We start from the raw sequence: 57,671 nt of genomic DNA on the forward strand, positions 1-57,671 counted from the left end.
CGGGTGTGGTTGACGTAGGGGTCGTAGGCCAGGAGCGTCACGCCGAAGGGCGCGAGGCGCTCGGCGACCAGCTGGCCGATGCGGCCGAAGCCGACGACGCCGACCGTCTTGCCCAGCAGCTCGATGCCGGAGAGCTTCTTGCGATCCCAGCGGCCGGCCTTGACCGAGGCGTCGGCCCGGGCGACGTTGCGCAGCGAGGCGAGGATCAGCGAGATCGCGAGCTCGGCCGCCGAGACGATGTTGGAGGTCGGCGCGTTGATGACCATGACGCCGGCCTGGGTGGCCCCGGAGACGTCCACGTTGTCGAGGCCGACGCCTGCGCGCGCCACGACCTTGAGCTGCTTGGCCGCGGCGTACACCTCGGCGTCGACGGTGGTGGCCGAGCGCACCAGCAGGGCATCGGCGCCGGCGACGGCCTCGAGCAGGGCCGGGCGGTCGGTGCCGTCGACATGGCGCACCTCGACGTCGGAGCCGAGCACGTCGACGGTCGCGGGTGAGAGCTCTTCGGCGATGAGAACGACGGGACGGGTCACAGGGTTTACCTCCGGAAGGATGGCGGCGCGAGCAGGGCCGAGGAAAGGATACGTCCGTGTCCGGCATGCGGTCATGACGGACATGATCCGAGACGCCCCTCTGGGGCGTCGTCGGAATCGAGAGGCGGCCACCCCGTCGTGACCGTTCCCGACGGCGGAGGGCCCCGCACCGGTGATGCAGGGCCCTCCGCGTCGATGGCCGGGCGCAGCGCCCGGCCGACGTCGGATCAGCGCGCGGCCGAGCCCTCGACGTAGTCGGAGTCCACGGACTCCTGGTTCCACGAGAACATCTTGCGCAGGTCCTTGCCGACCGACTCGATCGGGTGCGACTGCTCCTTGGCGCGCAGCTCCGCGAACTCCTTCGCGCCGTTGTCCTGATCGGCGATGAAGCGCTTGGCGAAGGTGCCGTCCTGGATGTCCGTGAGGATCGCCTTCATGTTGGCCTTGGTCTCGTCGGTGACGACGCGGGGGCCGGAGACGTAGTCGCCGAACTCGGCGGTGTCGGAGATCGACCAGCGCTGCTTGGAGATGCCGCCCTCGATCATGAGGTCGACGATCAGCTTGAGCTCGTGGAGCACCTCGAAGTAGGCGATCTGCGGCTGGTAGCCCGCCTCGGTGAGGGTCTCGAAGCCCGCCTGCACGAGGTGGCTCACGCCGCCGCACAGCACGGCCTGCTCGCCGAAGAGATCGGTCTCGGTCTCCTCCGTGAAGGTCGTCTTGATGACGCCGGCGCGGGTGCCGCCGATGCCCTTCGCGTAGGACAGGGCGAGGTCCCAGGCGCCGCCGGTGGCGTCCTGCTCGACGGCGACGATGTCCGGGATGCCGCGGCCGGCGACGAACTCGCGGCGCACGGTGTGGCCCGGGGCCTTGGGGGCGATGAGGATGACGTCGACGCCCGCGGGGACCTCGATGTAGCCGAAGCGCACGTTGAAGCCGTGCGCGAAGGCGAGCGCCTTGCCCTCGGTCAGGTGGGGCTGGATGGACTCGGCGTAGACCTTCCGCTGGTCCTGGTCCGGCGTGAGGATCATGATCAGGTCGGCCCACTCGGCGACCTCGGCGACGGAGCCCGTGCCCAGGCCCGCCTCCTCGGCCTTCGCCGTCGACTTCGAGCCCTCGCGGAGGCCCACGCGGACCTCGACGCCGCTGTCGCGCAGGTTCAGCGCGTGGGCGTGGCCCTGGGAGCCGAAGCCGATGACACCGACCTTCTTGCCCTGGATGATCGAGAGGTCGGCGTTGTCGTCGTAGAAGATCTCAGCCACGTGTGTGCTCCTTGGTGCGTGCTGTTCGGCGGTATGCCGGCGATGGAAGGGATCCTATCGCCTTGTGTCTTACGTTCTGAGAGGACGTCTCCGGATCCGAGACGCCTCGGAGGGGCGGGCGCGGCGCCGCACGGCGGGTTCGCTCCGCGTGCGCCGTGCCCGATGGCTGCTCCGGGGTCAGGAGAGCAGGCTGCGATCCGTGATCGCGCGCCCGCCGCGGCCGATGGCGACCGCACCGGACTTGACGATCTCACGGATCCCGAAGGGCTCGAGCATCCCCAGCAGGGCGGCGAGCTTGTCGTCGGTGCCGGTGGCCTCGATGGTGACCGCGTCGGAGGCGGCGTCGACCACCTTGGCGCGGAACATCTGGACGATCTCCAGCACCGAGGTGCGGGTGGAGTTGTCGGCCGAGACCTTGAGCAGGATGAGCTCGCGCTGGACCGTCTGGTGCGGGTCCAGCTGGACGATCTTGAGCACGTTGACCAGCTTGTTGAGCTGCTTCGTGATCTGCTCGAGCGGATGCTGGTCGACGTCGACGACGACCGTGATCCGGGAGATCTCCGGATGCTCGGTCGGTCCGACCGCGAGCGAGGAGATGTTGTAGCCGCGGCGGGCGAAGAGCGCCGAGACGCGCGTGAGCACGCCGGGCTTGTTCTCCACCAGCACGGACAGCGTCTGGGTGTTCGGCGAGGCCGAGGTGTCGATGGCGGTCATGATCAGATGTCCCTCTCCCACTCGGGGCTCATGCCCTGGGCGATCTGGATCTCGTCGTTGGAGACGCCCGACGGCACCATCGGCCACACCATGGCGTCGGCGCTGACGGTGAAGTCCACGACCACGGGGCGGTCGTCGATCTCCATCGCCTTCTCGATCGTCGCGTCGATGTCCTCGTCGCGCTCGCAGCGCAGACCGGCCGCGCCGTAGGCGTCGGCGAGCTTGACGAAGTCGGGGACGCGACGGGTGCCGTGCCCGGTGTTCAGGTCGGTGTTGGAGTAGCGCTTGTCGTAGAACAGGTTCTGCCACTGGCGCACCATGCCGAGCGAGCTGTTGTTGATGACCGCGACCTTGATCGGGATCTGATTGATGACGCAGGTCGCGAGCTCCTGGTTGGTCATCTGGAAGCAGCCGTCGCCGTCGATCGCCCAGACCGTGCGGTCCGGCTGACCCACCTTGGCGCCCATCGCGGCGGGCACCGAGTAGCCCATCGTGCCCAGGCCCCCGGAGTTGATCCAGGTGTTGGGGCGCTCATACTTCACGAACTGGCTGGACCACATCTGGTGCTGGCCCACGCCGGCGACGTAGATCGACTCGGGTCCCGAGATCGCGCCGATGCGCGAGATGACCTTCTGCGGGGCGGTGAGGCCGTCGGCGGTCTCGGTCCAGCCCAGCGGGTAGGTGTCGCGCAGCATGGAGAGCGTCGTCCACCAGGCCTCGTAGTCGCGCGGGTCGCTCTCGGCCAGGCGGCGGCGCAGCTCCGCGGCGAGCGCGCTGGCCACATCCTTCGCCTGCCCGACGATCGGGACGTCGGCCTCGAGGTTCTTGGAGATCTCCGCGGGATCGATGTCGGCGTGGATGATCTTCGCGTTCGGGGCGAAGGAGTCCAGGCGGCCGGTCACGCGGTCGTCGAAGCGGGCGCCGATGGCGATGATCAGGTCGGCCCGCTGGAGGGCGGAGACCGCGGCCACGGCGCCGTGCATGCCGGGCATGCCGAGGTGCGCGGGATGCGAGTCGGGCAGGGCGCCGCGCGCCATCAGGGTCGTCACGAAGGGCGCGCCGGAGACGTCGACGAGCTCCCTGACCTCGGCCGAGGCCGCGCCGCGGATGACGCCGCCGCCGAGCAGGAAGACGGGCCGACGGGCCTCGAGGATGAGCGAGGCGGCCTCGCGGATCTGCTTGTGGTGCGGGCGCGCGTCGGGGCGGTAGCCGGGCAGGTCCAGGCCCTCGGGCCAACTGAACTCCGCGGTCGCCTGCTGGGCGTCCTTGGTGACGTCGACGAGGACCACGCCGGGGCGGCCGGTCGAGGCGATGTGGAAGGCCTGCTTGATGGTGCGCGGGATGTCCGCGGCGTCTTTCACCAGGAAGTTGTGCTTGGTCACCGGCATCGTCATCCCGACGATGTCCGCCTCCTGGAAGGCGTCGGTGCCGATGAAGCTCGACCCGACCTGGCCGGTGATCGCGACCATGGGGATGGAGTCCATCTGCGCGTCGGCGATCGGCGTGATGAGGTTGGTGGCGCCGGGGCCGGAGGTCGCCATGCACACGCCGACCTTGCCGGTCGCGTGCGCGTAGCCGCTGGCCGCATGGCCCGCGCCCTGCTCGTGGCGCACGAGGATGTGCCGCAGCCGCTTCGCGTCGAGCAGCGGATCGTAGGTCGGGAGGATCGCGCCGCCGGGGAGGCCGAAGACGACCTCGGCCCCAGCATGCTCGAGGGACTCGACCAGCGACTGCGCACCGGTCATCTGCTGTCCGGTCATCGGAACTCCTTCGTCGTCTCGGACCTGTGGAGAGGGGCGGACCGTCGCCCTGTTCCCCTCCCCGGCAGGTCCGTGCCGCGGTGCGGACACGAAAAAGCCCCTCGGCCTGGGGCTCTGGAGGGGCGCGGAGACGTTCTCGAACAACGAGCGGGCGTCAGCCGCGCACGTCGATTACGAGAAGGTTCGTCTGCATGTCCCACACCATAGGCCCTCCGGGGACCCCCGTGGGGTCGGTCCGGATCCCGAGACGACCGACGGAGAGGCCGCCGGGAGCGGTCAGGATCGGCATCCGACGGGCGGGGGCGCCCCCGTCCGACGGGCAGGACCGGCCGCGTCCGATGGGCGGGGCCGACGCCTCGACATGGCGCGCGAGCTCGACCACGAGCAGGTGAGGGCACCCTCAGCGACCTGGGCCACATCGCCCACCTGGACGTTCATGCAGGATCTGCCGCAGAACCCCCGGAATGTCGACTCACGGCGTCACAATCCCCCCAAGCGTTTGTACTCGCCGCCATAACGGGCCACTATGACGCCTATGGATCGCACCGACTCCGCGACGACCTCGTCCGCCGCCACCCTCACCCAGGAAGCCCCTGCCCCCGCTCGCGTCCGCCCCTCGCGGTCGGGCAAGCCGCAGGGCCAGTGGAAGGTCGACGGCACCGCGCCGCTGAACGGCAACGAGGAGGTCAAGGCCGCCGGCAACGGCATCGACGTCCGCCAGCGGATCGAGGAGACCTACGCGCTCGAGGGCTTCGACTCCATCACCGACGACGACCTCCACGGTCGCTTCCGCTGGTGGGGCCTCTACACGCAGCGCAAGCCCGGGATCGACGGCGGGCGCACCGCGCAGCTCGACCCCACCGAGCTCGAGGACCGCTACTTCATGCTCCGCGTCCGCACCGACGGCGCGGCCCTGTCCCCCGAGGCCCTGCGCGTCCTCGGCGGCATCTCCACCGAGTTCGCCCGCGGCACCGCGGACATCTCCGATCGGCAGAACATCCAGTACCACTGGATCGACATCGAGAGCATGCCGGAGATCTGGCGGCGCCTGGAGACCGTCGGCCTCGAGACGACGACCGCCTGCGGCGACACCCCGCGCGGATTCCTCGGCAGCCCCGTCGCCGGCATCGCGGCCGACGAGATCATCGATCCGACGCCCGTGATCCAGGAGATCAAGGATCTCTATCTCGGCGATCGCGAGCTCGCGAACCTCCCCCGCAAGTTCAAGACCGCCGTCACCGGCCACCCGAGCCTCGACGTCGTGCACGAGATCAACGACATCTCGCTCGTCGGCGTCGAGCATCCCGAGCTCGGCCCGGGCTACGACCTGTGGGTCGGCGGCGCGCTCTCCACGACGCCGCGCCTCGCGGAGCGCCTGGGCGCCTTCGTCACCGAGGAGCAGGCCGCCGACGTCTGGCACGGCGTCATCCGGATCTTCCGCGACTACGGGTTCCGCCGCCTGCGCAACAAGGCCCGCCTGAAGTTCCTCCTGGCCGATTGGGGCACGGAGAAGTTCCGCGAGGTCCTCGAGACCGAGTACCTCGGCTACGCCCTCGCCGACGGTCCCGCGCCGAAGAAGGCCGTCGGCCCCGGCGACCACGTGGGCGTGCACCTGCAGAAGGACGGCCGCTACTACATCGGCGCCGCCCCCACCGTCGGCCGCGTCGGCGGCGACCTGCTCACACGGCTCGCCGACATCGTCGAGGACCTCGGCGCCGACGCCGTGCGCCTGACCGCCTTCCAGAAGCTCGTGGTGCTGGGCGTCCCGGCCGATCGCCTGGACGAGGCCGTCGAGCGCATCGAGGACCTGGGCCTGAACACGAAGCCCGGCCCCTTCCGCCGCTCGACCATGGCCTGCACCGGCATCGAGTTCTGCAAGCTGGCGATCGTGGACACGAAGAACACGGCCGTCCGCACCGTCGACGAGCTCGAGCGCCGCCTCGCCGACGTCCAGGAGCAGCTCGAGGAGCCGATCAGCCTGCACGTCAACGGCTGCCCCAACTCCTGCGCCCGCATCCAGACCGCCGACATCGGCCTCAAGGGGCAGATCATCACGACCGAGGACGGCGAACAGGTCCCCGGCTTCCAGGTGCACCTGGGAGGATCGCTGACGGGACATACTCAGGAGGAGCCTCAGCTGGGACGCACCCTCCGTCAGCACAAGGTCGCGGCCTCGGACCTCGCCGACTACGTCGAGCGGATCGTCCGCACGTTCGTCGACCGACGCGAGGACGGGGAGAGCTTCGCCGCCTGGGCGCACCGAGCCGACGACGAGGAGCTGCGATGACCACTGCGCATCACCCGACCACTCGCGGCGGGGCCGGCACGACGGCCGACGCGACGGAGGAGACTCCCGAGCAGCGGACCGCGCGCCTGCGCGCGCTGGCCGAGGAGGGCGCCGCCCTCTTCGCCCGCCTCGAGACGGAGCTCGGGCCCGAGGAGCTGGCCTCCGCCGCCTCCGCCTGGGCCGCCGAGACCTTCGGCTCGGGCCTCACGGTCGCCTGCTCCATGGCCGACGCCGTGCTGCCCGCCGTCGTCGCCGAGAAGCGGCCCGGCGTCGACGTCCTCTTCCTGGACACCGGCTACCACTTCCCCGAGACCCTCGCGACCCGCCACCGGGTCGAGAAGGAGCTCGACGTGACGATCGTCGACGTCCTCCCGGAGAGGACCGTCGCCGAGCAGGATGCCGAGTTCGGCGCGAAGCTGCACGACCGCGATCCCGCCTCCTGCTGCGGGATGCGCAAGGTCGCGCCGCTGAAGAAGGTGCTCGGCGGCTATGACGCCTGGGTGACCGGCGTGCGCCGCGACGAGGGCCCGACGCGCGCGGCGACGCCCGTGGTGACCTTCGACGAGAACTTCGGCCTGGTGAAGATCAATCCGCTGGTCTCCTGGTCCTTCGAGCGCCTCATGGACTACTCGCGGGAGCACGGCCTGCCGGAGAACCCGCTGATCCACCAGGGCTACCCGTCGATCGGCTGCGCGCCCTGCACGCTGCCCGTCGCGCCCGGCGCCGACCCGCGCTCGGGCCGCTGGGCCGGCTCGGCCAAGACCGAGTGCGGCCTCCACCCCGCCTCCGGGGGCACCGAGGCCGCACCGGCCGCGTCCGCCTCCGGCACGGAGGGCACGGACGCCGCCCCGGCGGCGCCCCGTCCCGCCGTCCTGAACCTGATCTCCGTCCGAACCGACAAGGAGGACCGATGACCGCCATCGCCCACCCCCCGCAGGAGACCCGGACCGGTGACGCCGGCTCCTCGCTCCTGGACGTCCTGGAGAGCGAGGCCATCCACATCATCCGCGAGGTGGTGGCCGAGCTCGAGCGCCCGGTGATGCTCTTCTCCGGCGGCAAGGACTCGGTGGTGATGCTGCACCTGGCGGCCAAGGCCATGTGGCCGGCGCCGGTGCCGTTCCCCGTGCTCCACGTGGACACCGGCCACAACTTCCCCGAGGTCCTCGAGTTCCGCGATCGCGCGGTCGCGGAGAAGGGCGTCGAGCTCGTCGTCGCCTCCGTGCAGGACTACATCGACGACGGCCGCCTGCAGGAGCGCACCGACGGCACTCGCAACCCGCTGCAGACGATCCCGCTCCTCGACGCCATCGAGGACGGGCGGTACAACGCGGTCTTCGGCGGCGGACGCCGCGACGAGGACAAGGCGCGCGCCAAGGAGCGCATCTTCTCCCTGCGCAACTCCTTCGGCCACTGGGATCCCAAGAACCAGCGCCCCGAGCTGTGGCACACCTACAACACGCGCCACCGCCCCGGCGAGCACGTGCGCGTCTTCCCGCTGTCGAACTGGACCGAGCTGGACGTGTGGCGCTATATCGCGCGCGAGCGGATCGAGCTGCCGTCCCTCTACTACGCGCATGAGCGCGAGGTCGTGCAGCGCGACGGCATGTGGCTGTCCACCGGCGACTGGGGCGGCCTGCGCGACGGCGAGACCGCCGAGCGCCGCGTCGTGCGGTACCGGACCGTGGGCGACATGTCCTGCACCGGCGCCGTCGAGTCGGTGGCCTATGACGTCGAGGCGGTCCTCGCCGAGGTCGCCGCGAGCACCATCACCGAGCGCGGCGCGACCCGCGCCGACGACCGCATCTCCGAGGCCGCCATGGAGGACCGCAAGAAGGAGGGCTACTTCTGATGAGCACCGCCGACATCCTCCTCGACACCGTCGGGGACCTCGAGGGCCGCACCGCCCCCACCCTGCTGCGCCTGGCCACGGCCGGCAGCGTCGACGACGGCAAGTCCACCCTGATCGGGCGGCTGCTGCACGACACGAAGTCCGTGCTCGCCGACCAGCTCGCCTCGGTCGAGGCCGCCAGCCGCCAGCGCGGCTGGAAGGGCGAGCTCGCCGATCTCGCCCTCCTGACCGACGGCCTCCGGGCCGAGCGCGAGCAGGGCATCACGATCGACGTGGCGTACCGCTACTTCGCGACCGCCGAGCGCTCCTACGTGCTCGCGGACACCCCCGGCCACGTGCAGTACACGCGCAACATGGTCACCGGCTCCTCGACGGCCGACGTCGTGATCATGCTGGTCGACGCCCGCCACGGCGTCGTCGAGCAGACCCGGCGCCACCTGGCGATCGCGGCTCTGCTGCGCGTGCCCCATGTCGTCGTCGCGCTGAACAAGATCGACCTGGTCGAGGACCCCCACGCCGTCTACGAGGACGTCCTCTCCCAGCTCTCCGGGATCGCCGAGGCGCTCTCGCTGCGGAACCTCCAGGTCGTCCCCGTCTCCGCGCTGCGCGGCGACAACGTCGTGACGCCCTCGGACGAGACCCCCTGGTACGAGGGGCCGACGCTGCTGCAGCTGCTCGAGACCCTCGAGCCCGGCCAGGACCTGCGCGAGGGCCCGTTCCGCCTCCCCGTGCAGCTGGTCATCCGCCCGCAGCAGGGCGCCCTCGACGCCGCGCACGTGGACTACCGCGGCTACGCGGGCCTGATCACCTCCGGCGCCATCGCCGTCGGGGACGAGGTCGGCGTCGCCGCCTCGGGGCGCCGCACCCGCGTCGTCGGGATCGATCGGGCCGACGTGCCGGTCGATCGGGCCGACGCCGGCCTGTCGGTCACCCTCCGGCTGGCCGACGAGCTCGACGTCTCCCGCGGCGACCTCCTCGCCGGCGGGGACCTCCCGGTGCCGACCCAGCACGCCGCCGCGGTGCTCTGCTGGCTCGCCGAGCAGCCGCTGCGCGAGGGCGCTCGCGTCCTCGTCAAGCACGGCGCCCGCACCGTGCAGGCCCGGGTCACCGCGATCCACGAGAAGCTCGACGTGACGTCCCTGGAGCGGGTGCCCGTCGAGGGCGCCGAGCTCAACGATCTGGTGCAGGTCGATCTGGCCTTCGCCGAGGCGCTCCCGCTGGAGCCCTACGGGGCCTCCCGCGAGGGCGGCTCCTTCGTGGTCATCGACCCGCAGGGCGGCGGCACCCTCGCCGCCGGCATGGTCGGCGCCGAGCTGCGCGCCTGACCGACGCCCGCCGCGCACCGCGCGCCGGACCGGCGCGCACGGCGCATGAGGCCGGGATCTCCCTCCGGGGAGGTCCCGGCCTCTCGCCGTCCCGCCCCGGGGGCCGGCGCCTCGCGGCCGGGCCCCCGAGCCTCGCGGCTCGCGCCGTCCCCGCATACCGATCGCGAAGCCGCACCCCGTGCCGAAAGTCCTGCGGAGCGCCGCATCGGCGACCTACGGTGGTGCTGTCGTCGTCCCCCGGACAAGGATGCGAGTCCCCCACCATGACCACTGCAGGACACTCTCCCCTCACCTCCCCGAGCGGCGCGGCCCTCCCCCGCGGCGCCCGCATCGTCGTGATCGGCGGCGGCATGACCGGGCACCGGGTCGCCGCCCGCCTGCGCGCGCAGGATCCCGAGGGCGACTGGAGCCTCGTCGTCGTCGGCGAGGAGCCCCAGCGGCCCTACGATCGCGTGCACCTCTCCAACTGGTTCGCCACCCGCAGCGACGAGATGCTCGAGCTCGACGCGAGCGTCTGGGAGGATCCGCGGATCACGCTGATCACCGGGGACAAGGCCGAGAGCGTGGACCGCGCCGGCCGCACCGTCACCACCCGCTCCGGCACCGTGCTCGGCTACGACCGCCTGGTGCTGGCCACCGGCTCCTGGGCCTGGGCGCCGCGCGCCGAGGGCAAGGACCTCCCCGGCACCTTCTCGTACCGCACCGTCGAGGACGTCGAGCGCCTCGCCGAATGGACCCGGCTGCGCGCCGGCGCCCTCGACCGTCCGCTGCGCGGCGTCGTCGTCGGCGGCGGCGTGCTCGGCCTCGAGGCCGCGGCGTCGCTGCAGAAGCTCGGCGTGCAGGTCACCGTCGTCGAGTTCGCGGATCGCCTGATGGCCGTCCAGCTCGACCAGGGCGGCGGCGAGATGCTGCGCCTGCTGATCCAGGACATGGGCGTGGAGGTGCGCACGGGCGTCGGCGCGACCGCCTTCCGTCCGGCCGGCGACGGTGCGATCGGGACCGCGGAGCTCACCGACGGCAGCGAGCTCGGCGCCGACGTCGTCGTGTTCTCCACCGGCATCCGTCCGCGCGATCGTCTCGCCCGCGAGGCCGGCCTCGCGATCGGCGAGCGCGGCGGCGTGGTCGTCTCCGAGGCCTGCCAGACCTCCGACCCCGACATCTGGGCGGTCGGCGAGTGCGCGTCCTACGAGGGCGTGTGCGCGGGCCTGATCGCCCCCGGCAATGACATGGCCGATGTCGTGGTGGACCGCCTGCTGGGCGGCGAGCGCACGCATCGTCGGGCGGAGGACGGCACGAAGCTGAAGGGCGTCGGCGTGGAGGCCGCGGCCTTCGGCGATGTCAATGCGATGAGCCCGGATGCCCTCGAGGTGTCCTTCGTCGACCCCGTCAACCGCAAGTACCGCAAGCTCGTCATGAGCGATGACGCGAAGACCCTGCTGGGCGGCGTCTTCGTCGGCGACATCGCGCTGTACTCGCAGCTGCGCCCGCTCACCGGGCGGACGCTCGGGGCGGACCCGTCGGCCGTGATCGCGCCCGAGGGCGCGGGAGCGATGGCGGACACCGAGCTGCCCGACGACGCGGTCGTGTGCTCGTGCAACAACGTCGACGCGGGCACCATCCGCGGCGCCGTCACGGAGCACGGGTGCCGCACGGTCGGCGAGGTCAAGGAGTGCACGACCGCGGGCACCGTCTGCGGCTCGTGCGTGCCGACGCTGACGAAGCTGCTGAACAAGGAGCTCGAGAAGAGCGGCATCGCGGTCTCGAAGGCGCTGTGCGAGCACTTCCCGATGTCCCGCGCCGAGCTGTACCGGCTGGTCAAGGACGGCGGCCAGAAGACCTTCACGGAGATCGTCGCCGCCTACGGCTCCGGCCGCGGCTGCGCGGTGTGCCGGCCGACGGTCGCCTCGATCCTCTCGACCCTGGGCTCGACCTCGGGCGAGCTGCACAGCCCGGTGGGCGAGCAGCTGGGCTCGCTGCAGGACACCAACGACCACGTCATGGCGAACATCCAGAAGAACGGCACCTACTCGGTGATCCCGCGGATGCCCGGCGGCGAGGTCACCCCCGAGCAGCTCGCGGTCGTCGCCGAGGTCGCGAAGGACTTCGGCCTGTACCTGAAGCTCAACGGCGCCCAGCGCATCGGCATGTTCGGGGCGCGTCTGGACCAGCTCCCGGAGATCTGGCGCCGGCTGATCGCGGCGGGCTTCGAGTCCGGGCATGCGTACGGCAAGTCGCTGCGCATGGTGAAGTCGTGCGTCGGCTCGACCTGGTGCCGCTTCGGCGTCCAGGACTCGACGACGATGGCCGTCGGCCTCGAGCGGCGCTACCGGGGCCTGCGCTCGCCGCACAAGCTGAAGATCGGCGTGTCGGGCTGCGCCCGCGAGTGCGCGGAGGCACGCGCGAAGGACGTCGGCGTGATCGCGACCCATCGCGGCTGGAACCTGTACGTCGGCGGCAACGGCGGCGCGCAGCCGGCGCATGCGCAACTGCTCGTCGAGGATCTGGACGACGAGACGCTGGTGCGCTGCATCGACCGCTTCCTGATGCTCTACGTGCAGGAGGCGGACCGGCTCCAGCGGACCGCCCGCTGGGTCGAGGAGCGTCCGGGCGGCATCGAGGAGCTGCGGCGCGTGATCGTCGACGACGTCCTCGGCATCGGCGACGAGCTCGAGGCGGCGATGGCCCTCCATGTCGAGACCTATGTCGACGAATGGGCGGAGACGCTCGCGGATCCCTCGCGCCTGAGCCGCTTCGTCACCTTCATCAACGCCCCCGATCAGGGCGACCCCGAGCTGTCCTTCGCGCCGTCGCGCGGGCAGGTGCGGCCGGCGGTCGCCGAGGATGCGCTGACGGACGTCGATCCCGCGCGCGTCCGTGAGCTGGCCGCGCAGGCGGCGGGCCCGATGGGCGAGAATGCAGCATCACCCGCAGCATCCGCAGGAGCGGCGGGAACCGCAGGGAAGGACCGGCGATGAACGAGGAGGACCGCATGATCGACGTGTGCGCGCTCGAGGACCTGATGCCCGAACGGGGCGCCGGGGCGATCCTGGGAGAACGCCAGGTGGCGCTGTTCCGCCTCGCCGACGGCAGCGTCCGGGCCGTGCAGCAGCACGACCCGTACTCGGCGGCGAACGTGCTCTCCCGCGGGATCGTCGGCAGCCACGGCGCGAACGCCTCCGCGGGCGCCGATGCCGACGCCGACGCGTCGACGGAGGGCGCCGTGCCGACGCTCACCTCGCCGATGTACAAGCAGGTGTGGAGCCTCGACACGGGCGAGGTGCTCGATGCCGCGGGCGGCGAGAAGCACGATCTCGCGGTCTTCGACGTCGCGATCCGGGAGGGCCGCGTGCTGGTCTCCCCGACGCCCCGTCCCGCGGTCGCCGTCGCGGCGAGCCCCGAGGTCGGCGCCTGATGGCCCCTGGCGGCGCGCCGCGCGCGGAGGACCTGTCGGAGGTCGTGCTGGAGCCCGGGGCCGTCGCCCTCGTCGGCGGCGGCCCGGGGGCGCTCGACCTGCTCACGGTGCGGGGGCTCGCGCTCCTGCAGCAGGCCGACGTCGTGGTCGTGGACCGCCTGGGTCCGGCCGGGATCGTCGATCTGCTCGGCGAGGACGTCGAGATCATCCGCGTGGGCAAGACCCCCGGGCGCCCCTCGATGCGTCAGCACGAGATCGAGGAGGTGCTCGTCGCGCAGGCCCGCGCCGGGCGGCGGGTGGTGCGGCTCAAGGGCGGGGATCCCTTCCTGCTGGGCCGCGGCGGCGAGGAGGTCCTCGCGTGCGCGGCCGCGGGCGTCCCGGTCCAGGTCGTCCCCGGGGTGACCTCGGCGATCGCCGGCCCCGCGGCCGGCGGCATCCCCGTCACCCATCGCGGCACCGCCGTCGCCGTCCACATCGTCAACGCGCACGGCGACCTCGGGCCCGCGGATCTCGCGGCGATCGCGGATCCGGGCACGACGACGGTGCTGATGATGGGCGTCGGCTGGCTCCCCCGCCTGGTCTCGCAGGCCCTGCTCAACGGCATCTCCCCCGAGGTGCCGGTCGCCGTCGTCCAGAACGCGACGATGGAGGGGCAGCGCCAGGTGCACGGGACCCTCGGGACCATCGAGCGGATCGTGCAGGAGCAGCGGATCGGCTTCCCCGCCGTGATCGTGGTGGGCCGGACCGCCGCCGACGGCTTCCTCGTCCCCCCGGAGCCGGCGGAGGAGCTGCACGGCTCGGGCCGCGAGGCGCTGCGGGAGCCCGCGCCCGCGGGTCCGACGGCCCTGGTGCCGACGACGGAGGTCACTGCCGCCGGCGAGTCCGCGGCCCGGGCGCGCGCGAGCCGCGCGGAGGCTGTCGAGGTGCAGCGCACCGCCGAGGTCCGTCGTGCCGCCGGCCCGGTGCTGGTGGGCTGCGCGCACGGCACCCGCAGCCGCGCGGGCCGCGACGTGATCCGCTCCCTGCTCATGCAGGTGCATGCCCTGCTGCCGCAGGCGGAGGTCCGCGAGGCCTACGTCGACGTGCAGTCCCCCGAGCTCGAGGAGGTCGTCCGCGAGGTCGCGCGTCCTCTCGGGGATGCCACCCGCACCCGCCGCGACGACGAGGTGGAGGCGGTCGTCGTGCCGCTCCTGCTGTCGACCGGCTACCACGTGGGCCATGACGTCGCCGCCGCGGTCGACGGCTTCAGCGCGCTCGCCGCGGCACCGCTGGGTCCGGATCCGCGGCTCGCGACGGTGATGGCGGAGCGTCTCGCCGAGGCCGGCCTCGGCCCCGACGACGCCGTGGTGATGGCCGTCGCCGGCACCCGCGAGAGCGCGGGCCAGCAGATGGCCTCGCGGATGGCCGCGCTGCTCGCCCGTGAGCTCGGGCGTGAGGTGACCACGGCGTTCATCGCCGCGGCCGCGCCGACGGTCCCCGAGGCGGTCGCCGCCGCCCGCACCGGCCTGCCCGCGGGCGGGCGGGTGGTCGTCGCCAGCTATCTGCTGGTGCCGGGCTACTTCCAGTCGGTGCTCGAGGGCGTCGGCGCCGACGCGGTGGCCGCGCCGCTCGGGGATCACCCGCTGGTCGCGGAGATCGTCGTCGACCGGTTCCGGGCCGCCGTCGGCGCCTGATCCGCCCGAGCCGGGCCGGGCGGCGTCCGCGCCGTGCCGTGCCCGGCACGCATCGCACTGCCGACGCACGACGAGGGCGGCACCCGCATCGCGGGTGCCGCCCTCGTCGTGCGTCCGTCGGCCTCACGGGATCCCGCGGGACCGACGGACCGCCAGCTCAGTCCAGCGGGCGGCGGGTCGCGCCGTAGGTCGCCGAGCGCACGAGGTGCGCGTAGACCTTGAGCGCCTGGGAGACCTGGCGGTCGCGGTTCTCGGGGCGCCACGGCAGCGGGCCCTTCTTCTCCCGACGGCGCTCGATCTCCTCATCGGGGACCTGCAGCTCCAGCAGGCGCTTGTCGACGTCCATGACGATCCGGTCGCCGTCCTCGATGAGGCCGATGAGGCCGCCCTCGGCCGCCTCCGGGGAGATGTGGCCGATGGACACGCCGCTCGTGCCGCCGGAGAAGCGGCCGTCGGTGATCAGCGCGCAGGTCTTGCCCAGGCCGCGGCCCTTGAGGAAGGACGTCGGGTAGAGCATCTCCTGCATGCCGGGGCCGCCCTGCGGGCCCTCGTAGCGGATGACGACGATGTGGCCGGCCTGCACGGTCTTGTCGAGGATCTTCTGGACCGCCTCCTCCTGGGAGTCGCAGACCACCGCGGTGCCCTCGAAGCGGAAGAGGTCCTCGGTGATGCCCGCGGTCTTGATGATCGCGCCGTCGGTGGCGAGGTTGCCCTTGAGGACGCAGAGGCCGCCGTCCTTGGTGTAGGCGTGCGGGACCGCGCGGATCACGCCGGACTCGCCATCGGTGTCGAGCTCCTTCCACATGTTCGTGGAGGAGAACGCCTGGGTGGTGCGCACGCCGCCGGGGGCCGCGTGGAAGAGGGCGTCGGCCTCCTTCGTGGGACGGCCGCCGCGGATGTCCCAGTCGGCGAGCCAGCTGGTGAGGTCCGGGGAGTGCACGGAGTGGACGGTGTGGTCCAGCAGCCCGGCCCGGTCGAGCTCGCCGAGGATCGCGGGGATGCCGCCGGCGCGATGGACGTCCTCGACATGGGCGGTGCCGTTGGGCGCCACCTTCGACAGGCACGGCACCGAACGGGAGAGCCGGTCGATGTCCTCGAGCCCGAAGTCGATCTCGCCCTCGATCGCGGAGGCGAGGATGTGCAGGACCGTGTTCGTCGATCCGCCCATGGCCACGTCCAGGCTCATCGCATTGGTGAACGCCGCCTTGGTGGCGATGTTGCGGGGCAGCACGGACTCGTCGTCCTGCTCGTAGTAGCGGCGGCAGAGGTCGACGATCGTGTGGCCGGCCCGCAGGAACAGCTCCTTGCGGAAGGCGTGCGTGGCGAGCGTGGTGCCGTTGCCCGGGAGCGACAGGCCCAGCGCCTCGGTGAGGCAGTTCATCGAGTTCGCGGTGAACATGCCCGAGCAGGACCCGCAGGTCGGGCAGGCGTTCTCCTCGATCTCGGCGAGCTGGGCGTCGGTGACGGTGTCGTCGGCCGACAGCGAGATCGCGTCGACGAGGTCGAGACGGTTCTCGGTGACGCCCTCGACCGGGTTGCCGGACTCCATCGGACCGCCCGAGACGAAGATGACGGGGATGTTCAGGCGCATGGCGGCCATGAGCATGCCCGGGGTGATCTTGTCGCAGTTCGAGATGCACACGATCGCGTCGGCGCAGTGCGCGTTGACCATGTACTCGACGCTGTCGGCGATGACGTCGCGGCTGGGCAGCGAGTACAGCATGCCGCTGTGGCCCATGGCGATGCCGTCGTCCACGGCGATGGTGTTGAACTCCTTGGCGACGCCGCCGGCCTCCTTGATCGCGCTCGCGACCAGGTCCCCCATGTTCTTGAGGTGGACGTGGCCGGGGACGAACTGCGTGAACGAGTTCGCGATCGCGATGATCGGCTTGCCGAAGTCCGAGGACTCCATGCCGGTGGCGCGCCAGAGGGCGCGGGCGCCGGCCATGTTGCGGCCGTGGGTCGAGGTGCGGGAGCGGAGCTGAGGCATGCTCCTATTAGGCCACGGCGTCAGCAAAGGCACCAAGACGGTCTCACTACTAGTGGTGAGAGTGATAGTTTTCGAGACCGCGGCAGGATGCCGGCCCCTCGCGCGCCGGTCCTGCCGGCCCCGCTGGCCTTGCCGGTCCTGCCGGTCCCCCGTTCCCGAGGAGAGCCCCCGCATGTCGATGGACGAGGCCCGCCGCAAGGAGCTCGGCGCCTTCCTGCGCACCCGCCGCAACGCCGCCCTGCGCGCCGACCACGACCTCCCGCCCGTCGGCCGCGGCCGCACCACCGGTCTGCGCCGCGAGGAGCTCGCCTTCCTCTCCGGCGTCTCCGTCACCTGGTACACCTGGCTCGAGCAGGGCCGTTCCATCAACCCCTCGCGCCAGGTCATCGACGCCGTCGCCCTGAACCTGCGGCTGACGGAGGCGGAGCACGACTACGTGCTGGGCCTCGCGGGATTCGCCCCGGCCCCGCGCCCCGTCCTCGCCGAGCCCGAGCCGGTCCCGGCGCACGTGCAGCACCTGCTCGACGCCCTGGACCCCTCCCCCTCCTTCGCCCTCGCCGCGCACTGGGACATCGCCGCCTGGAACCGCTCCTACGAGGGGCTGTTCCCCGGCGTCGCCGACGCCGACCCCACGGAGCGGAACCTGCTGCTGTTCGTCTTCACCGACCCGCGGGTGCGCGCCATGCTCCCGCATTGGGAGGTCACCAGCCGCCAGTTCCTCGCGGAGTACCGCTCGGAGGCGGGCTCCCGCGTGAGCGGCACCCAGCATGTGCGCCTGCTCCAGCATCTGCGCGCGGTCAGCCCCGAGTTCGCCGCCGTCTGGGACGCCGGCGAGGTCCGGCGCTTCGCCTCGAGGCGGCGCGAGTTCACGCACCCCGTCGTCGGCTGCCTCGCCTTCGAGCAGGTCAACCTGGTCCCCCAGGACGTGCCCGACCTGAACCTGATCACCTACCTCGCCCTCGACGAGCAGACCCGCGAGGGCGTGCGGCGGCTAGCGGACGGCTCCGGCCCGACGAGCGCCGTCGGCTCGACTGGATCCGCCGCCCAGGGTCAGTAGGCGCCGCCGGCGTCGGCGTCGACCATGTACGCCTGCGGATGGTTTTCGAGGTAGCGCACGACGACCGGCTCGTCGGAGATGAGGTAGGCGTCGGCAGGAGAGATCGGCGCGGTGAAGAAGTCGTAGGGCAGCACGTACTCGGTGCCGTCCTCGGCAGTGAAGCGCACGAAGTCGCCGTCGTAGACACCGATCGTCTCGACCCCGTGCTCGAGGATGTAGCCGCCGGTGATCGGGCTGCGGACCGTGGCATACAGGCCGAGCGCGCCGCCCGCGATCATCACCAGGGCGAGGAGCCGGTAGACCAGCGTCTGCACCCCCAGCCCGAGGCGGCGCACGGCATCGGCGGCGGTGGGCCCCTGCCCCGCCTCGGCGTGCAGGGCCCGCAGCCGCTTCTCGCCCTGCCCCATGCCGGAGGCGCGGACGAGGAGTCCCGCCAGGGCGAAGCCCACGATGAAGGTCATCACGAAGCCGTGGGTCGACGGGAAATGGGCGAGCCAGACCAGGGTGTCCAGCGAATCTCCGAGCATGGTCATCGGGCCTGGACCTCCGGCTTCTCGAGGAGCAGCGCCACCAGTCGCGGCGCACGGGGCTCGTACATCGCGAACACGGGCGAGCCCGTCTGGACCCGGGACAGCGCCTGCGGGTGCACGTAGGCGCGGGTGGTGGCGTTCCAGGGGGTCGTGCCGTCCTCGGGCGCGACCAGGAGGTCGACGTCGAGCTGCACCTGTCCGTGGCGGCGGGCGCCCGTCGGCCGCAGCGCGACGACGTTCGCCGGGGCGAGGACGCCGCGGGTGCGGGCGGCGACGAGCTCGGGCTCGATCAGACCCTGCTCGATGCGCCAGGCCACCAGCTTCTCCTGCACCTGAGGATCCTGCAGGTCGGCGAGATTGACGTTGTCCGTCGCCGCGGGGTCGTAGCGCACGGGGATCGACGCCCCCGGACGGATCTCCTGCAGCCGCTGCGCGTCGAGCAGGATACGCAGGTGCGCCAGGAACGGCTCATCCTGTGCGGGCAGGACCTCGAGGTAGAGGTGGTACTGGGCGACCTCGTTGACCGTCAGCCCCGTCGGGCTCATCTCGACGACCCTCGCCACGGCCACCTCCGTCAGGCGACGGTGCGCTCCGGGCCTCGAGGCCGACGACGGACGGCGCATGAAGTCGGCGCCGGGCGTGAACAGCAGGAATCCCCAGAGGACGCCGACGGTGACGACGACGCCGTAGCCGCCGCCCAAGCTCTCGAGGAAGGGGAGCATCGAGGTCGACTGGTCGGTGCGCGTCAGGCCCTCGTACGCCCAGAGCAGCAGCACGGCCGACGCCGCGAGGAACAGCAGTCGAGCGATCCATCGGCCCATCGGCACCTCCGTCGAACATCGAGGACACTCGGATCGTACAGTGACCGCCGCCCCTACGACGCCCCAGGTCATCGCACATGCATCGTGCGTGAGGAGCAGGCTAACCGGGCATGGACGGAACGGGAACTCCGGGGTGGGACGACGAGGCCCGGCCGCCGCATGATGCGGTGGCCGGGCCTCGAGATGCTCCGGTGCGATGCTCCGGCGCGATGCTCCGGCGCGATGCTCCGGGCGGAGCGGGATCAGCCCTCGACGCCGAGCGTCTCCAGGATGATCTCGCGGACGCGTCCGGCGTCGGCCTGCCCGCGGGTGGCCTTCATGATCGGGCCGATGAGCGCGCCGATCGCCTGCACCTTGCCGCCCTGGATCTTGGCGACCACATCGGGGTTGTCGGCGATGGCCTGCTCGACGGCCGTCGTCAGCACCGAGTCGTCGGACACCACCGCGAGGCCCTCGGCCTCGACGATCGCGGCCGGCTCGCCCGCGCCCTCGAGGACCTTCGCGAGGACCTTGCGGGCGATCTTGTCGTTGATCTTCTTGCCGTCGATCAGACCCTGCAGCTCGGCGACCTGCGCCGGCGTGACGGCCAGCGCGTCGATCTCCACCTCCTGCTCGCGGGCGGTGCGGGCGAGCTCGCCCATCCACCACTTGCGGGCCGACTGGGCGGAGGTGCCCGCCTGCACGGTCCGCTCGATGAGATCGAGCGCGCCGGCGTTGATGACGTCGCGCATCTCGAGATCGGTGAAGCCCCACTCGCCCAGCAGGCGACGGCGGCGCGCCGCCGGCAGCTCGGGCAGGCTCGCGCGGATCTCCTCGACCCATTCGCGGCTCGCCGCGACCGGCACCAGGTCCGGCTCGGGGAAGTAGCGGTAGTCCTCGGCGTCGGACTTCACGCGTCCCGAGGAGGTGTCGCCCGTGTCCTCGTGGAAGTGGCGGGTCTCCTGGATGACGGACTCCCCCGCGTCCAGGACGCCCGCCTGGCGGGAGATCTCGGAGCGGACGGTGCGCTCGATCGACCGGAACGAGTTCACGTTCTTGGTCTCCGTGCGGGTGCCCAGCGGCGCCTCCGGGGAGGGGCGCAGCGAGACGTTCACGTCGGCGCGGACGTTGCCGCGCTCCATGCGGGCCTCCGAGACGTCGAGCGCCCGGAAGATGTCGCGCAGGGTGCGGACATACGCGGCGGCGACCTCGGGGGCGCGCTTGCCGGTGCCGGGGATCGGCTTGGTGACGATCTCGACCAGCGGGACGCCTGCGCGGTTGTAGTCGACCAGCGAGTGAGTCGCGCCCTGGATGCGGCCGGTGGAGCCGCCGACGTGGGTGTTCTTGCCGGCGTCCTCCTCCATGTGCGCGCGCTCGATCTCGACGCGGACGATCTCGCCGTCCTCCAGCTCGACGTCGACCCAGCCCTCGAAGGCGATGGGCTCGTCGTACTGCGAGGTCTGGAAGTTCTTGGTGAGGTCGGGATAGAAGTACTGCTTGCGCGAGAAGCGGCAGGTCTCGGCGATCTCGCAGTTCAGCGCGAGGCCGATCTTGATCGCGGACTCGACGGCCTTGCCGTTGACGACCGGGAGGGTGCCGGGCAGGCCCAGCGACACCGGGGTGATCGCCGTGTTGGGCTCGGCGGCGAACACGTTCGGGGCGCCGTCGAACATCTTGGTGGCGGTGCCGAGCTCCACGTGGACCTCGATGCCCAGCACCGGGTCGTAGCGCTCGATCGCCTCGTCGTAGTCGACCGGGGTCACTGCGGTCATCGTGCACCTCCTGCGAGTTCGGGAGCCTTGCCCAGCAGCGGGCCGCCCCAGGAGTCCTCGAGCAGCGCCTCGAGGGCGCCGCCGACCTGGTAGAGCCGCTCGTCGCCGCGGACCGGCGCGAGGAACTGGATGCCGGCGGGCATGCCGTCCTCCGCGAGGCCCGAGGGCAGCGAGATGCCGGGCGTGCCGGCGAGGTTCGCCGGGATCGTGGCGATGTCGTTCATGTACATCGCCAGCGGGTCGTCGAGCTTCTCGCCGAGGCGGAAGGCGACGGTGGGGTTCGTCGGCGAGGCGAGCACGTCGGCCTTCTCGAAGGCGGCCGCGAAGTCCCGCTGGACGAGCGTGCGGACCTTCTGCGCGCTGCCGTAGTAGGCGTCGTAGTAGCCGGCCGAGAGGGCGTAGGTGCCCAGCAGGATGCGGCGCTTGACCTCGGCGCCGAAGCCGGCGCCGCGGGTGGCCTTCATGACGGACTCGGCGGTCGGATGGTCCTCGGGGACCACGCGGAGGCCGAAGCGCATGCCGTCGAACTTCGCGAGGTTGCTCGACGCCTCCGACGGCATGATCAGGTAGTAGGCGCCCAGCGCGTACCGGAAGTTCGGGCAGGACACGCGGACGATCTCCGCGCCCGCCTGCTCGAGCAGGGTCAGCGACTCCGTGAAGCGCGCCTGGACCTCGGGCGCGAAGCCCTCGCCCTCGAGCTCCTCGATGACGCCGATGCGCAGGCCCTTGACGTCCTTGCGGCCCGCGGCCGCGGCGTAGGCGCCGACCGGATCCGGCAGGGAGGTCGAGTCGCGGGCGTCGTGCCCGGCGATGAGCTCGTGCAGCAGCGCCGCGTCCTGGACCGTGCGGGTGCAGGGACCGGCCTGGTCGAGGGAGCTCGCCATCGCGATCAGGCCGTAGCGGGACACCGAGCCGTAGGTCGGCTTGACGCCGACGGTGCCGGTGACCGACGCGGGCTGGCGGATCGAGCCGCCGGTGTCGGTGCCGATCGCCAGGGGGGCCTCGAACGCGCCCACGGCCGCGGCCGAGCCGCCGCCGGAGCCGCCGGGGATCCGCTCGCGGTCCCACGGGTTGCGGGTCGGGCCGTAGGCGCTGGTCTCCGTCGAGGAGCCCATGGCGAACTCGTCCATGTTGGTCTTGCCGAGGATCGGCAGGCCGGCGGCGCGGAGCTTCTCCACGAGCGTCGCGTCGTACGGCGGGATCCAGCCCTCGAGGATCTTCGATCCCGCGGTGGTGGGCTGGCCCTCGGTGACGATGACGTCCTTGACGGCGACGGGGACGCCCGCGAGGGCGTGCAGCTCCTCGCCGGCGGCGCGCTTCGCGTCGACGGCGCGCGCGGACGCGAGCGCCTCGTCGGCGGAGACGTGCAGGAAGGCGTGCAGGTCGCCGTCGACGGCGGCGATGCGATCGAGGTGCGCGCGGGTCAGCTCCTCGGAGGAGACCTCCCCGGCGGCGAGCGCAGCGGCCTGGGCGGCGGCGCTGAGACGGATGGCGTCGTTCTGGGTGGGCTCGCTCATGCGGTCACTCCTCCCCCAGGATCTGCGGGACCGCGAAGCGGCCCTCCTGCGCGTCGGGAGCGGCGGCGAGCGCCTGCTCCTGCGTCAGGGTGGTGGTGACGACGTCCTCGCGGAAGACGTTCGTCATGGGGATCGGGTGGCTGGTCGCGGGGACGTCCGCGCTCGCGACCTCCGACACGGAGGCGACAGCGTCCATGATGGCGTCGAACTCGCCTGCCAGGCGGTCGACCTCCTCATCGCTGAGCTGGATCCGTGCGAGGTCGGCGAGGCGCACGACGTCGTCTCGTCCGATGGTAGGCATGCGGTCATTCTAGGCCGACGGCCCGGGCGGCCCGTCCCGGCGCCGTCCCGCGACCATCCTGTGATCGAGGCCTCAGGGGCGGACCCGGTAGCGGTACTCCCCGATCCGGTGCATGCCGAGGCGCCGGTAGAGACCGAGGGCCGCCGCGTTGCCGTCCTCGACCTCGAGCAGCGCGCGCTCGGCGCCCTGCACGGCCGCGCCGGCGAGCAGGCTGCGGCAGACCGCGGTGCCGAGGCCCTCGCGCCGATGCTCGGGATCGACGGCGATGCGGTCGAGGACGGCCGCGGAGGTGCGGCCGACGGGAACGATCGCGGCGCGGCCGACGGCGAGGGCGCGGCCGTCGGCGAGGCGCCGCTCCTCGTCCTCGAGGGCGACGTGGACCGCGGGGGTTCCCGCCATGATGTCGTGCAGGGTGGCGCGGGCGTCGGCCTCCGGGCGCGGGGCGAGGCGCCAGGCGGCCTCCTCCCAGGCCTCGCCCGGGGTCCCGACCTCGAGGCGGGCGCGGGCATCGGGGGCGGGGGTGCGCTGCGGATCCAGAGGCAGCTCGAGGACGGCGCTGAGCCCCTCGGCCGCATAGCCGCGATCGGCGAGGAGGGACTCGAGCGGCGACCAGGCGCCGTCGCCCGCCCCGTCGGCGTGCCCGTCGGCCCCGCCGACGATCTCCGGGGAGAAGATCCGGAAGATCGGGGCGTCGCCGGTGAGCGCGAGGAGCTGCTCGACGCGGTCGACGGCGGCGGCGAGCGCGGCCGGATCGGCGGGGACGTCGATCGGCACGACGGAGTTCGCGCGACGTGTGACGCCGCGGGAGCGCAGCACCGCGAAGCCGTCGACGTCCATGCGGGCGAGCGGCCGCCATCCGGCCAGCAGGGTCTCCACCAGGCGCGTCCCGCGCAGGGGCGAGGCGGCGGAGCGGGCGGGGCCGCCGCGGCGCGGCGAACGGGCGGTGCGGGGGCTGCGGCTCATGCTCGGATCGTAGCGACCGGCCAGTCCCCAGCGCGCCGGCGCGCGAGGGCACGAGGGCGCCGACGGACCGGTGCGCTGGCGCGCCCGGCCGTCCGCCGGACTACAATCCCGTACCCGGAGTGCACTGCAGACCGACCGGAAGGTGCCTGTGATGACCGTCGACCCCAGCATCGACTACGGCTCCCACGACCCGCATGACGATGACGAGCCGCTGTCCGAGAACCCGGCGATCCGGGAGGCCCAGCTCCTGGAGCGACGGATGCGCCGCGCCCTCGCCACGAAGGACGATCCGATGCACGACGACGAGTCCACCGTCGCGCGCATGCGCCGGCAGGCCGCCGAGGACGAGGCCGCCGAGGCGGATCGCGCCGCCAAGGAGCGCGAGGCCGGCCCCGGCTTCGACATCTGAGCCGTCCCGCGGAGCCGACGACCCGTCGGCCCCGCGGTCCGGGAGCCTCGCGCTCCGGGAGCCCCGCTCCGGTGCTCAGTACACGTCGCGGACGTAGCGCTTCTGACGCTTGAGCGTCGCGAGCGCCTCCTGGGCGGCCTCGGGTCCGCCGCCGTGCTCGGCGAGCACGTCCAGCAGCGCCTGCTCGACATCGCGGGCCATGCGGGAGGCGTCGCCGCAGACGTACACGTAGGCGCCGTCCTGCAGCCAGGCGTAGAGGTCCGCGGAGCTCTCGCGCATGCGCGTCTGGACGTAGACCTTCTCCTCCTGGTCGCGGGAGAAGGCGAGGTCGAGCCGGGTGAGGACCCCGCGCTCGGCGAGGTCGGCGAGCTCGTCCTCGTAGAGGTGGTCGCTCGCCCGGTGCTGGTCGCCGAAGAACAGCCAGTTCCCGCCCGTGGCGCCGGAGGCCGCGCGCTCGTGGAGGAAGCCGCGGAAGGGGGCGATGCCGGTGCCCGGTCCGATCATGATCACCGGGGCCGACGGATCCTCCGGGACGCTGAAGGAGGCGTTGGGCTGCAGGAAGATCCCCAGCTCCTCCTCGGCGCCGAGCCGGTCGGCGAGGTGGGTGGAGCACACTCCCCCGCGCTCGCGGTCCTCGCCGTGGCGGACGGAGGCGACCGTGAGGTGGATGCGGCCGGGGCTGCTGAGCGGGCTCGAGGAGATCGAGTAGGACCGCGGCTGGAGCGGCCGCAGCAGCCCCAGCAGCTCGGCGGCGCCGATCGCCGGGGTCGGGCAGATCCGCAGCACGTCCAGCAGGTCCTTGCCCCACAGCCAGGCGTCCAGCCCGCTCGCGTCCTCGCTCGCGAGCAGCGTCGCGAGCTCCCCGTCCGGCTGCTCGGCCGCGAGATGCGCGAGCAGATCCCGGCCGGGGGTGCGGATCTCGCGAGAGAGCAGGAGCGCCTCCTCGAGGCTCGTGCCGTCGATCTCCTGGCGGCCGTCGAGGGCGAGCTCGCTCAGCAGCGCGGCGACCAGCGCGGGATCGTTGCGGGGCACGACGGCGAGGGCGTCGCCGGCGGTGTACGCGATGCCGCTGTCGCCGAGGTCGATCTCGTAGTGGCGGATCTCCTTGGCGCTGCCGGGCCCGGACAGCAGGCGGTTCTCCACGAGCCGCGCCGGGTACGGGGTCTTCCGGGTCCACCGCGAGCGGGGACGCGGTGCGGCCCCGGGGGTCTCGACGGGGACGGGGGCGACGGGCGCGGCCGGGGCCATCGCCGAGATCAGAGCGCTGACCTCCTCGGACCAGGCGGCGGCGGGCTCCTCGAAGTCGACATCGCAGTCGACGCGCGGCGCGATGCGGGTGCCGCCGAGCTCGGCGAGGCGCTCGTCGAGCATCCGGCCGGCCTGGCAGAAGCCGTCGTAGCCGCTGTCGCCGAGGGCGAGGACCGCGTACTGCAGCCCGTCGAGGCGGGCGGCGTCGGCGGCGGAGAGCTCGTCCCACAGCAGGCCCGCGCCGTCGGGCATCTCGCCCTCGCCGTAGGTGGAGGTGAACACGACGACGTGGCTGGCGCCGGCGAGGCCGGCGAGGCCGGCGTCGTCGAGCTCGCGGACGCGGGCGCCGAGGCCCGCGCCGCCGAGGGAGGCGGCGAACTGCTCGGCGAGGTCGGCGCTGTTGCCGGTCTGGCTGCCGTAGAGGACGTCGACCGTCAGGGTCGCGCCGGTCGACTGCGCGGTCTCGGCGCGGCCGGCGTCGATCCCGGCGAGATAGCCCTCGAGCCAGGCCCGCTGGACGTCGCTGAAGGGGGCGAGGGAGAACAGGGGCGTGCTCACGCGTCCACCTCCTGCTGGCTCTCGCGCCAGCTGCGCACGAGGTCCTCGAGCGAGGCGTCGGCGAGCGCGCGGTCGAAGCGGGAGGGGTCGATCCGCTCGGCGTTGCGGCGCTCCTGGTCGGCGATCCAGGCGCGGGTCCCGGGGGCGTCGATGTCGCGGACGTTGCGCTCCTCGAGCGAGGTGCGGTAGTCGGCGAGGCGCTTGGCGGAGATGAGGGTGGCGAGCTCGAGCTCGTCCAGCCCGTCGAGCGCGGAGCGCAGGTGCTTGGCGACCTTCTGCATGACGAAGAAGTCCTCCGTGAGGATCAGGCGATGGGCGGCGGACTCGAGGGCCGCGCCGCCGTCGCGGGCGAGGTCCTGGGCGAGGGACGGGGTGCGGTCCCGGGCGATGTCGCGGGCGCTGGTGATCACCGCAGAGGCGGCCAGCAGGGCGACGCGGTCGGCGAGGCCGGAGGCTCCGGCACCGGGGGCGCGGCCCTCGGCGACGAGACCGCCGTGGCGGAGGGTCCCCTTGAGGGCCCGCAGCCGGTCGCCGGCGAGCGAGGTCACGAGCTCCTCCTGGAGCTCCTTGCGGGTGGCCGCGGCGAGGATCCGCTCGGCGTCCTGCGAGAGCAGGAGCGCGCGGGGCATGCCGCAGTACAGGTGGGTGCGGGTGGTCTCCCAGTCGGCGAGCAGGGCCTCGGCGCGGGCGGAGCCGGTGGCCTCGTGGTGCCACAGGAGCAGCTGCTTGGCGGCGTCCTCGTGGTAGGCGGCGTCGCCGGCCTCGCTGAGGCGGATGATCAGCAGCGAATCGTGGCTGACCTTGCCCTCGAGCTCGCCCTCGGGGTCGTACTGGTAGAGGAAGCCGCCGCTCATGCCGTTGCCGAGGCCCTTGCCGAAGGTGCCGATGTTCAGCACGGCGCCGTTGGTCATGTACTCGCAGCCGAACTCGCCGAAGCCCTCGACCACGGCGGTCGCCCCGGAGTTGCGGACGGCGAAGCGGTCGCCCGCCTCGCCCTCGACGAAGAGGCGTCCGCCGGTCGCGCCGAACAGGGCGAAGTTGCCGATCAGCACGTTGCCGCCGCGGACGGAGGAGCCTCCGCCGGGGGTGCGCACGATGATCCGGCCGCCGCTCTGGCTCTTGCCGACGCCGTCGTTCGCGACGCCCGTGTGCTCCAGGCGCAGACCGTCGTTGCAGAAGGCGCCGAAGGACTGGCCGGCGGCGCCGGTGGAGCGGATCGTCAGCGCATCGTCGACCAGGCGCGCACGACCGCGGTCGTCGCGGAGGACGGAGGGCAGCGCGTCGACGTCGGCGGCGTCCAGCTGGTGGTTCAGCAGGCGCTCGATGTCGATCGAGAGCTGGCCGCCGACGGACTTGCTGCGGTTGCCGAGCGCGACGTCCTCGATCACGAGGGAGGCGGCGCGCTGCTCGACGAGGGCGTCGCGCACCCGCTCCAGCAGCGAGTCGTCCAGGGCGAAGTCCTTCTCGAGGTAGACCGGATCGGCGACGTGCTTCTCGACGACGCGCTCGAGCATGGCCCGCACGTCGAGGCGGCCGACGCTCGCGGGATGGTCCAGCAGCTGCAGCAGGTCGCTGCGGCCGCGGGCCTCGCGCAGGCTGCGCAGGCCGAGCGAGGCGAGGATGCCGCGCACGTCGTGGGCGATGTTCAGCAGGTACTGCGCGAGCGCCCGCGGGTCGCCGTCGAAGGCCTCCGGGTTGGTGGTCAGGCCCGCGGGGCACTTGATGTTGCAGTTCTTCGCCATCACGCAGCGGAGCATCATCAGCGCGGTGGTGCCGAACTCGAAGCTCTCGCCGCCCAGCAGCGCGGAGACGACGACGTCGCGCCCGGTCTGGTGGGCGCCCGAGCAGCGCAGCACGACCTTGTCGCGCAGGCCGTTGACCAGCAGCGCCTGGTGGACCTCGGCGATGCCGATCTCGGCGGAGCGGCCCGCGTACTTCAGGCTGGTCACGGCCGCGGCGCCCGTGCCGCCGGTGTTGCCGGCGACGTTGATGACGTCGGCCCCGGCCTTGGCGACGCCGACGGCGATGGTGCCGATGCCCTCGGAGGACACGAGCTTCACGATCACGCGGACGCGAGCGGCCTTGCAGTCGTGGATCAGCTGAGCGAGGTCCTCGATGGAGTAGGTGTCGTGGTGCGGCGGCGGGGAGATCAGCTCGACGCCGGGGGTGCCGCCGCGGGCGGCGGCGATGTCGACGGTCACCTTCGGGGCGGGCAGCTGGCCGCCCTCGCCGGGCTTCGCGCCCTGGCCGATCTTGATCTCGAGCTCCTGGAGCTGGGGATCGGCGAGGTAGCCGGCCCAGATGCCGAAGCGGCCGGAGGCGAACTGCTTGATGCGGGATCCGCGGATGGTGCCGTAGCGGGTGCGGTGCTCGCCGCCCTCGCCGCAGTTGGACATGCCGCCGACCATGTTGGTGCCGTGGGCGACGGCCTCGTGGGCGGTCGCGACGAGGGCGCCGTGGCTCATGGCGCCGGAGGCGAGGGTGCGGGTGATCTCGTGCGCGGGCTGGACCGCGTCCAGGGCGATGGACTCGGGGGCGCCCTCGAGCAGGTCGAGGAGGTCGCGGGCACGGCCGCGGCCGACGACGGAGAGCCTCTGCGGTCCGACCTCGAGGTCGGAGATCTCGCCGGGGAAGCTGCTGGCGAGATAGTCCCCGAGGGCCTCGTGGCGGGCGGCGTCGCCGTCCGCGAGCGCGAGCAGCGTGCGCTCGCCCTCGCGGACGACGCGCAGGCCGCGCACAGTGATCGAGGCGTTGCCGGCGAGGGAGAAGCCGTCCAGGCGGGCGGCGAAGTCCTCGGCGGTGCGGGCCTCGCGCAGGTCCGGCGGGAGGGAGAGCACGTCGCGCAGCGCCGAGGGGCGCTGGTCGCGCTCGGCGACGGTGGCGTCCACGAACTCGCGGTAGCCGCGGGTGATCTCGAACTCGTCGATCTCCGCGTCGGTCAGCTCGCCGAAGCCGGCGTGGCGGTAGGCGCCGTCGTCGAGGCCGAAGGCGCCCTCGAGCTGGCCGAGGGTGAGCATGCGCAGGCCCTCGGCGTCGTCGTCGGCCTGCGGGAGCGCGAGCGGCTCGTCGGTCATGGTGCCGAAGCCGCGCACGGCGGTGACGCCGAAGGAGTGGCCGGCGCCCTCCGAGCGCTCCTTGAACAGTCCGATGAGGGGGACGTCCTTCTCCTCGAGCACGGACAGCGCGCGCTCGTGCCACTGGGCGGCGGCGAGCGCGATGCGGTCGAAGCCGACGCCGCCGACGGGCGCGTCCAGGTGCGGGAAGCAGCGGGCGAGGACGGGGTCGCGGGTGTCGAGGTAGTTGGGCTCGAAGAACTCGCCGCCGATGTAGCTCTCGACGGTGCACAGCCCGACGCGGCCCATCGTCTTGCCGAGCGACTTCAGGGCGGCCTTGCGGAAGCGGTCCGCCGCCCGGTCGGCCTCGGTCTGGTCCTCGGCGGCGACGGTCGGGGCCGGATGCTTCTGCTCCGCGCGCAGACGGGCGCTGAGGCTGTAGACGGCGCTGGCGCCGAAGCCGAGGGCGGAGGCCACGTGATGGGAGCTGGGCAGCTGGCCGCTCTCCGCGACGAGGGAGACGCGCAGGCGCAGGCCGGCGTCGATCAGCCGACGGTTCACGGCGGCGAGGGCGAGCAGCAGCGGCAGCGGCGCGCGGCGGGAGTCGACGGCGCGGTCGCTGAGGACGGCGATGCCGCCCTCGGCGCGGGCGAACTCCTCGACCGCGTCGCAGAGCCCGTCGAGGGCCGCGAGCATGCTGCGGGCGTTGCGGGCGGCATCCTGCGGGAGGGGCTCGAAGAGCATGTCGAACCGCTGCAGCGGGGTCGCGGTCTGTTCGCGCAGGCGCACCATGTCCAGGTGGGAGAGGATCGGCGAGTCCACGACGATCTGGCGGGCGTCCTGGGAGGCGGGGTCTCCGTGGCCGTCGGGCTTGGCGCCGAGGGCGACGCGGAAGCTCATGCCGTCGGCCTCGCGGATCGAGTCCAGCGGCGGGTTCGTGACCTGGGCGAAGCGCTGCGAGAAGTACTTCGCCATGCCGCCCTCCTGGTCGGAGAGCGCGTTGATCGCGTTCCCGTAGCCCATGGCGGAGATGCGCTCGGCGCCGGTGGCGAGCATCGGGTCGAGCATGAACCGGAAGCTCTCCTGGTTCAGCGAGTACGCGACGAAGCGGCCGTCGACGGTGAGGTCGCCGTCGTAGCCCAGGGTGCTGCGGCCCCGCTGGACGTCCTCGACGTCGATCTCGTCGATGCGCACGCGGGCGCGGCGGACGAGGGCGGCGTAGTCGCGGCGCGCGGCGAGCATCTCGAGCACCTCGCGGGTCCCGCGGATCTCCCCGGTGCGGTGGTCGAGGACGAGCATGCCGCCGGCCTCGATGCGTCCGCGGGAGACGACCTCCTCGGCGGGGACGCTGAGCTGCCCGGCCTCGGAGGAGACCATGAGGTAGTCCTCGGTCTCGATGGTGCGCAGGGGCCGCAGGCCGAGCCGGTCCAGGCGGGCGCCGACGACGTCGCCGTCGGAGAAGATCACGGCGGCCGGCCCGTCGTTCTTCTCCTCGTAGAGGGAGAAGCACTCGAGCATGTCGCGCACGTCCTGCGGGAGGGTCTCGTCGTTCTCCCAGGCCGGCGGCATGAGGGAGACGACGGCCTCGACGATGTCCAGGCCGTCGTCGAGGACGCGGCCGTGCAGGGTCTGGTCCAGGCGGCTCGAGTCCGACTGGCCGGGCGGGCGCACGATGCTGCGCGAGCGGGCCCGGGCGACGGTCTCGTCGGTCAGGCGGTTCTTCCGGTCGGTGTTCAGCTCGCCGTTGTGGGCCATCATCCGGAAGGGCTGCGCCATCGTCGGATGCGGCTCGGTGTTCGTGGAGAAGCGCGTGTGGAAGTACAGGGTCCGCACCGAATGGCGGGGATCGACGAGATCCTCGAAGAACGGGATGACCTCGCCGGAGTTCAGGCGTCCCTTGAGGACCTGGGTGCGGGTCGAGAGCGAGAGCGGGTACAGGCCCGCCAGCGCGGGCTCGGCGTAGGCCTCGGCCTCGATCGCGAGCAGCGCGGCGTAGGCGGCGCGGTCGGCGCCGGCGCGGTCCATCGCCTCGTCGGCCTCGAAGATCCACTGGCGGATCGGCAGCTGGTGCGCGACCGCCGCGGGGCGCAGGACGGAGAGGTCCACGGGCACCTCGCGGGCCAGCAGGATGCGCAGCCCGGCTTCCCGCAGGGAGCGCTCGACGAGCTCGACGGCGGCACCCTCCTGGGTGGCGTCGTCGGGGAGGAAGAGGTTCGCGACGCCGAAGCGCCCCGGCTCGAGGGGACGGCCGACGAGGGCGGAGAAGAACTCGGCGGAGAGGTCGATGTTGACGCCGGCGCCGTCGCCGACGCCCTCGGCGGACATGCCGCCGCGGTGAGGGATGACGCAGAGGGCCTCGTCGCCGCGCCGGATGACGTCGTGGCTCGGGATGCCGTCCTTGCGGGCGATGAACCCGACGCCGCAGGCGCTGTGCTCTGCGGCGGGGTCGTACAGCCCGGTTCCCGTGCGATGGGTGCGTGCCATGGCTCCTCCAGGTCCACCGCGCTCGGTCCGTCCCGACGACGGAGGCGGTGGATCCGGAGCCAGGAGCCCTCACCGCGATGTCAGAGCTGACTGAACGTACGGCCGTGATCCCCTGGAGGAGGAGCCGCGTCCGGAATCCGTCCGTCGCATCACGATCGTGTAACGCCTCGGATCTGCTCTTCCGTCGGCCTCCCTGCGGGTGCTTTTTTAGTGTCCGATACCCTGAACGCGGAACGGCCCTCGTGCTCCTCCCCAGGGGCCGTCCGTCCACAGCGGCACCGCGCACGGACACCGCCCGTCGGCCCGGTCGACCACACTGGTGCCATGAGCGAATCCCCCGCCCTCCCGGAGACCCCCGTCGACGACGCCCTGCATGCGGAGGCCCTCGAGGCACTGCGCGCCCTCACCGGCCGGCCCGACGCCCGCTTCCACGAGGGCCAGTTCGAGGCGATCCGCGCGCTGGTCGCGGAGCATCGGCGGGTCCTCGTCGTCCAGCGCACCGGCTGGGGCAAGTCCGCGGTCTACTTCCTCTCGGCGCTGCTGCAGCGGCGCCGCGGATCCGGTCCGGCGCTGATCATCTCGCCGCTCATCGCCCTCATGCGCGACCAGGTCGCGGCCGCCCGCCGCGCGGGCGTGCGCGCCGTCTCCATCAGCTCCGGCAACATGACCGAGTGGCGGGACATCGAGCAGTCCCTCGCGGCCGACGAGGTCGACGTGCTCCTGGTCTCCCCCGAGCGCCTGGTCAACCCCCGCTTCCGCGAGGAGCAGCTGCCGCAGCTGGTCTCCCGCTGCGGTCTGCTGGTGATCGACGAGGCCCACTGCATCTCCGACTGGGGGCATGACTTCCGGCCCGACTACCGCCGACTCCGGGACCTCATCGCCGAGCTCGGCCCGCAGGTGCCCGTGCTCGCGACCACCGCGACCGCGAACTCCCGGGTCGTGGCCGACGTGGCCGAGCAGCTGGGCGCCTCGCAGTCCTCCCCCGGCGGCGCCGACGTGCTCACGCTGCGCGGGTCCCTCACCCGCGACTCCCTGCGCCTGGGCTCCCTCTCCCTGCCCGACGACCGGGCGCGCCTGGAGTACCTCGTCGAGCATCTCGACGCCATGCCGGGCTCCGGCATCATCTACACGCTCACCGTCTCCGCCGCGGAGGACCTCGCGGACCTGCTGGACCGCCCCGACCGCCGCGTCCGGGCCTATACCGGACGCACCGACAACGACACCCGCGCCGAGCTCGAGCAGGCGCTCAAGGAGAACCGCGTCAAGGCGCTCGCGGCGACGAGCGCCCTCGGCATGGGCTTCGACAAGCCCGACCTCGGGTTCGTCGTGCACCTCGGGGCTCCCGGCTCCCCCGTCGCCTACTACCAGCAGGTGGGCCGTGCCGGTCGCGCGACCGACAGCGCCGACGTGCTCCTGCTGCCCGGACGCGAGGACCCGGCGATCTGGGAGTACTTCGCGACCTCCTCGATGCCCGATCAGGCGGTCGCCGCACAGCTGCTCGAGGTGCTCGCCGCCTCCGACCGGCCGCTCTCCGCGCAGGCCCTCGAAGCCCGGGTGAACCTCCGCAAGAGCGCCCTCGAGCTGCTGCTGAAGGTGCTCGCGGTCGACGGCGCCGTCCTGGCCGTGCAGGGCGGCTGGGTCTCCACCGGCCGGCCGTGGACCTACGACGCCGAGCGCTACGAGAACGTCGCCCGGGCCCGCCGGGCGGAGCAGAAGGCGATGCTCGAGTACGAGCGCCTCGCCGGCGGACCCGAGCAGTGCCGCATGATGTTCCTCGCCCGTCAGCTCGACGACGCGACCGCCCGCCCCTGCGGGCGCTGCGACGTCTGCGCCGGCCCCTGGTACCCGGATCCCGCCTCCGCGGGGGCGGCCCGCGACCGGGTCGCGCAGGTCCTGGACCGCGTGGGCGTGCCCGTGGAGCCGCGGAAGAAGTGGCCCACCGGCCTCGACCGCATCGGTGTCACCCACCCGGGCGGCTCCCCCGTCAAGGGGAACCTCCCGCTCGGCGAGCGCGTCGAGGAGGGGCGCGTGATCGCCCGCATGTCGGATCTCGGCTGGGCGGTGCCGCTGCGGGAGATGCTCGCGACCGACGCCGAGGGCGCGCGCACGGATGCGCAGATGTCCCCGCAGATCGCCGACCGGGTCGTGCAGGTGCTCTCCGCCTGGGACTGGGAGCATCGTCCGGCGGCCGTCGTCGCCGTCCCCTCCCTCGCGCGCCCGCAGCTCGTGCAGGGTCTCGCCGCGGGCATCGCCCGCGTCGGCCGCCTCGAGCTGCTGGGCTCCCTCGACCTCGCCCCGGGGGCGGAGCCCCTCTACGGGGCCCGCAACAGCGCCTTCCGGGTCAAGGCGCTGTGGGGACGCTTCGCCGTCGGTCCCGAGCTCGCCGAGCGCCTGCGCGCGCTCGACGGCGCGCCCGTGCTGCTCGTCGACGACGAGATCGACACCGGCTGGACCATGGCCCTCGCGGGCCGCGAGCTGCGTCGGGCGGGCTCGGGCCCTGTCCTCCCGCTCGCGCTCGCGCAGCTGAGCTGAGACGAGCTGCGTCGGGCTGCTGCGAGCCGGGGCGGGTGCGCCGTCTCAGCGGTCCCGCTCGCCGGTCCCGTCGTCGGGCCCGACGTCGGGGCCGACGTCGGGGCCGACGGCGGGGCCGTTCGCGAGCAATCGGACGAAGCCGGCCTCGTCGAGGATCGTCAGCCCCAGGTCGCGGGCCTTGGTCTCCTTGGATCCGGCGTTCTCGCCGACGACCACGAAGTCGGTCTTCTTCGAGACCGAGCCGGACGCCTTGCCGCCGCGGGAGATGATCGCCTCCTTGGCGCCGTCGCGGGTGAAGCCCTCGAGCCCGCCGGTGACGACGATCGTGAGGCCCTCGAGGGTCTTCACGAAGCCCTCCTCGACGTCGTCGGCCATGCGGACGCCCGAGGCGGCCCAGGCGTCGACGAGCTCGCGATGCCAGTCGACCGCGAACCACTCCACGACGGCTTCGGCGATGATCTTCCCGACCCCGTCGGTCTCGGCGAGCTGCTCGACGTCCGCCTCCCGGATCGCGTCGAGGCTGCCGTAGGCGGTGGCGAGGGAGCGCGCGGCGCTCGGGCCGACGTGACGGATCGAGAGCGCCACGAGCACCCGCCACAGCGGCTGCGTCTTCGCCTTCTCGAGCTCGTCCATGAGGGTGTCGGTGGTCTTGCCGGGGGCGGGCGCCTTGGTGCGCTTCCAGGTGCCGGTGGTCTTGTAGTGGCGCCACTGGGCGCGGGACCAGAAGGCCGGCACGAGATGCCAGTCGCCCGTCGGCTCGCCCTCGCGCCGCAGCGGCTGCAGGACGTGGACGTCCTCGAGGTCCTCGGGGCGCAGGTCGAAGAGGTTCGCGCCCGTGCTCACGACGGGCGTCTGCACCCCCGGCAGGAGGGCGGCGTCCTCGGCGGTGATGCGGAGCATGGGGACGCCGTCGGTGCCGTCGGTCTCCTGGCCGTTGCGCAGGATCACGCAGGCGCTCGATGAGAGGTCCTCCTCGCTGCGGACCGGCAGGTAGATCCGGTGCCCGGCACGCAGGGCGGCGAGGGCCTCCTCGCGGCGCCGGTCGGGGTCCGTCAGCGCGATCGCGCTCTCCTCCCCGAGGGTCTCGATGTCGAAGGCGCCGCGGGAGGCGGCATGCTCGACCCGGCCCGTGACCTGCGCGGGGCAGTCTCGCGCATTGGGGCAGCGCCAGTCCTTGTCCCCCTCCTTCTCAGGACGGATCGGGGTGCCGCAGGACGGGCAGTCCGCAGGCATCTCGAAGGGCCGCTCGCTGCCGTCGCGGAGCGCCTCCACCGGCCCGAGGATCTCGGGGATCACGTCGCCGGCCTTGCGCAGGACGATCATGTCGCCGATGAGCACGCCCTTGCGCTCGACGTCGAACTGGTTGTGCAGGGTCGCCTTCTCGACGGTGGAGCCGGCGACCTTCACCGGCTCCATCACGCCGAAGGGGGTCACGCGGCCGGTGCGACCGACCTGCACCTGGATGTCGAGCAGTCGCGTGGTGACCTCCTCCGGCGGGTACTTGTACGCGATCGCCCAGCGCGGGGCGCGCGAGGTCGCGCCCAGGCGCCGCTGCTGGGCGAAGGCGTCGATCTTGATGACGATCCCGTCGATGTCGTGCTCGACGTCGTGGCGGTGCTCGCCGTGGTCCTCGATGAAGGCATGGACCTGCTCGAGGGTCTCCAGCACGCGCCAGTGCGGCGAGGTGGGCAGGCCCCAGGCCTTCAGCTGCTCGTAGACCTCGGACTGCGATCCCAGCTCGACGCCCTGGTGGGCGCCGATGCCGTGGACGTACACGGCGAGCGCGCGGGTGGCGGTGACCGCAGGGTCCTTCTGCCGCAGGGAGCCGGTGGCGGTGTTGCGGGGGTTGGCGAACTCCGCGAGTCCCGCCTCGCGACGCTGCTCGTTCAGGGCTGCGAAGTCGGCCGTCGGGTAGAAGACCTCGCCGCGGACCTCGAGCACCGCCGGCGGCGCATCGGTGTCCAGGCGATGCGGGACGTTCGCGATGGTGCGGACGTTGGCGGTGACGTCCTCTCCGACGCGTCCGTCGCCGCGGGTGACGCCCCGCACGAGCACGCCGTCCTCGTAGACGAGGTCGATGGCGAGACCGTCGATCTTCAGCTCGGAGAGGTAGCGCACTCCCCCGGACGCCTCCCCCGCGGTCTCCCCGCCGAGGCCCTCGAGAGCCCGCAGGGCCCACGCGTCGACCTCCTCGAGGCTGAAGGCGTTGTCGAGGCTGAGCATCCGCTCGAGGTGCTCGACGGAGGCGAACCCGGCGCCGACCGCACCGCCGACGGTGCGGGTGGGCGAGTCCTCGCGCGCGAGCTGCGGGTTCTCCGCCTCGAGCGCGCGCAGCTCCTGCTCCAGCTGGTCGTACTCGGCATCGGAGATGCTCGAGCCGTTCTCGAGGTAGTACTCCTCGCGGGCGCGCTCGATGCGGGCGATGAGCTCGGCGATGCGCTGCTGCGCGTCGACGGTCCCGGGGTCGGCCGCCTGCGGATCGGTCGCGTCGGCGTCGGGGGCTGCGGGGAGATCGCTCTGGTTCACGCGGACCATTGTCGCGCACGCCCCCGACGGTGTCCGCCGGACGGCCGGGTGCGACGTCCTCCTCGGGGAGAGCCCGGTCAGCCGGCGACGCGCTCCGCCCAGGCGGGGGCACGGCGCAGGAGCGCCTCGAGGGTCGGCTCGTCGAGGAGGTCCTCGGCGGCCGGCTGCGAGGACGGGTCCACGCGTCCCGCATGCACGGCATGGGAGGCGCCGGTGTGCGCGATCAGGGTGAAGCCCGCGGCCTCGCGCTCGGAGTAGCCGAGCCGGTGCCAGATGTCGAGGACCCCGTCGAGCTCCTCCTCCATGCGACCGCCGGGCCGGGGGTCGACGACCAGCTCGAGCCGGCTGCCGTCCTCATGGGCCTGCGCGACGGTCTCCCACAGGGTCCGGCCGGCCTCGCTGCCGAGCCCCGGCATGCGCCGCGGCGAGATCGCCAGGCGCCGGGCGCCCGCCTCCTGCGCCTGCCGGATCAGCTCCGGGTCGACGCCGACGCCGACGGTGATGTCCTGCGCGCCGAGGCCCGCGTCGGCGGCCAGCCCGCCGATCAGGCAGCGCCACAGGGTGCCGACCTCCTCGGCGCGGACCGGCGGGTAGGTGCGCCGCCCGGAGGGGGTGGGGATGCGGCCGCCGACGACGCCCGCGACCGCGTCCTCCCGCACGAACAGCATCGGGCGGGCGCCGGGGACGCGCTCGCGCAGCGCCGAGAGATGCTCGACCAGCCCCTCCGCCAGCAGCATCGGCAGGTCCCGCACGGCGCCCGGATCGCTCAGGGTGCGCTCCCCGGTGCCGAGATAGGTGGCGCCGGCGAGGGTCGCCGGCCCCAGCACCGTCGACATGACGGGGCCCTCGTAGCCGAACCAGGCGATGCGGGCGGCGTCGAGCAGCCGTTCGCGCTGCTCGACGGCACGCCGCCAGGCACGTCCCAGCCCTGTCCCGATCCGCCATCCGTAGGGGGCGAGGTCGCCGCTGGTGCCCGTGAGCAGGGCGAGGGTGCCCGGGAGGACATGGTCGGTCGCATCGGTGCCGAGCCCCGCAGGGAGGTACAGGCGGGTGGCGATCTGCTCCTCGAGGTCGTCGCCGAGGAGAGCGCGCAGGCGCGTCAGCGCCGCCAGCTGCGGGTCCTCGGGCAGCTCGGCGCGCTCCCCGGGAGCGGCCGCGGCGGCAGGCGCCGAGAAGGTGCCGTCGCCGGTGAGGGTCACCGCCGCCGGCCGACCGCCGTCGGACCCGACGGGACGGGCCGCACCGACAGCACCTGCATCGCCGTCGTCCCCGTCCCGGCGGAGGGAGCCCGGCAGGGCGAGGGCGGCACGGGCGGCGGCGCTCATGCGCGACGCTCCAGGGTGGCGGCGGCGATCACGCGATCGCCGTCGTAGAGGACGAGCGTCTGCCCCGGGGCGACGCCGCGCAGCGGGGTCGCGAGCCGCACATGCAGCAGCCCCCCGTCGGCCGGGGTCTCCAGCACCGTCGCGCCGACCGCCTCGCCATGGGCGCGGATCTGCACCGCGACCTCCCGTCCCACGGCGATCTCCTCGAAGGGGACCAGGTCCCCGGCGAACAGGTCGGACGTCGACAGCAGCTCCGCCGCCCCCACCACGACGCGGCGCGAGGAGGGGTCGATGTCGACGACATAGCGGGGACGCCCGTCGTCGGCGGGACGCTCGATGCCGATCCCGCGGCGCTGCCCGATCGTGAAGCCGTGGGTGCCGCGATGCTCGCCGAGGACCGCGCCGTCGGCGTCGACGATCTCCCCGGGCGCCTCCCCGAGGCTGCTCTCGAGGAACCCGCGGGTGTCGCCGTCGGCGATGAAGCAGATGTCGTAGCTGTCGGGCTTGGTCGAGACGCCGAGGCCCCGGGCGCGGGCCTCGGCGCGCACCTCGTCCTTGGTCTCGAAGCCGCCGAGCGGGAACAGGGAGCGGCCCGTCGCCTCGGGCCCCATCACGGCGAGCACGTACGACTGGTCCTTGGCCATGTTGCGGGCGCGGTGCAGGGACGGCGCCCCCGCGGGCCCCTCCGCGCGGATCGCGGCGTAGTGGCCGGTGCACACGGCGTCGAAGCCGAGCATCGTCGCGCGCTCCATCAGCGAGGCGAACTTGATGCGCTCGTTGCAGCGCACGCACGGATTCGGGGTGCGGCCGGCGGCGTACTCCGACAGGAAGTCCTCGACGACGAGATCGTGGAAGTCCTCGGAGAGGTCCCAGACGTAATAGGGGATGCCGATGCGCTCCGCCGCGCGGCGGGCGTCGGAGGCGTCCTCGACGGTGCAGCAGCCCCGGGATCCGCTCCGACGCTGCTCGCGGCTGCGCGAGAGCGCCATATGCACGCCGACGACCTCATGGCCGTCCTCGGCCGCCCGGGCCGCCGCCACGGCGGAGTCGACCCCGCCGCTCATCGCCGCGAGCACCTTCATGTCCAGACACCTTCCTCCGCCGGAGCGGACGGCAGGGCGCGGCCCCTCCGGACCGCACCGTCATCCGGACGATTCTACGGATCCGGGCCCCGCCGACCGGGGCCGGGAGGGGTGACATGCATGACGGGGCCAGGCCGCCGACGGGCGCATGCCGGCCGATGAGCGCATGCCGGCCGACGGACGCATGCCGGCCGACGGACGGACCGACAGAAGGGTCAGCGGGACAGGGAGCCGACGGCCCGCGCCCGCACGAGGGCGTCCGGGAGCACGGCGAGGAAGGCGTCGACGTCCTCCTCGGTGCTGGTCCAGCCCAGCGACAGCCGCAGGGCTCCGCGCGCGTCGGCGCCGACGATCCCCATCGCCGCGAGCACCGCGCTGTCCTGCGTGACCCCGGCGGTGCAGGCCGATCCCGCGGAGCAGTCGATCCGGTGCTGATCCAGGAGGAAGAGCAGGGCATCGGTATCGGCGCCGGGGAAGATCGCGTGGACGATCGCGCTCGATCGCGGCGTGGTGTCGTCGAGGGTCATGCGCGCCGACGGGTCCGTCTGCCGGATGCCGCGGCGCAGTCTCTCGGCGAGCACGTCCAGGCGCCGCGCCTCCTGCTCCTGCTCCCCGAGCGCCGCGCCGAGCGCCGCGGCGAGGGCCGCGGCGCCGGCGGCGTCGAGGGTGCCCGAGCGGACGCCGCGCTGCTGCCCTCCCCCGGCGGTCAGCGGGACCAGCGGGATGTCGGGATCGGCGACCAGCACGCCCGTGCCGACAGGGGCGCCGACCTTGTGCCCGGAGAGCGACAGCAGATCGACCTCCTCCCCGGGGCGCGGCAGGCCGACATGGCCCGCGGCCTGCACGGCGTCGGTGTGCAGGAGGGCGCCGTGGGCGCGGGCCCGCGCAGCCAGCTCTCGGAGATCCTGGAGCGCACCCGTCTCGTTGTTGACGAGCGCGGCGCTCACCAGCGCGACGGTCCCGTCGGCCAGTGCCGCGTCCACGGCGTCGGCCCGCAGCATCCCCTGGGCGTCCACGGGCAGTCGGCGCACGTCCCAGTGCTCCCGATCGGCGGCGACGGAGTCGGCACGGAGCGATTCCTCGGCGAGGGAGTCGGCGGCCGCGAGGACCGCCGGATGCTCGGTCGCCGCGACCGCCACCGCCGTGCGCGAGGGATCCGCGGCCCGGACGCCGCGGGCCGCGCCGCGGACCGCCAGGTTGTCGGCCTCCGTGCCGCCGGAGGTCAGGATCAGCCAGGAGGCGGGGACGCCGAGGAGCTCGCCGATCCGCTCGAGGGCGTCATCGAGGACGCCGCGGGCCGCGCGCCCCGCCGTGTGGATCGACGAGGGGTTGCCCGTGAGGGACGACGCCTCGAGGAAGGCCTCGCGCGCCGCCGGCCGCAGGACCGTGGTCGCCGCATGGTCGAGGTAGGTGCGCACGGTCACCACGGCTGGGCCGGGTCCTGCTCCTCGCCGCCGGTCTCGGTCTCGCCCTCCCCGCCCTGGGCGTCCTTGTTGCGCTGCTCGACCTCGTCCTCCTTGGACGGGTCCGTGCTCGGACCGTCGGTCACCGCCTCCTCGGGATCCTCCTCGCCCGTGGGGTCCTCGCGGGTGGGATCGCCCGGATCCATCGGGGAGCCGCCGCCCTTCTCGGTGTCGCGGTCAGCCGGATCGTTCCCGGCCTCCTCGTCGGCCTCGCGGCGCTTCTCCTGGACCCGCTCGCCGTTGTCCCCGGTGGTCTCCTGGTCCTCGTTGCCCTCGCCGCCGCCTCCGCCGCCCTCGCCGCCTCCGCCGCCTCCGGCGCAGACGGCGAGCAGCTCCTCGGCCTCGTAGAGCCGGTCGGCGCGCTCGCCGGCATCCTCGATCTCATCGGCCTGGCGCTCGATGGAGATGGCCAGGTTGTTGAGGATCTTGCACTGCGCGTGCTGCGGCTGGTTGAGGTCGCTCGCGTCCTGCCACTCCTCGAGGGCGACGCGCAGCTCGACCTCGGCCTCGGCGTTCTGCCCCTGCTGGAGCAGATCGGTGCCCTCGGTGAGGTGCGGCAGGTAGGGCTCGAACCAGTTCGCCGTCTGCACGGGGGCGAGCCGTTCGATCGCGGTGTCGTAGCGGGCGTCGTCGTAGGCGGCGTCGTGCCAGGCCTGGGTCAGCGGCAGCGAGACGAACCGCAGCGCCAGCAGCGCCAGCAGCGCGATCGGGAGCGCGAGGATCGCGAAGACGATGATGCGGGTGCGACGCAGCCGCTTCACGTTCAGCCCGAAGTCGCCGCGGCGCCGCGGGACCTCCTGCTCGAGGACGCGCGCCCCTCCCCCGGCTCCCGGATCGGGGGTCGGTGCGGAGGGCGCGGACGCCGGCGGGGCGGGGGGTGCGCTCATCGCTGTGCTCCTCGGAGGTCGTCTCGGTCCATGCGCCGCGGGAGACGATAGGTCATCTCCCCCAGCTCCCAGATCATGAGCGCCGCGAGCGGGATCGCGGCGATCCAGTACCAGTCGTCGTAGCTCGCCACCCGGCGGGAGCGCTCGATCGGCACGGGGCGGAGGGTGATGCCCTCCATGGTGCCCTCGATCTCCTCCTCCGGGTCGGTCCGGTGGAGATAGGGCAGGCCCATCTGCCCGGCGATCGTCCGCAGCTGGTCCTCGTCGATCCGCGAGATCCCCTGCGCGCCGGAGGCGTCGGTGATGTACTCGCCGTCGCTGCCGCCGCCCTGGACTTTCATGGGCCCGCCCTCGGCCGTCCCGTAGCCGAGGACGCCGCCGCCGTCGACCAGCGAGGAGACGGCGCTGAACGACTCGGACTCCCGGTCGTCGGTGTTCTCGCCGTCGGAGAGGAAGTAGACCAGGATCGAGGAGTCGGGGTCGTCGATGCGGGTCTGCTGGAGCTGGGTGACCAGCGCGACCATCGGCCGGTCGATGTTCGAGCCCTTCGAATAGGCGGTGGACTCGGTGGTCAGGGTGTCGATCCACGCGGTCGCCGCACCGGCGTCTGTGGTCAGCGGGAGCTGCTGGGTGGCCGTCGAGTCGAAGGCGATCACGGCGTAGCGCGACCCCTCGGTCATGCCCATGATCCGCTGCATATCCGCCTTCACCCCCTCCAGGCGCGGCTGCTCGCCGTCGTAGTCCTCGGCGTTCATCGAGCCGGTGCGGTCCACGACGAAGAACACGTTCGCGTTCATCCGCTGCGTCTGCTCGCCGTCCAGCGGGGAGACCGGACGCAGGGCGACGACGAGCAGCAGCAGGACCATCAGCGTGCGCCGCAGCCAGGCGCCGCGCTGGCGCGGACGGCGGGCCAGCAGCACCCCGCACAGCACGAGCATCGCCGCGAACAGCGGGATGATCGCCCACAGGGGGATCAGCGGATCGAGCCTCATCGTGCCCTCCATCCCAGCAGCAGGATCGCCACGAGCGACAGCAGGGTCACGACGAAGGCCGCAGCCGGATGGTCGGTGCGGATCACGCTCGGCTGCGCTCCCATATCGGTGGCCTGCGTCTTCTGGATCTGCTGGATGATCGACGGGATCGCGTTCGGATCCGAGGACTCGAACATGGATCCGCCGTTGCTCGTGGTCGCGGCCTCGAGCTCGTCGCGGCACGCCTCATCGCACTCGTACGCCCCGGGGTAGAACGTGTAGAGCACGATGTCGCGCGCGGCGGTCGCCTGGGCCGCCTCGTCGAGGGTGAAGATCGGGGTGCCGTTGACCTCGTTGTCGGTCGCGAACACGATCGAGCGCGAGCGGTCCTGCTCGGCCTGGTCGAAGAGCTGGCCGCAGGAGGCGAGCCCGTCGGGGACGATGGACGCCTCCTCGGCGATCCCCTGGGTGCCCTCGATGAAGTCGACGTACTGGCGGACCTTCTCGTCGGAGTAGTCGCGCGTCCCCAGCCGGTAGCCGTACTCGTCGAAGTCGATGGCCTCGGAGGCCTTCTCGAGCTCGCGCTGGACGAGGTCGTAGTCGTCCGTCAGCGGGAAGACGGTGCGGGAGGTCGAGTTGAAGATCGACAGCGCCACCCGCTCGCCGTCAAAGTCGTCGACCATCTGGGAGAACGTCTCCAGGATCTCGGTGTCGTACTGGTACATCGAGCTGGACACGTCCAGGCACAGCACGATGTCGCGGGAGGCGAAGGACGGGGTCTCGATGCGCTCGGTGGCGATGCGGCCGGCGAGCACGGATGCCGCGATCACGCCGACGACGGCGATGCCCACCTGCAGCACCCGCAGCACGGCGGCCGCCTTCTGCGCGCGCGCGAAGCTGGGGATGCGGTCCATGAAGGACGTGTTCGCGACCAGCACCGGCGACTTCCGCATCGCCCGACGGTTCCAGAAGGTGATCCCCCAGACCGCGATCGCGGCGAGCAGGAGCAGCCCGGTGACCCACCACAGGATCATGACCATCGCCGGATCACCTCCCGCGCCCGGCGCACTGAGGTGCGCAGCTGCGCGTCCGAGGCCAGGGAGAAGTCGGGCTCGTAGAGGTCGGCGATGAGGCGGCCGACGTCGGCCGTGCGCTCGTGCGCGAGCAGGGTGGTGAGATCCTGGCTGGTCACGTCGTGCCCGGTGGTGCGCCGCACGAAGCGGCGCATGACGCCGGTGAGCTCATGGTGCCCGGCGCGGGCCTCCAGCTCGCCCGCCTCATGGCGCTCGGCGATCTCGTTGACGGCGCGCAGGAACTCGGCCTTCAGACCCTCGGCATCGGAGGGCCGGCCGCGATAGGCGATCCGCTCCTCGATCCCGCGGGTGATGCGCAGCGTCCCCACGATCAGCGCGACGATCACGATCACGCACAGCAGCGCGAGGATCAGCCAGGCGATCGAGTACTGCGGCGGGTCGATGACCTGCTCGGTCGCGGGCTCGGCGAGCAGCCTCCCCAGGGCATCAGGCACGGGCATGGCGGTACTCCCTCGAGCGCAGCATGGCGATCATGTCCTCGACCACGGTCGACTCCCCCTGGGTCAGCACGTGGGTGATGTGCAGGCGGTCCAGCATCTCGGAGATCCCCTCGCTGCGGGCGCGGCGGTAGGCGCTCACATCCCGGGCGACGCGCTTCGAGGTGCGCGCCACGCGACCGATCTCGCGCGGATCCAGCACATCGACGACCTCATGGCCGAGATCGCCGCCGAGCAGCGGGTCGGCGTCGGCGATGCGCACCATCATCACGTCGTGGCGGGTGGTCAGGCGGCGCAGCAGCGAGAAGTCCTCGACGCTCGGATGCGCCTCGTCGGTGATGATCGTCATGAGCGTCGAACGGGTCGTGACCCGGAAGGCCCGCTCGAGCAGCCAAGAGCTGTCCGGAGCCGGGGAGGCGGTCGTCGTGGCCTGCTGGATCGAGCGCAGCAGCAGCTCCAGATGCCCGTCGCTCGAGCGCGAGGGCAGCTGGATCGGGCGCTGCGGCCCGCCGCCGACCATCCCCACCAGATCGCCGTTCTTCTGGCCCAGGAAGCACACCAGCCCCGCCGCCATCACCATCGCGTCGCGCTTGGAGGTGCCGTCGGCGGCGGTCGCGGCCATCGCCGAGGAGGTGTCCGCGACGATCGAGAGATGGCGGACCCGCTCCTCGTTGAACTGCCGGATCAGGGGCTCGCCGGACCGGGCCGTGGCCTTCCAGTCGATGTCCGAGATCTTGTCCCCGGGCTGGTAGTACTTCAGGTCGTCGAAGTCCTCGCCGCTGCCCTTGAACAGGGACTTGCCGCGGCCCTGGATCAGGCCGCGGGCCCTGGTGGAGGTGTGCAGGTCGACCCGGGCCTTCACCCGGGTCATCAGCGAGGTGGCCATGCGTCTCCCCCTGGTCGCTCGTCGTTCGCTGCGGTGCTCGTGGTCGCGGTGGTCGTGGCCGCGGTGGTCCTGGTCGCCGTCATGCCCCTGCCCGAGGTGCTCAGGGCATCGGCACGGCCTGGAAGACCGCGTCGATGATCTGCTCGGGCTTGATGCCCCCGGCGAGCGCGTCGAAGGTGAGGACGAGGCGGTGGCGCAGCACGCCGTAGCGCATGGCGCGGACGTCGTCGGGCGTGACGTAGTCGCGTCCGTGCAGGAGCGCATGCGCCTGGCCCACGCGCATGAGCGCGAGGGAGCCGCGGGGGCTCGCGCCCACGCGGACCGACTGCGTGAGGTTCGGGACCGGGCGCGGGCCGGAGCCGCGGGTGGTGAACACGAGGTCGATGATGTAGCGCTTGACCGCCGGGTCGACGTAGACCTCGTCGACCTTCTCCTGGAGGAAGCGGATGTCCTCGAGGGACACCGTCGCGACGGCCTGGCGCGGCCCGGTGAGGCTGCCGGCGGTCGAGCGGTCGAGGATCTCGTGCTCCTCGCCGGGGCGCGGGTAGGTCAGGATCTCCTTCATCAGGAAGCGGTCCATCTGCGCCTCGGGGAGGACGTAGGTGCCCTCCTCCTCGATCGGGTTCTGGGTCGCGAGCACCATGAACGGCTCGGGCAGCGGGTACACCTCGCCGCCGATCGAGGTCTGACGCTCCTGCATGGCCTCGAGCATCGCCGACTGGGTCTTGGCGCTCGAGCGGTTGATCTCGTCGAGCAGCACGACGTTGGCGTGCACCGGGCCCAGCTGCGTGGTGAAGGTGCCCGAGCCGTAGTTGAAGATCTGCGTGCCGATGATGTCGTTGGGCATCAGGTCGGGCGTGCACTGGATGCGCGCGAAGGAGCCGGTGATCGCCGAGGCCAGGGCGCTCGCGGCCGTCGTCTTCGCGAGGCCCGGGACGGACTCCAGCAGCACGTGGCCGCCCGCGGCGAGCGCCGTCAGCAGGGTCAGGCGCAGGTTCTCCTGGCCGACGACGCGGGACTGGAAGACCCCGGTGATGGCCCGCACGATCGAGGCGGCGCGCTCCATGTCCGCCGGAGCGATCGCCGGGGCCGGGGTCGAGAACGACTCCGGCCGGCGCTGCTGCCCGCCCGTCGGATGGCCGGGAGCGGGAGCCGCCGAGCTCGGCCCGGCAGGGCGCTGGGGCGCGGCGGTCGCGCCCGGAGCCCCGGGGGCGCCCGGGAGGGCGGTCTGCGTGCTGGGTGGCTGGCTCATGTGCGGCGTCTCCCCGTCGTGCTTCCGGTCTGCGGTTCCTGCGATGTGCGGTGGGCGGTGCGCTCTCGGCGCGCGGACGGCGCCGACAGCGATCCCTCGGCGCCGACGGCGATCCCGCCCGCTCCGCGCGGAGCGGGTGGGCGGCGGGACCCGTCGTCGGGCGCGATCCCCGGTCGCGTCCCCCGGTGCGGCCGGGGCACCGGGCCGATCCTAGCGGCCTTCGCTCCGACGGAGGTGGATGCTCCACCGCGGGGGGATGGGACAATGCCCGCGTGGATGCCGACCGATTCGATCGCGCGACCCTGCCGGTCGCCCCCACCGTCCCCGGCCTCGCGGTCGACGAGCACGGACGGGGGACCTTCGCGGTCGCCGCACCACGGGCCGTCGCGGTGGACCTGTGCGTGCGCACGGGCGGGACCGAGCAGAGGCGGCGCCTGCGCCATGTCGACGGCGGCCTGCACTGGGACCATGTCACGGGGATGGTGCCCGGCACGCGCTACGGCCTGCGGGTGCACGGGCCGTGGGATCCCGGCGCGGGTCTCTACTGCAATCCGCGCAAGCTGCTGCTGGATCCGTGGGCGCGCGGGGTCTCCCACTCCTCCGCGCTGCTCAGCCAGTTCTTCCCCTTCGAGGTGGATTCGATGCTGGGCCGGCGGGGCGACCTGCCCGTGCGCAGCGAGGTCGACGACGGCGACTCGGCCGTCTGGTCGGTGGTCGTCGACGACGCCTTCGACTGGCGCGACGACCTGCGTCCGACGGTCGACTGGGACGCGACGGTGCTCTACGAGCTGCACGTCAAGGGCTACACCGCCCTGCATCCGCGGGTCCCGGCCGCGCAGCGCGGCACCTATGCGGGCCTCGGCCATCCCGCGGTCACCAGCCATCTGCGGGACCTCGGGGTGACGACGGTCGAGCTGCTGCCGATCCATGCGCGGATGGACGAGCCGCACCTGACCCGCCTCGGGATGCCCAACTACTGGGGATACTCCACGCTGTCGTTCTTCTCCCCCGAGCCTTCGCTGGCGACCGCCGCCTCCCAGAAGGCGGGGGCGCAGGCGGTGCTCGACGAGGTCAAGACCATGGTCCGCTCCCTCCATGCCGGCGGCATCGAGGTCATCCTCGACGTCGTCTACAACCACACCGCGGAGGGTGGGGACGACGGCCCGTCCCTCTCGCTGCGCGGTCTCGACAGCCTCGAGTACTACTGGAACGACCACGGCAGCATCCAGGACGTGACGGGCACCGGCGGCACCCTCGATCCGCGGTCGGTGCACGTGAACGACCTCGTGCTGTCCTCGCTGCGCTACTGGGTCGAGGAGGTGCACGTCGACGGCTTCCGCTTCGACCTCGCCACGACCCTCGGCCGCGACGACCGCGGCTTCCGCCCCGACCATCCGCTGCTGCGGGCGATCTGCACCGATCCGGTGCTGCGCACGGTCAAGCTGATCGCCGAGCCCTGGGATGTGGGCACCGGCGGCTGGCAGACGGGCGGCTTCCCGGTGCCCTTCGCCGAGTGGAACGACTCCTTCCGCGACGACGTGCGCCAGTTCTGGCTCTCCGATCGCGCCATGCGGCGGCGCACGGGCGATCCGGCGATCGGCGGCGTGCGCGATCTGGCGACACGCCTCGCCGGCTCCCGGGACCTCTTCGCGCGCGCCGACCCGGAGCACCTGCCGGACGGGCGCAGCCTGCGCTCCCCCTGGGCGTCGGTGAACTTCGTGACCGCGCATGACGGCTTCACCCTGCACGACCTGACGGTCTACGAGACCAAGCGGAACGAGGCCAACGGCGAGGACGGCCGCGACGGCACGAACGACAACCGCTCCTGGAACCACGGGTTCGAGGGCGAGCGCGCGCCCGAGGACGATCCGGACGGCGCGGAGCGGACCGCCGAGGTCCGGACGCTGCGGCGCCGCACGGCCCGCAGCGTGCTGGCGACGCTGCTGCTGGCCTCCGGCACGCCGATGCTCACCGCGGGCGACGAGATCGGGCGCACCCAGCGGGGCAACAACAACGCCTACTGCCAGGACAACGAGATCTCCTGGGTGGACTGGACCGTCGACGACGATGCGAGCTCCCTGCGCGACAGCGTGCGGGCGCTGCTCGCGCTGCGTCGGGCGCATCCTCAGCTGCACGGTCCCGAATATCTGCGTCCCGCCGATCCCGCGACGCTGGATCCGGGGCAGGTCGCCTGGTTCGGGGCCGACGGCGAGGGCCTCACCCACGGCGACTGGATGGATGCCTCACGGCACCTGCTCGCGATGCTCCGTCCGGGGATCCCGGGGTCGGGCCCCGACGGCGACGGCACGACCGAGCACCTGCTGGTGATCCTGAACGCCGAGGACGAGGACCGCACGGTCCGGCTTCCGGTCGAGCCCTGGCCCCAGGGGCCCGCCCGCGTGCTCTACGACGGCGCGCTCGAGCATCAGGGCGACCTGCCCACCGCACCTCTGCACGGCCGTGAGGTGAACGTGTCCTCCGGGAGCGTGGTCGTGGTCGGTATCAGCACGTCGGACCGACTATCGTGAGGCTCGTCACCACGCCCCTCCGCGGGCGCCTCACATCAGTCAGGAGCAGCCATGCCCGGGACCACCGACTCCGCCGCTGACGCCGCCACCGCGCGTCTCCGAGCCGTCGACGCCCCCTCCGGCACCACCCCGACGGATCCCGATTCCATGACGACGGCGACGGCCGCGTCCGCTGGGCCCGCTGAGCCCGCCACGAAGGCCGCGCCGAAGAAGAAGGCCGCACCCCGGAAGAAGGCGGAGCCGAAGGCCTCGGCAGAGGCGGCCGCGAAGGCCGCACCGGCGAAGAAGGCCGCCCCCAAGAAGAAGGCCGAGCCGAAGAAGAAGGCCGAGCCGAAGAAGGCCGAGCCCAAGAAGGCCGAGCCCAAGAAGGCCGAACCGAAGAAGAAGGCCGAACCGAAGACCACGGCGAAGGCGTCCTCGACGACCGGTGCGACGGCGAAGGCCGCGCCGAAGAAGAAGGCGCAGCCGAAGAAGTCGACGAAGGCGGCCGCCAGCGCCTCGCCCGTCGGCCTAGATGCCGGCGTCGGCCGGATCCCGATCATGATGGTCTCCCCGCTGGTCGACGGCGGCCGCTTCCCGGCCTCGTGCGCCGAGGGCGAGACGATCACCGTGACCGCCAACGCGTTCCGCGAGGGGCACGACGAGATGGGCGTGCAGGTCGTCCTCATCGACCCCGACGGCACCGAGACCGTCAGCCGGATGCGGTCGACGAACCCCGGCCTCGACCTCTGGGAGGGGCGGATCCGCCCCCGGGCGACCGGCCACCACGCGTTCCGGGTCGAGGCCTTCTCCTCCCCGTACGACACCTGGGCGCACGTCGCCGAGGTGAAGATCCCCGCGGGCATCGACGAGCCCCTCGTCTGCGCGGAGGGGATCCAGGTGCTGGGCCGGGTCCTCGCCGAGATCGAGGCCGGCACGCGCCCTGCGACCGACGGCCCCGTGGTCCGCGCCGCCGTCGAGAGCCTCGGCCAGACGGCCCTGTCCCCCGCGGCCCGCGTCGCCCCGGCGCTCGCGGCCGATCTGCGGGGCATCCTCGACGAGCGGCCCCTGCGCGAGGGCGTGACGGTCTCCGGTCCCCACCGTCTGATCGTCCACCGCCGTCTGGCCTCCTACGGGTCCTGGTACGAGTTCTTCCCGCGCTCCGAGGGCGCCCGCTTCGAGGAGGGCACGGGGTGGGTCTCGGGGACCCTCGCCACCGCCGCCGGCACGCTCGACCGGATCGCGGCGATGGGCTTCGACGTCGCCTACCTGACCCCGATCCATCCGATCGGCACCGCCTTCCGCAAGGGCCGCAACAACTCGCTCGAGACGGAGCCCGGCGACCCGGGCTCGCCCTATGCGATCGGCTCGCCCGACGGGGGCCATGACGCCATCCATCCGGATCTGGGCACCCTCGCGGACTTCGACGCCTTCGTCGCCCGGGCCCGGGAGCTCGGCCTCGAGGTCGCGATGGACATCGCGCTGCAGTGCTCCCCCGACCACCCGTGGGTCGCCGAGCATCCCGAATGGTTCACGGTGCGGCCCGACGGGACGATCGCCTATGCCGAGAACCCGCCGAAGAAGTACCAGGACATCTACCCCCTGAGCTTCGACACCGACTACGAGGGCCTGTACGCGGCGATCCGCGACATGCTCGAGCACTGGGTGTCCCACGGCGTCACCCTCTTTCGCGTGGACAACCCCCACACCAAGCCGGTGCGCTTCTGGGAGGAGCTGCTCGCGGAGTTCGACGAGAAGCACCCCGAGGTGATCTTCCTGGCCGAGGCGTTCACCCGGCCGACGATGATGCACACCCTCGGCAAGGTCGGCTTCCACCAGAGCTACACCTACTACACCTGGCGCCACTCCCCCGAGGAGCTGCAGGAGTATCTCGGCGAGCTCGTCGAGGCCGCCCCGTACATGCGCCCGAGCTTCTGGCCGACGACCCACGACATCCTCACGCCGTTCATGTCAGAAGGCGGACGCGGCGCCTTCGCGCTGCGTGCGATCCTCGCCGCGACCCTCGTCCCGACGTGGGGCATCTACTCCGGCTACGAGCTCGTCGAGGACGTCCCCCGCCCGGGAGCCCAGGAGCAGATCGACAACGAAAAGTACGAGTACTCGCCGCGCGACTACGCCGGAGCCCTCGCCCGCGGCGAGAGCCTCGAGCCGCTGCTGACGTCCCTGAACCGCATCCGCCGCGAGCATCCCGCGCTGCAGTCGCTCACCGCGATCCGCTTCCACGAGGCCGACAACCCCCAGGTCCTCGTCTTCTCCAAGCACCTCGACGCCGCCGACACCGGGACCGGAGCCCCCGACACCGTGCTGGTCATCTCCCTGACCCGGCACGATGACGGCGCCTGGACCCGGCTCCGCCTGGACACCGAGGCCCTCGGCGTCGGCGACCGCTTCGAGGTCGAGGACCTGCTCACCGGCGAGCGGTTCACCTGGGACAGCGCACCGTACGTGATCCTCGAGGTCGAGGACCGGCCGGCGCACGTCCTGCGCATCATCCACCCTGAGGAGGACCGTCATGGCTGAGAACTCCGCAGTGCCCGGAGCACTGCCCATCGGCGCCCACGAGCTCGGCGCGACCGCGGCCGGCAGCTACCACGACCCGCATGCGGTGCTCGGCGCCCAGGAGTACGACGGCGCCGTCACCGTGCGCACGCTCAAGCCCTTCGCGCATGCCGTCGAGGTGCTGCACGAGGACGGCGGGAGCACGCCCATGGTCCACGAGCACGAGGGCATCTGGACCGCCGTCGTCGAGGGACCCGCTCTGCGCCGCCACCGCCTGCGCGTCACCTGGCAGGAGGGCGCGGATCCCGTCGACCTCGAGGACCCGTACCGCTTCCTGCCGACCCTCGGGGAGCTGGACCTCCATCTCCTCCGGGAGGGCCGTCACGAGGAGCTGTGGCGGGCTCTCGGTGCGCAGGTGCGCACCGTCGACCGCGTCGAGGGCACGTCCTTCGCCGTCTGGGCGCCGAACGCGCGCGCCGTGCAGGTCATCGGCGACTTCAACGGCTGGGAGGGCCGCTCGAGCGCGCTGCGCTCGCTGGGGTCCTCCGGCATCTGGGAGATCTTCCTGCCGGGCGTCGGCGCGGGCGCCGTCTACAAGTTCAGGATCCTCGGGGCCGACGGCGTCTGGCGCGATAAGGCGGACCCGATGGCCCGGGCCACCGAGGTCCCGCCCGCGACGGGGTCCGTCGTCACCGAGAGCGCCTACGACTGGGGCGACGACGCCTGGCTCGCCGAGCGCGCCCAGAGCGACCCGCTGCGATCCCGGATGTCGATCTACGAGGTCCATCTCGGCAGCTGGCGTCCGGGGCTCGGCTACGCGGAGCTCGCCGACGAGCTCGTCGAGTACGTGCGCGAGAACGGCTTCACGCATGTGGAGTTCATGCCCGTGGCCGAGCACCCCTTCGGCGGGTCCTGGGGATACCAGGTCACCGGCTACTACGCCCCCACCTCCCGCCTCGGCAGCCCCGACGAGCTGCGCGCGCTGATCGACGCCCTGCACCGGGCCGGGATCGGCGTGATCATGGACTGGGTGCCCGCGCACTTCCCCAAGGACGAATGGGCGCTCGGCCGCTTCGACGGGACCCCGCTGTACGAGCATGCCGACCCGCGCCGCGGCGAGCACCCCGACTGGGGCACGTACATCTTCGACGTCGGTCGCAACGAGGTGCGCAACTTCCTCGTCGCCAATGCGTGCTACTGGCTCGAGGAGTTCCACGTCGACGGCCTGCGCGTCGATGCGGTCGCCTCGATGCTGTACCTGGACTATTCCCGCGAGGACGGCGAATGGGTGCCCAACGAGCACGGCGGCCGCGAGGACCTCGACGCGATCGCGTTCCTCCAGGAGGCCAACGCCACCGCCTACAAGCGCGCCCCCGGGATCGTGATGATCGCCGAGGAGTCCACCTCGTTCCCCGGCGTCACGCGGCCGACCGATGCCGGAGGACTCGGCTTCGGCTTCAAATGGAACATGGGCTGGATGCACGACACCCTGCAGTACCTCGCCGAGGATCCGGTCAACCGCCAGTACCACCACGGCGAGCTGACCTTCTCGATGATCTACCAGTACTCCGAGAGCTTCATCCTGCCGATCAGCCATGACGAAGTGGTGCACGGCAAGGGCTCTCTGCTGCGCAAGGCCCCCGGCGACGACTGGCAGCAGGCCGCATCGACGCGCGCCTACCTCTCCTTCCAGTGGACGCATCCGGGCAAGCAGCTGCTGTTCATGGGCAGCGAGTTCGCACAGGGCACCGAATGGTCCGAGCAGGCCGGTCTGCCCTGGTGGCTGCTCGAATACCCCCTGCACCGGGGCGTCCAGCAGCTCGTGAAGGACCTCAACGCGCTCCAGGCCGAGTTCCCCGCCCTGTACGAGCGCGATCAGGACCCCGAGGGCTTCGAGTGGCTGATCGCCGACGACGCCGGCCACGACACGATCGCCTTCGTCCGACGGGATCTCGCCGGCGACCCCGCGGTCGTGGTCGTGAACTTCGCGGCCGAACCGTGGCTCGACTACCGGATTCCGCTGCCCGAGGGCGGCACCTGGCTCGAGGTCCTCAACTCCGATGCCACGGTCTACGGCGGCAGCGGCGTCGGCAACCTCGGCGCCGTCCACGCCGAGGAGGTCCCCGACCGCGGCCGCGACCACTCGGTGCGCCTCGCTGTCCCGCCGCTGGGCGCGGTGATCCTCGTGCCCGAGCGCCTGCGCGCGCATCACGAGGGCTGAGGCCCGGCAGCGCACGGTGCGCACCGTGCGCCCGAGCGCCCCGGCGGTCCGCACGCTCCTGCATGACGGAGCCCCCTGCGCATCCCGATGAGGGATGCGCAGGGGGCTCCTCGCTGCAGCTGGCGGCGCCGGCGGCTCACGTCCTGAGCGGTTCACGTCCTGAGCGGCTCACGTCCTGAGCGGATCAGAACCGATCCGGCGCAGATCCGATCCGGCTCAGAAGAGCAGGTTCGCCATGCGCTTGCGGGCCGGTCCGACGCGGGGGTCCTCGGCGCCGGCGACCTCGAACAGCTCGAGGAGGCGCGCACGCACCGCGTCCTTGGTCTCGGCGTCGGCTCCGCGCAGCAGGTCCAGCAGGCGCCCGAAGGCATCCTCCACGTGGCCGCCGAGCATGTCGAGATCAGCGACCAGGAGCTGCGCCTCCAGGTCCTCGGGTGCCTCCGCGGCGGCGGTGCGGGCGGCCGCGAGATCGGCGTCGGCGGTGCGCCGCATGAGCTCCACGGAGGCCAGTCCCGCCTTCGCCTCGGCGTCGGCGGGGCTCTGCTGGAGCTGGCGACGATAGGCGTCGACGGCGGCGTCCAGATCGCCCTTCTCGATCGCCTCGTAGGCCTCGGCGATCAGCGGCGGCAGCGGCTCCTCGACCTCGGCCGGCGGCTCCTCGCCCTCGGCGGCGCTGACGTCCAGGCCCTGCTGGCGGGCGAGCTCGACGACCTGGCCGACGAGGGTCTCGACCTCCTCCGCCGGCAGCACCGACTGCGCGATCGGCTGCAGCTGGCCGAGGACCAGCAGCAGCAGCGTCGGCAGCTGCTGGACGCGCAGGGCACCGGCCACGCGCGGCTGGGTGTCGGCGTCGACGACGGCGAGGCGGACGGCCCCGCCGCGGCGGTCGACGGCATCGCGGAGGCTCTGCAGGAACACCGCGCCCTCGGGGACTCGACCGCTCGTGACCACGAGGAGCGTCGCGACGCTCTGCGAGTCGGCGACCAGCTGCTCGAGGCTCTGCTCGGTGACGGCGACCTCGTGCGCGCCGGGGGTGCCGCCTCCGGAGGCGCCGCCGGCACCGCCGACGGGCTGCTTGAGCGAGGCGAGGTCGATGATGCCGTAGGGATCGGTCACGGAGCTGCTCCTAGTACGGGGTCTGCCGCGGGACGGGGTCTGCCGCGGGAATCAGGACCCCACCAGTGTAGTGAGATCCGCAGGGACTCCGCTGGGCGCCGGCTCTGCAGTCGCACGGCCCCACGGCCGCGCGGCGCCGCGGTCGCACGACCGCACGGCCGCGCGACCGTTCGCTCACTCGACCGTCGCGCCGAGCGGGATGCGGGTCGCACCGATCGGCTGGATCTGGCCGCCGGCCTCCTCGGAGGGGATGTACAGCGCGACCGTCGTCCCGAAGGTGCGGGTGAAGGTCCCCGTGATCGTCGAGGTCCCGATGATCTCGACATAGCGGCCGTAGAACTCGTTGTCGCTGTCGAGGGTCACCGTCGCCTCGTTGAGGAGGGTCATGGTGCGCTGGGAGGTGAGGGTGGCGATGACGAGGGCGCCTCCGTCGTCGGTGCGCAGGCCGGCGAACTCGCCCTCCGTGACCGTGTACACCTCCTTGATCGTCGCGTACTCGTCACGACTCGCGTCCTCGGCGTTCTTGACGTTGTTGAGCATCTCGCGCTCCGCCTGGATCTGCGCGTGGACGCTCGTCTGGTACGGGTTGTCAGCGAGCAGATCGTCGGCATCGGCCGCGGTCCCGTCGCTGAGGACCTTCGCATACAGGGCGAGGGCATCGCCCGGCGCGGAGATCAGGCCCGCCTCGTCGATCGCCACCGTCGCCGAGCCCACCAGGTCGCTCGGCACCGTCGGCATGTCGACGTCCTGCGCCTGCTGGGCCCAGCCCCAGGCGGTGTACGGCGACTTCGCATCCTGCTGCTGGAGCGCCATGAAGAAGGGGACGCCGCTGTCCACGGAGTCCGAGACGAGGCCGATGACGGTCCGCGGGAACTCCGCGGAGGTCGAGGTCATCGGGATCACGAGCTCCGCCGAGGGCGTCGCGAGGGCGTCCTTCCAGGCGTCGTCCTCGGTGATCATCGCGTAGAGGGACTTGCGGAAGGACGCAGCCGATCCGGTGACGCGCGGGGCGAGAGCATCGGCGTCGAGCGCCTCGTCGGCCGCGACGATCGCGGCGTTGACCGCCGCGACATAGGTGCTGAACTGCTCGGAGTCCGCGAGGGGGGTCGGCACCGCGAGCTCGGGGCCCGTCGGCGGCGCCGGCGGGAGCTCCTCCTCCTGGGAGCAGGCGCTGAGGGCGCCGCCGACCAGGACGCCGCCGACGCCGAGGAGGAGGCTGCGGCGCCCGAGGGCCGGGAGTGCGCGAGGGGTGCGGGCGGGGCGGGTGCTGCGGCTCATCGGGGCTCCTCCGTGTCCTGCGGGTCGCTGTCGTCGATCGGCGACAGCACGGCGGTGGATTCCGCCGGGGGCACCTCGCCGGCGCCGGCGCGCTCGCGGGTCATGCCGCCGGGGACGGTGATGATGGTGCTGTCCGCCTCGTCGTCCGCATCGACGGCGCCGGCCGGGCCGAGGTCATCGGCGGCGCCGGAGGGGACGACGCTCCATTCCTCGTCCGCGGCTGCGTCGTCGTCGGCGATGGAGGTGGCGGTGGCGGTGGCGCGATCGTCGGCGTCGTCGGCGATGCTGCCGACGGCCGCCGCTGCGGCGGGCGCGGAGCGCTCGACCGAGGAGTCCTCGAGATTGTCGTCGAACTCCTCCTCGAGCTCGTCCTGCTCGCGGCGGCGTCGGCCGGAGCCGAGCGAGACGACGAGCAGCACGAGACCGATGACCGCGACCGCCGCCCCGCCCGCATAGGCGTAGGGCACCCATTCGTTGGCGGCGTCCACGGGCCAGGTGATGCTGATCGAGTCAGCGCCCGCCGCCGTGCCGTCGGTGACGATGAGGATCGCGCGGTAGACCTGCTCGTCCTCGCCCGTCTCCGCCGCATGGAAGTCGGCGATGTCGATCGTGGTGGTCGCGTCGCCGGTGTCCACCGTCCGCCACAGGTCGGAGGAGGTGGGATCGGTGATCTCGGCGGCGCCGTCGTCGTCGGCGGATTCCGTCGACAGGGTCGTCCAGGAGCTCGCCCCGGTGATCCGCGTGTGGTGGACGCCCTCGAGGTAGGCGTCGATGTCGGCGTTGGAGGCGGTGATGTAGGTGACCGCGGAGGCACCGGTGATGGTGACCTCGCCCTCGGTCCCGCCGATGTACAGGACACCGGGATCGATCACCACGGCCGGGCCGGGATCGCTGAGCGTCACGGAGGCGGTCGCCTCGGTGGCCGGAGCCCAGGTGGTCTCTCCGAGGCGGCCCAGCGCGAGGCCGATGAGGCCGACCAGCACCAGGAGCACGGCAAGCAGTCGTTGCACGGGAGCTCTCCTTCTAGGGTCGCCGGGTCGCGCCCGGACATGGGTCCGACCACGATACGGCTCCCCCGGCGCACCGCAACAGCATCCCGACGGGATCTGCATCCCAGCTCACTGCGCCCCGGCACCGCCCCGCGCCGTCCTGCGTCGTCCCGCGCCTTCCGCGCCGTCCTGTGCCGGGACGCGGTCCCGTAGACTCGTCGGGTGCGTCTCGTCGTTGCCCGCTGTTCCGTCGACTATTCCGGACGGCTCACCGCCCACCTGCCCCTGGCCCCGCGCCTGCTGATCGTCAAGGCCGACGGCAGCGTGCTGATCCATTCCGACGGCGGCAGCTACAAGCCGCTGAACTGGATGAGCCCGCCCTGCACGCTCCGCGTCTCCCGGCGCGACGACGCCGAGGTCGAGGCCGATCCCGAGGGCGACTGGATCGAGCAGTGGGACGTCACCCACGCGAAGACCGGTGACACCCTGCGCGTGCGCCTCCACGAGATCTTCGAGGACAGCTCCCATGAGCTCGGCGAGGACCCCGGCCTCCAGAAGGACGGCGTCGAGGCCCACCTCCAGGCCCTCCTCGCCGAGAACATCACCACGCTCGGACCCGGCTGGACGCTCGTGCGCCGCGAGTACGGGACCGCCATCGGGCCCGTCGACATCCTCGCGCGCGACGATGCGGGCTCCGCCGTCGCCGTGGAGATCAAGCGGCGCGGCGAGATCGACGGCGTCGAGCAGCTCACCCGCTACCTCGAGCTCCTCAACCGCGACCCTCTGCTCGCCCCTGTGCGCGGCATCTTCGCCGCCCAGGTGATCAAGCCCCAGGCGCGCGTCCTCGCCGAGGACCGCGGCATCGCCTGCGTCACGCTCGACTACGACGCGCTGCGCGGGATCGACGACTCCGAGTCCCGCCTCTTCTGACCCCGCCGTTCCCGCTCGCGAGGAGACCCCATGCCCGACAGCACCGCCCCCGTGAGCACCGCGTCCGAGAACACCCCACCCGCGAGCAGCGTGCTCGAGGCGGACCTCGCCCTGCGCTCCCCCGCGGTCCTCCCCGACGGGTACTGCCCCGACGCGCTCGT

Annotated in this window: 40 protein-coding genes and 1 pseudogene (2 of these 41 only partly in view); 15 read left to right on the forward strand and 26 right to left on the reverse strand. The window is 72.5% G+C overall.

Features of this window, described 5'->3' with window-relative positions:
- From serA to ACXET9_RS06620, 4 genes are all read right to left on the reverse strand, one after another.
- On the reverse strand, positions 1–533 hold the 5' end (the start) of the coding sequence (serA, locus tag ACXET9_RS06605) for a phosphoglycerate dehydrogenase (protein ID WP_457885697.1). Its footprint begins 1,075 nt before the window's first position; 533 of the gene's 1,608 nt are visible here — the first part of the coding sequence; the start codon lies at positions 531–533; its stop codon lies off the left edge, out of view.
- A gap of 227 nt (positions 534–760) precedes the next feature.
- Positions 761–1,792: a ketol-acid reductoisomerase gene (gene ilvC / locus ACXET9_RS06610; RefSeq protein WP_457885698.1), complete on the reverse strand. Its 1,032-nt coding sequence runs from the start codon at positions 1,790–1,792 to the stop codon at positions 761–763.
- Positions 1,793–1,969: 177 nt separating this feature from the next.
- Positions 1,970–2,506, reverse strand: a complete 537-nt coding sequence (gene ilvN / locus ACXET9_RS06615) for an acetolactate synthase small subunit (protein WP_457885699.1) — start codon at positions 2,504–2,506, stop codon at positions 1,970–1,972.
- 2 nt (positions 2,507–2,508) lie between these two features.
- A complete protein-coding gene (locus ACXET9_RS06620; RefSeq protein WP_457885700.1) occupies positions 2,509–4,266 on the reverse strand; it encodes an acetolactate synthase large subunit in 1,758 nt (585 codons plus the stop codon).
- 535 nt (positions 4,267–4,801) lie between these two features.
- Here ACXET9_RS06620 and ACXET9_RS06625 point away from each other — a divergent pair.
- The 7 genes and pseudogenes from ACXET9_RS06625 (at position 4,802) to cobA (ending at position 14,812) form a co-directional block, all read left to right on the forward strand.
- Positions 4,802–6,553: a nitrite/sulfite reductase gene (locus ACXET9_RS06625; RefSeq protein WP_457885701.1), complete on the forward strand. Its 1,752-nt coding sequence runs from the start codon at positions 4,802–4,804 to the stop codon at positions 6,551–6,553.
- Positions 6,550–7,332: pseudogene (locus ACXET9_RS06630) on the forward strand (phosphoadenylyl-sulfate reductase); the annotation flags it as partial. The gene ACXET9_RS06625 and the pseudogene ACXET9_RS06630, both read left to right, overlap by 4 nt.
- A 131-nt stretch (positions 7,333–7,463) precedes the next feature.
- A complete protein-coding gene (gene cysD / locus ACXET9_RS06635; RefSeq protein WP_457885702.1) occupies positions 7,464–8,402 on the forward strand; it encodes a sulfate adenylyltransferase subunit CysD in 939 nt (312 codons plus the stop codon).
- Complete coding sequence (locus ACXET9_RS06640; RefSeq protein ID WP_457885703.1) at positions 8,402–9,727, forward strand: sulfate adenylyltransferase subunit 1; 1,326 nt, start codon at positions 8,402–8,404, stop codon at positions 9,725–9,727. The genes cysD and ACXET9_RS06640 overlap by 1 nt, the downstream gene beginning before the upstream one ends.
- 263 nt (positions 9,728–9,990) lie before the next feature.
- Positions 9,991–12,702, forward strand: coding sequence for a nitrite reductase large subunit NirB (gene nirB / locus ACXET9_RS06645; RefSeq protein ID WP_457885704.1), 2,712 nt, complete (start codon positions 9,991–9,993; stop codon positions 12,700–12,702).
- On the forward strand, positions 12,699–13,139 hold the full coding sequence (locus tag ACXET9_RS06650) for a nitrite reductase (NAD(P)H) small subunit (RefSeq protein WP_457885705.1): 441 nt from the start codon (positions 12,699–12,701) through the stop codon (positions 13,137–13,139). The genes nirB and ACXET9_RS06650 overlap by 4 nt, the downstream gene beginning before the upstream one ends.
- Positions 13,139–14,812, forward strand: coding sequence for a uroporphyrinogen-III C-methyltransferase (cobA, locus tag ACXET9_RS06655; protein ID WP_457885706.1), 1,674 nt, complete (start codon positions 13,139–13,141; stop codon positions 14,810–14,812). Before ACXET9_RS06650 ends, cobA begins: the two co-directional genes overlap by 1 nt.
- A gap of 157 nt (positions 14,813–14,969) precedes the next feature.
- On the opposite strand, the gene ilvD is transcribed toward cobA, so the two are convergent.
- Entirely contained in the window at positions 14,970–16,802 is a 1,833-nt protein-coding gene (gene ilvD, locus ACXET9_RS06660) for a dihydroxy-acid dehydratase (RefSeq protein WP_457885707.1), read from the reverse strand.
- A gap of 172 nt (positions 16,803–16,974) precedes the next feature.
- On the opposite strand from ilvD, the gene ACXET9_RS06665 reads away from it, so the two are divergent.
- Positions 16,975–17,859 (forward strand): helix-turn-helix transcriptional regulator, encoded by an 885-nt coding sequence (locus tag ACXET9_RS06665; protein WP_457885708.1) that lies wholly within the window; start codon positions 16,975–16,977, stop codon positions 17,857–17,859.
- Here the strand turns inward: ACXET9_RS06665 and ACXET9_RS06670 are convergent.
- The 6 genes from ACXET9_RS06670 to ACXET9_RS06695 all read right to left on the reverse strand — a co-directional run bounded on the left by ACXET9_RS06670 (position 17,853) and on the right by ACXET9_RS06695 (position 23,742).
- Positions 17,853–18,392, reverse strand: a complete 540-nt coding sequence (locus ACXET9_RS06670; RefSeq protein WP_457885709.1) for a hypothetical protein — start codon at positions 18,390–18,392, stop codon at positions 17,853–17,855. The two genes, ACXET9_RS06665 and ACXET9_RS06670, sit on opposite strands and share 7 nt — an antisense overlap.
- Positions 18,389–19,210 carry a hypothetical protein gene (locus ACXET9_RS06675; RefSeq protein WP_457885710.1) on the reverse strand — a complete coding sequence of 274 codons (822 nt, stop codon included), beginning with the start codon at positions 19,208–19,210 and terminating at the stop codon, positions 18,389–18,391. Before ACXET9_RS06675 ends, ACXET9_RS06670 begins: the two co-directional genes overlap by 4 nt.
- A gap of 242 nt (positions 19,211–19,452) precedes the next feature.
- Positions 19,453–20,961 carry an Asp-tRNA(Asn)/Glu-tRNA(Gln) amidotransferase subunit GatB gene (gene gatB, locus ACXET9_RS06680; RefSeq protein WP_457885711.1) on the reverse strand — a complete coding sequence of 503 codons (1,509 nt, stop codon included), beginning with the start codon at positions 20,959–20,961 and terminating at the stop codon, positions 19,453–19,455.
- Complete coding sequence (gene gatA, locus ACXET9_RS06685; RefSeq protein WP_457885712.1) at positions 20,958–22,478, reverse strand: Asp-tRNA(Asn)/Glu-tRNA(Gln) amidotransferase subunit GatA; 1,521 nt, start codon at positions 22,476–22,478, stop codon at positions 20,958–20,960. Before gatA ends, gatB begins: the two co-directional genes overlap by 4 nt.
- A gap of 4 nt (positions 22,479–22,482) precedes the next feature.
- Complete coding sequence (gatC, locus tag ACXET9_RS06690; protein ID WP_457885713.1) at positions 22,483–22,779, reverse strand: Asp-tRNA(Asn)/Glu-tRNA(Gln) amidotransferase subunit GatC; 297 nt, start codon at positions 22,777–22,779, stop codon at positions 22,483–22,485.
- 72 nt (positions 22,780–22,851) lie between these two features.
- Entirely contained in the window at positions 22,852–23,742 is an 891-nt protein-coding gene (locus tag ACXET9_RS06695) for a GNAT family N-acetyltransferase (protein WP_457885714.1), read from the reverse strand.
- A gap of 151 nt (positions 23,743–23,893) precedes the next feature.
- Here ACXET9_RS06695 and ACXET9_RS06700 point away from each other — a divergent pair, with 151 nt between their 5' ends.
- The gene (locus tag ACXET9_RS06700) at positions 23,894–24,151 is read left to right on the forward strand and encodes a hypothetical protein (protein WP_457885715.1); all 258 of its coding nucleotides are present in this window, start codon (positions 23,894–23,896) and stop codon (positions 24,149–24,151) included.
- A gap of 75 nt (positions 24,152–24,226) precedes the next feature.
- Here ACXET9_RS06700 and ACXET9_RS06705 read toward each other — a convergent pair whose 3' ends face one another.
- Together ACXET9_RS06705 and ACXET9_RS06710 are read right to left on the reverse strand one after the other, a co-directional pair.
- Positions 24,227–25,957 (reverse strand): diflavin oxidoreductase, encoded by a 1,731-nt coding sequence (locus ACXET9_RS06705; RefSeq protein WP_457885716.1) that lies wholly within the window; start codon positions 25,955–25,957, stop codon positions 24,227–24,229.
- The gene (locus ACXET9_RS06710) at positions 25,954–31,494 is read right to left on the reverse strand and encodes a glutamate synthase-related protein (RefSeq protein WP_457885717.1); all 5,541 of its coding nucleotides are present in this window, start codon (positions 31,492–31,494) and stop codon (positions 25,954–25,956) included. Before ACXET9_RS06710 ends, ACXET9_RS06705 begins: the two co-directional genes overlap by 4 nt.
- A 324-nt stretch (positions 31,495–31,818) precedes the next feature.
- Here ACXET9_RS06710 and ACXET9_RS06715 point away from each other — a divergent pair, with 324 nt between their 5' ends.
- Positions 31,819–34,026 (forward strand): DEAD/DEAH box helicase, encoded by a 2,208-nt coding sequence (locus tag ACXET9_RS06715; RefSeq protein ID WP_457885718.1) that lies wholly within the window; start codon positions 31,819–31,821, stop codon positions 34,024–34,026.
- Between the two features lie 45 nt (positions 34,027–34,071).
- On the opposite strand, the gene ligA is transcribed toward ACXET9_RS06715, so the two are convergent.
- The 10 genes from ligA to ACXET9_RS06765 form a co-directional block, all read right to left on the reverse strand.
- Complete coding sequence (ligA, locus tag ACXET9_RS06720; protein WP_457885719.1) at positions 34,072–36,552, reverse strand: NAD-dependent DNA ligase LigA; 2,481 nt, start codon at positions 36,550–36,552, stop codon at positions 34,072–34,074.
- Positions 36,553–36,629: 77 nt separating this feature from the next.
- On the reverse strand, positions 36,630–37,877 hold the full coding sequence (locus ACXET9_RS06725) for a hypothetical protein (RefSeq protein WP_457885720.1): 1,248 nt from the start codon (positions 37,875–37,877) through the stop codon (positions 36,630–36,632).
- Positions 37,874–38,959 (reverse strand): tRNA 2-thiouridine(34) synthase MnmA, encoded by a 1,086-nt coding sequence (gene mnmA / locus ACXET9_RS06730; RefSeq protein ID WP_457885721.1) that lies wholly within the window; start codon positions 38,957–38,959, stop codon positions 37,874–37,876. Before mnmA ends, ACXET9_RS06725 begins: the two co-directional genes overlap by 4 nt.
- A gap of 215 nt (positions 38,960–39,174) precedes the next feature.
- Positions 39,175–40,386 carry a cysteine desulfurase family protein gene (locus ACXET9_RS06735; protein ID WP_457885722.1) on the reverse strand — a complete coding sequence of 404 codons (1,212 nt, stop codon included), beginning with the start codon at positions 40,384–40,386 and terminating at the stop codon, positions 39,175–39,177.
- On the reverse strand, positions 40,380–41,309 hold the full coding sequence (locus ACXET9_RS06740; protein WP_457885723.1) for a hypothetical protein: 930 nt from the start codon (positions 41,307–41,309) through the stop codon (positions 40,380–40,382). The genes ACXET9_RS06735 and ACXET9_RS06740 overlap by 7 nt, the downstream gene beginning before the upstream one ends.
- Positions 41,306–42,301 (reverse strand): vWA domain-containing protein, encoded by a 996-nt coding sequence (locus tag ACXET9_RS06745; RefSeq protein WP_457885724.1) that lies wholly within the window; start codon positions 42,299–42,301, stop codon positions 41,306–41,308. The genes ACXET9_RS06740 and ACXET9_RS06745 overlap by 4 nt, the downstream gene beginning before the upstream one ends.
- Entirely contained in the window at positions 42,298–43,320 is a 1,023-nt protein-coding gene (locus ACXET9_RS06750; RefSeq protein ID WP_457885725.1) for a vWA domain-containing protein, read from the reverse strand. The genes ACXET9_RS06745 and ACXET9_RS06750 overlap by 4 nt, the downstream gene beginning before the upstream one ends.
- A complete protein-coding gene (locus ACXET9_RS06755) occupies positions 43,311–43,814 on the reverse strand; it encodes a hypothetical protein (protein ID WP_457885726.1) in 504 nt (167 codons plus the stop codon). Before ACXET9_RS06755 ends, ACXET9_RS06750 begins: the two co-directional genes overlap by 10 nt.
- The gene (locus tag ACXET9_RS06760; protein WP_457885727.1) at positions 43,801–44,697 is read right to left on the reverse strand and encodes a DUF58 domain-containing protein; all 897 of its coding nucleotides are present in this window, start codon (positions 44,695–44,697) and stop codon (positions 43,801–43,803) included. Before ACXET9_RS06760 ends, ACXET9_RS06755 begins: the two co-directional genes overlap by 14 nt.
- 100 nt (positions 44,698–44,797) lie before the next feature.
- Complete coding sequence (locus ACXET9_RS06765; protein ID WP_457885728.1) at positions 44,798–45,949, reverse strand: AAA family ATPase; 1,152 nt, start codon at positions 45,947–45,949, stop codon at positions 44,798–44,800.
- Positions 45,950–46,221: 272 nt separating this feature from the next.
- On the opposite strand from ACXET9_RS06765, the gene glgX reads away from it, so the two are divergent.
- From glgX to glgB, 3 genes are all read left to right on the forward strand, one after another.
- A complete protein-coding gene (glgX, locus tag ACXET9_RS06770; RefSeq protein ID WP_457885729.1) occupies positions 46,222–48,477 on the forward strand; it encodes a glycogen debranching protein GlgX in 2,256 nt (751 codons plus the stop codon).
- A gap of 540 nt (positions 48,478–49,017) precedes the next feature.
- Positions 49,018–50,997: an alpha-1,4-glucan--maltose-1-phosphate maltosyltransferase gene (locus tag ACXET9_RS06775; protein ID WP_457885879.1), complete on the forward strand. Its 1,980-nt coding sequence runs from the start codon at positions 49,018–49,020 to the stop codon at positions 50,995–50,997.
- Positions 50,990–53,197: a 1,4-alpha-glucan branching protein GlgB gene (gene glgB, locus ACXET9_RS06780; RefSeq protein WP_457885730.1), complete on the forward strand. Its 2,208-nt coding sequence runs from the start codon at positions 50,990–50,992 to the stop codon at positions 53,195–53,197. Before ACXET9_RS06775 ends, glgB begins: the two co-directional genes overlap by 8 nt.
- A gap of 216 nt (positions 53,198–53,413) precedes the next feature.
- On the opposite strand, the gene ACXET9_RS06785 is transcribed toward glgB, so the two are convergent.
- From ACXET9_RS06785 to ACXET9_RS06795, 3 genes are all read right to left on the reverse strand, one after another.
- A complete protein-coding gene (locus ACXET9_RS06785; RefSeq protein WP_457885731.1) occupies positions 53,414–54,313 on the reverse strand; it encodes a tetratricopeptide repeat protein in 900 nt (299 codons plus the stop codon).
- 174 nt (positions 54,314–54,487) lie between these two features.
- Positions 54,488–55,591, reverse strand: coding sequence for a hypothetical protein (locus tag ACXET9_RS06790; protein ID WP_457885732.1), 1,104 nt, complete (start codon positions 55,589–55,591; stop codon positions 54,488–54,490).
- Positions 55,588–56,601, reverse strand: a complete 1,014-nt coding sequence (locus ACXET9_RS06795; protein WP_457885733.1) for a hypothetical protein — start codon at positions 56,599–56,601, stop codon at positions 55,588–55,590. Before ACXET9_RS06795 ends, ACXET9_RS06790 begins: the two co-directional genes overlap by 4 nt.
- Positions 56,602–56,802: 201 nt before the next feature.
- Between ACXET9_RS06795 and nucS the strand changes: the two genes are divergently transcribed.
- Together nucS and ACXET9_RS06805 are read left to right on the forward strand one after the other, a co-directional pair.
- Complete coding sequence (gene nucS, locus ACXET9_RS06800; RefSeq protein ID WP_457885734.1) at positions 56,803–57,510, forward strand: endonuclease NucS; 708 nt, start codon at positions 56,803–56,805, stop codon at positions 57,508–57,510.
- A 30-nt stretch (positions 57,511–57,540) separates the two neighbouring features.
- A protein-coding gene (locus ACXET9_RS06805) for an N-acetylglucosamine-6-phosphate deacetylase (protein ID WP_457885735.1) crosses the window boundary here: on the forward strand, positions 57,541–57,671 show its 5' end (the start). Its footprint extends 1,123 nt past the window's final position; only the first 131 of its 1,254 coding nucleotides appear in the window; it begins with the start codon at positions 57,541–57,543; the stop codon falls past the right edge of the window.

Source organism: Brachybacterium netajii (SeqCode) (genome assembly GCF_054114245.1).

Bases quoted from the DNA above. Each gene is read 5' to 3' on its own strand.
- ilvN (WP_457885699.1), bottom strand. From the start codon at position 2,506: ATGACCGCCATCGACACCTCGGCCTCGCCGAACACCCAGACGCTGTCC.
- ACXET9_RS06620 (WP_457885700.1), bottom strand. From the start codon at position 4,266: ATGACCGGACAGCAGATGACCGGTGCGCAGTCGCTGGTCGAGTCCCTC.
- ACXET9_RS06625 (WP_457885701.1), top strand. From the start codon at position 4,802: ATGGATCGCACCGACTCCGCGACGACCTCGTCCGCCGCCACCCTCACC.
- cysD (WP_457885702.1), top strand. From the start codon at position 7,464: ATGACCGCCATCGCCCACCCCCCGCAGGAGACCCGGACCGGTGACGCC.
- ACXET9_RS06640 (WP_457885703.1), top strand. From the start codon at position 8,402: ATGAGCACCGCCGACATCCTCCTCGACACCGTCGGGGACCTCGAGGGC.
- nirB (WP_457885704.1), top strand. From the start codon at position 9,991: ATGACCACTGCAGGACACTCTCCCCTCACCTCCCCGAGCGGCGCGGCC.
- ACXET9_RS06650 (WP_457885705.1), top strand. From the start codon at position 12,699: ATGAACGAGGAGGACCGCATGATCGACGTGTGCGCGCTCGAGGACCTG.
- cobA (WP_457885706.1), top strand. From the start codon at position 13,139: ATGGCCCCTGGCGGCGCGCCGCGCGCGGAGGACCTGTCGGAGGTCGTG.
- ilvD (WP_457885707.1), bottom strand. From the start codon at position 16,802: ATGCCTCAGCTCCGCTCCCGCACCTCGACCCACGGCCGCAACATGGCC.
- ACXET9_RS06665 (WP_457885708.1), top strand. From the start codon at position 16,975: ATGTCGATGGACGAGGCCCGCCGCAAGGAGCTCGGCGCCTTCCTGCGC.
- ACXET9_RS06670 (WP_457885709.1), bottom strand. From the start codon at position 18,392: ATGACCATGCTCGGAGATTCGCTGGACACCCTGGTCTGGCTCGCCCAT.
- ACXET9_RS06675 (WP_457885710.1), bottom strand. From the start codon at position 19,210: ATGGGCCGATGGATCGCTCGACTGCTGTTCCTCGCGGCGTCGGCCGTG.
- gatB (WP_457885711.1), bottom strand. From the start codon at position 20,961: ATGACCGCAGTGACCCCGGTCGACTACGACGAGGCGATCGAGCGCTAC.
- gatA (WP_457885712.1), bottom strand. From the start codon at position 22,478: ATGAGCGAGCCCACCCAGAACGACGCCATCCGTCTCAGCGCCGCCGCC.
- gatC (WP_457885713.1), bottom strand. From the start codon at position 22,779: ATGCCTACCATCGGACGAGACGACGTCGTGCGCCTCGCCGACCTCGCA.
- ACXET9_RS06695 (WP_457885714.1), bottom strand. From the start codon at position 23,742: ATGAGCCGCAGCCCCCGCACCGCCCGTTCGCCGCGCCGCGGCGGCCCC.
- ACXET9_RS06700 (WP_457885715.1), top strand. From the start codon at position 23,894: ATGACCGTCGACCCCAGCATCGACTACGGCTCCCACGACCCGCATGAC.
- ACXET9_RS06710 (WP_457885717.1), bottom strand. From the start codon at position 31,494: ATGGCACGCACCCATCGCACGGGAACCGGGCTGTACGACCCCGCCGCA.
- ACXET9_RS06715 (WP_457885718.1), top strand. From the start codon at position 31,819: ATGAGCGAATCCCCCGCCCTCCCGGAGACCCCCGTCGACGACGCCCTG.
- ACXET9_RS06725 (WP_457885720.1), bottom strand. From the start codon at position 37,877: ATGAGCGCCGCCGCCCGTGCCGCCCTCGCCCTGCCGGGCTCCCTCCGC.
- mnmA (WP_457885721.1), bottom strand. From the start codon at position 38,959: ATGAAGGTGCTCGCGGCGATGAGCGGCGGGGTCGACTCCGCCGTGGCG.
- ACXET9_RS06740 (WP_457885723.1), bottom strand. From the start codon at position 41,309: ATGAGCGCACCCCCCGCCCCGCCGGCGTCCGCGCCCTCCGCACCGACC.
- ACXET9_RS06745 (WP_457885724.1), bottom strand. From the start codon at position 42,301: ATGAGGCTCGATCCGCTGATCCCCCTGTGGGCGATCATCCCGCTGTTC.
- ACXET9_RS06750 (WP_457885725.1), bottom strand. From the start codon at position 43,320: ATGGTCATGATCCTGTGGTGGGTCACCGGGCTGCTCCTGCTCGCCGCG.
- ACXET9_RS06755 (WP_457885726.1), bottom strand. From the start codon at position 43,814: ATGCCCGTGCCTGATGCCCTGGGGAGGCTGCTCGCCGAGCCCGCGACC.
- ACXET9_RS06760 (WP_457885727.1), bottom strand. From the start codon at position 44,697: ATGGCCACCTCGCTGATGACCCGGGTGAAGGCCCGGGTCGACCTGCAC.
- ACXET9_RS06765 (WP_457885728.1), bottom strand. From the start codon at position 45,949: ATGAGCCAGCCACCCAGCACGCAGACCGCCCTCCCGGGCGCCCCCGGG.
- ACXET9_RS06775 (WP_457885879.1), top strand. From the start codon at position 49,018: ATGATGGTCTCCCCGCTGGTCGACGGCGGCCGCTTCCCGGCCTCGTGC.
- glgB (WP_457885730.1), top strand. From the start codon at position 50,990: ATGGCTGAGAACTCCGCAGTGCCCGGAGCACTGCCCATCGGCGCCCAC.
- ACXET9_RS06790 (WP_457885732.1), bottom strand. From the start codon at position 55,591: ATGAGCCGCAGCACCCGCCCCGCCCGCACCCCTCGCGCACTCCCGGCC.